The sequence below is a fragment of the Pseudomonas sp. SWRI77 genome, from assembly GCF_014269105.1.
In the GTDB taxonomy this organism is placed as follows: domain Bacteria; phylum Pseudomonadota; class Gammaproteobacteria; order Pseudomonadales; family Pseudomonadaceae; genus Aquipseudomonas; species Aquipseudomonas capeferrum.
Genome location: NZ_JABWRV010000002.1, coordinates 115211 through 170382, shown reverse-complemented (window position 1 = coordinate 170382; position 55172 = coordinate 115211). Strand labels below are relative to the sequence as shown.

Sequence of the window (55172 nt, the reverse complement as noted above, 5' to 3'; positions counted from 1 at the left end):
CGGGCACAATCAACTGCGCGTCTTCCACCTGGCCGCCCTGGCTCCAACGCACGATGCGTTGCTTCCAGCGGCGCAAGGCGTGCGCGGTGTAGCCGCTGCTGTACAGTTCCACGTCGCCGTGCAGGCGCATGTAGACAAAGTCGGCGGTGATATCTTCGACATATGGCCATTTGCCTGCGCTGTCGGCCACTACCAGCGCAATACGGTGTTTGCGCAGCAGCTTGACGAAGGCTTCACATAGAAAGCTCTCGTTGCGGATTTCCACGGCGTGGCGCAGCCGTGCGTTGCCATCGATGTCGGTACTGCCATTGCCCTTGAGGCGCTCGGCACACCCTTTGGCACATTCGCGCGCGGCGTCCCGGTTGCGCGGGAGCAGTTGGAAAAACCGGGCGAAGCGTGCTTCGTCGAACGTCATGTTGGGCGGAAACTGCCACAGGATGGGGCCCAGTTTGTCACCCAGCAACAACGGCCCGGAGGCAAAGAAATTGGCCACCGGCTCTTCGATATCCTTGAGCCTGCGTACATGGGTGATATAGCGCGGCCCCTTGACCGAGAACACGAAACCGTCTGGCGTCTCCTCACGCCAGCCCAGATACCGTTCGGGAGTTTGCAGGCTGTAGAACGAGCCATTGATCTCGATGCTGTTGACTGCCCGCGAGGCGAACGCCAGTTCGCTGTCCTGGCGCAGCCCCTTGGGGTAGAAATCCCTGCGCCAAGGGCCGTAGCGCCACCCTGATATTCCGATGCGGATCTCGCTCACGCTGCCTTCCTCATTGCCAGCTCTTTGAGAGGTCACTCTGAAATTGCGACTGGCACGGGCCTGTGAGGTTCAGCACGGTTGACCAACGGGAGCGCGAGCAGAGTTGAACTTTGCCGCCGATGGCGTCTCCACCGCATACCAATGAGGGCCTGCCCATTCAATGGATGACCCGCCACCCTGGAGGCAAGCATGGCCAGACATATCATCCATTTCACCGGCCCGATCAACTCATCCACCTGCGGCAACCTGATCAGCACCTGCTCGCGGGCCATGCAACAAGGCGCCGAATTGCTGCAACTGAACATCGCCACCATGGGCGGTGAGTGCAGTTATGGGTTCACCTTGTACAACTTCCTGCGCGCGTTGCCGATTCCGCTGCACACCCACAACCTGGGCACGGTGGAGTCTATGGGCAATATCCTGTTTCTGGCAGGCGAGCACCGCACCGCCTGTGCGTTCAGCAAGTTCCTGTTTCACCCCTTTCACTGGACGCTGCATGGCTCGGTCGACCATGCCAGGATGGCTGAATACGCCATGAGCCTGGACTACGACCTGCGCCTTTACGCGCAGATCGTCGCCGAACGGACCGAGGGCAGTGCCGAAGTGCTGGATGTGCCCCGTTACCTGATGGCGTATCCGCGGATACTGGGGCCCGAGGAGGCGCTGGAGAACGGGCTGATCCACGCCATCGACGAGATGCCGATCGAATCGCAAAGTACCCAGTGGAGTGTGCATGCCTGAGGCTGCGGCGCAAACATTTGGCCTACGGCTGTTTCATGCCACCCGTCAGCCCTGTGCAAAACGATTGAGCATTGGCGCTGATCACTGGCTCGGAATTAAGGCATTGCGCAGACAACCCTTCCATCGCAAGGAGAAACGACATGGCGCTTGAACAAGGGCGGACCAGCCAGCGCGGCGGCACCAAGGAGAACAACCCGGGCAATTTCGCCAATGACCGGGAAAAGGCGTCCCGCGCGGGGCATAAGGGCGGGAAAGTGTCCGGCGGCAACTTCGCCAACGACCGTGAACGGGCGTCGCAAGCCGGACGCAAGGGTGGGCAGAACAGCCATGGTGGCGGGCGACACTCGTGACCCAGGGCCTAGCCGATTGAATGCGTTGGGAGCGGGTTCGGCGCCGCGTTGAACCCGCTTCAACGCCATTCGAGGCCACTGGTACCGAAGGTCGGCAAAAATTTTGAATTTTCTCACACTGCCCCGATCAATCAGTGAGTCATCCATGGAGAAGAGGAGGCCCCTGCGATGCCTGGTCCACAGCTTTACATCATCGATTATCAACTGCATGGTCAGCCGCGCAGTTTCATCATTCGTCTTGAACGGTTGGACAACGCCGAAGCCTGGCATTGGGCAAGTTGTGATGCGGGCATCGGCATCATTCCCAAGTTCGGGCGGGAGAAAATCAAGAAAGTGAGCAGGCCAATGGCAGAACGCTACGGGATTACGGCGGTGAGCTGGCGTATTTCCGGGAGTAAACCCAATCAGCCAGTGGGTGACCCTGCAGTAGTGGGCTGATCGGTGGTGCGGCGATGGGCTGCACTGCAGCCCATCGATTCGGCAATCAGGCGCCCGATTCAGGGTCGCTGGCAGGCACCCCGGGGCGGTTTTCGTCATCATCGGTCAGGTTCGGATCGGCATCCGGGTCGTCCACCTGGTCCTGGCGCCTGTCAGGTTCCAGCTCTGGCCAGTCATCCTCGACGCTGCCACCCCCCATCTGCAGTCTGTCTTTCATCTCGCAACCCTCCGCTTGGATCGAGTCCACTTCGATAAAAAAGGGCCCGCGATCAGGCGGGCCCAATACAGGAGTGAGAGGCGAAGCCATTGACCACCCCTCATGAACTCAGAGCAACCAGCGCCGGGGGAGGTCAGTCCGATAGCCGCACGCCCTGACCAACGGTAAAGCGCGGCTACCCTTGGCCCGCGCTCAATCAGGCTTCTTCAGCACCAAGGTGAGAATGTCGTAACTCGCCACCAGCTCGCCCAACTGGTTGGTCACCTCGACGTCCCACGCCACCACACCTTGCGGCTGCCCCAGCGGGCTGGTCTTGCCTTGGTCGATCTTGCGCTTGCAGGTCAGGCGCGCCTGAATCGTGTCGCCGATACCCACTGGGTTGATGAAACGCAAGGTGTCCAGACCATAGTTGGCCAGCACCGGCCCAGCGCCGGGGGAGACGAACAGGCCCGCCGCCGCCGACAGCACGAAGTAACCATGGGCGATACGCTTGCCAAACTGCGACTCCTTGGCGGCGATCTCATCGAAGTGCATGTAGAAGTGGTCACCCGACAAGCAGCCGAAGTTGACCAGGTCCGCTTCGGTCACGGTACGCCGGTGGGTGAGCAGCGACTCACCGATACGCAGGTCCTGGAAGTAGCGGCGGAACGGATGCACTTCGCTTTCGATTACCTCGGCACCGCGTACATACTCGCCCGTCACGGCGCTGAGCATGCTCGGCGAGCCTTGCACTGCGGCGCGCTGCAGGTAGTGCTTGACCGCACGCAGGCCACCGAGCTCTTCGCCACCACCGGCACGCCCAGGGCCGCCGTGCTTGAGCTGGGGCAGCGGCGAGCCATGGCCGGTGGACTCCAGCGCGGCTTCGCGGTCCAGCACCAGCAGGCGACCATGCCAGGCGGCGGCGATTGGGATGGCCTTGGCGGCAACGGCTCGGTCGGCGGTGACCAGGGTCGCCACCAGGCTGCCCTTGCCGCGGGCAGCCAAGGCCAAGGCTTCGTCAAGGTCGTCGTAGGCCATCAGCGTGCTGACCGGGCCGAACGCTTCGATATCGTGGGCACCGCCTTCGGCATGCGGGTCGCGCGCCTGAAGCAGGGTCGGCGCAAAGAACGCCCCTTCGGCAACGCCCTCGCCACGCGGCGCAAACCCGTCACTGGCGCCGAACAACTGGTCGCAGCTCTGCAGCAGGCTGCGGACCCTCTCACCAACGTCACGTTGCTGATCATGGGAAGCCAAGGCACCCATGCGCACGCCCTCCAGCGAAGGGTCGCCGACCACCACCTTGCTCAAGCGCTCGCGCAGGCGGGTGGCGACGGCGTCGATGTGCTTGGCCGGTACGATGGCGCGGCGGATGGCGGTGCATTTCTGCCCGGCCTTGGTGGTCATTTCACGCACCACCTCCTTGATGTACAGGTCGAACTCTTCGCTGTCCGGGGTTACGTCCGGGCCGAGGATCGCGCAGTTCAGCGAGTCCGCCTCGGCGGTGAAGGGCACCGAGTTGCGGATCAGGTTCGGCGTGACACGTAATTTGGCTGCGGTATCGGCGGAACCGGTGAAGGTCACCACGTCCTGGCCCTGCAGGCGGTCGAGCAGGTCGCCGGTGCTGCCGATCACCAGTTGCAGGCTGGCGGCCGGCAGCAGGCCCGACGCGTGCATCAGGCGCACCACGGCTTCGGTCAGGTAACTGGTGGATGTGGCGGGTTTGACAATGCACGGCATGCCGGCCAGGAAGGTGGGCGCGAACTTCTCCAGCATGCCCCAGATGGGGAAGTTGAACGCATTGATATGCACGGCGACGCCAGCACGCGGCACCAGGATATGGCTGCCGGCGAAATGGCCTTGCTTGCCCAATGGTATCGCCGGGCCTTCGTGCACCAGGTTGCCCGAGGGCAGTTCGCGGCTGCCGATGCCGGCGTAGGCGAACAGCGTGGCATTACCGCCTTCGATGTCGATCCAGCTGTCGGCGCGGGTGGCGCCACTGTGGTGTGACAGGGCATAGAGCTGCTCTTTGTGCTCGGCCAGGTACAGCGCCAGGGCCTTGAGGCGGGCTGCGCGCTGCTGGAAGTCCATGGCCATCAGTTCGGCCAGGCCACGGGCGCGGGCAAAGTCCACGGCTTCGGCGAAGTCTGGGCGTTCTTCATGGTTGTAGGCCAGGACATGGCCGTTCAAGGCACTGCGCAGGGCCTGGGCGCCGTGCTGTCCGATCCAGCGGCCAGCGATGAAGCTCTGCAGGGTTGGGGCGTCAGACATGCTGTTCTCCTCTTGAGGGCGCTGTTACCACAGCGCCAGGGTGTAGCCGATGATCAGGCGGTTCTCGTCCACGGCATTGGTCAGGCCATTGCCGGAGCGGAAGGTGACGTTGCGCCAGCGCAGGCTGACGTCCTTGAACGGGCCGCTCTGGATGACGTAGGTGAGGTCGGTGTCGCGCTCGCGCTCACGGCCGTTGCTGACGGTTGCGGTCTCGGCGTGGCGGCCGTCGGTGTAGCGGGTCATGAAACTCAGGCCAGGGATGCCCATGGCGACGAAATCGTAGTCATAGCGCACCTGCCACGAATCGAGCCCGGCGCGGGTGAAGGTGTTGTAGGTCACCAGGTTGACGGTGAACGGGTCGCCGCCGTTGACGAAGGGGAAGGCGCTGTCGCCGGACATCTGCTGCCAGGTGGCAGTGAACTTGTGCGCCCTGACGCCGAGGGTGAACATGGCGTTGAAGTTGCGGTTGTCGATGTTGCCGGCGCGTTCGGCGCCATCATTGCGGCTGTCGAAGTACCGCAGGTCGCTGCGCAGGCTCAGGCCTTCGCCCAGCGGGCGGGTGTCGACCAGGCCGACGAACTGCTGGCGGTAGATGTCTTCGAGCTTGGCGTAGTAGTAGCTGACGCTGGTCTGCGGGGTAATGGCATAGCTGCCACCGCCGAAGTCCAGGTGGTCGCTGCTGGCGGCGCCGTAGCCGATGTCGTCGCGGCCGGACGAGTCGCGCAGGTTGGCCTTGGTCAGGCGCCCGGCGTTGACGGTCAGGCCGTCGAGTTCCTGGCTGGTCAGCAGGCCGCCCTGGAAGGTCGAGGCCAGCAGGCGTGTGTCGTTGTACACCACCACCGGTAGGATCGGCTGCAAGGTGCCCAGGCGCAGGGTGCTCTTGGACACGCGCACTTTACCGGTCAGGCCTAACTCACTGTAGTCATCGACAGGCTCGTGGCTGTTCGGGCCAAACGGCAGCAGGCCAGTGTTGCGGCGGTCACGGCTGCTGTCGAGCTTGACGCCCAACTGGCCCATGGCATCCACGCCGACGCCTACCGGGCCTTCGGTGAAGCCCGATTCCAGGCGGGCAGTAAAGCCTTGGCCCCATTCCTCGGCCTTGGCCTGCGGCGCATTGCTCTGGCGGAAGTCGCGGTTGATGTAGTGGTTGCGCAGTTCCAGGCGCGCATGGCTGTCGCCGACGAAGTCCGCCATGGCCGGCAAGGGCAGGGCGAGCGTGGCAAGCCAGGTGAGGCAAGAGAAGCGAGTGCGGTTCATTGTTGTTGTACCCGACATGGTTGTTCTCGAAATCAGTGCTTGCTGGCGCCGGCGGCGCCAATACCGGTCATGGAGCGAATGAACTGCGCCAGGTAGCGGCCACGTTCTTCGGTGGCCCGCGCCGAACTGTCGGTGACCGAGAACACCCAGGCGCCGAGGAACGCCAGGCTCATCGAGAACAGCGCCGGGTTGCTGTAGGGGAACAGTGCCTGTTCGTTGTGCAGCACGTTGACCCACACCGCCGGGCCCAGTACCACCAGCACGACGGCCGAGAACAGCCCGGCCATGCTGCCGCACACCGCGCCGCGGGTAGTCAGGCCCTTCCAGAACATCGAAAGCAGCAACACCGGGAAGTTGACCGACGCGGCCACGGCCAGCACCAGGCCGGAGAGGAAGGCGATGTTCTGCGACTCGAACACCAGCCCGAGCACCACGGCCAGCAGGCCGATCACCAGGGTGGCGATACGCGAAACCCGCATCTCTTGCTGCTCGGTGGCCTGGCCTTTGCGCATCACACAGGCATACAGGTCGTGGGACACCGCCGACGCACCGGATAGCGCCAGGCCAGCCACGACCGCCAGAATGGTGGCGAAGGCCACGGCAGAAATGAAACCGAGGAACAGGTTGCCACCCACCGCCTGGGCCAGGTGCACCGCGACCATGTTGCCGCCGCCGATGATCGCGCCCGCTGCATCGCGGTAAGACGGCTCGGTGCCGACCATGACGATGGCGCCGAAGCCGATGACGATCAGCAGCAGGTAGAAGTAGCCAATGAAACCGGTGGCGTAGAACACGCTCTTACGCGCTTCCTTGGCATCGCTGACGGTGAAGAACCGCATCAGGATATGAGGCAGGCCCGCCGTGCCGAACATCATGCCCAGGCCCAGCGAAATCGCGTCCACCGGGTTCGACAGCAAGCCGCCCGGCGCCATGATTGCCTGGCCCTTGGCGTGCACGGCAACGGCACTGGCAAACATCGCCTCGGTGCTGAAGCCAAAGTGCTTGAGCACCATGAAGGCCATGAACGTGGTACCGCTGAGCAACATCACCGCCTTGATGATCTGCACCCAGGTGGTGGCGAGCATGCCGCCGAAGGTCACGTAGGCGACCATCAGCACCCCGACCAGCATCACCGCATACAGGTAGCTGATACCGAACAGCAGCTCGATCAGCTTGCCGGCACCGACCATCTGCGCCACCAGGTACATCAGCGCCACGACCAGGGTGCCGAACGCCGACGTCAGGCGCACGGGGGTTTGAGCCAGGCGGTAGGACACCACATCGGCAAAGGTGTACTTGCCCAGGTTGCGCAAGCGCTCGGCAATCAGGAACAGGATGATCGGCCAACCCGCGAGCACGCCCAAGGCGTACAGCAAGCCGTCGTAGCCGTTCATGAACATCATTGCCGAAATGCCCAGGAACGACGCGGCGCTGATCATGTCGCCGGCGATCGCCAGGCCGTTCTGCATGCCGGTCAGGCCGCCGCCGGCGGTGTAGAAGTCACTGGCCGAACGGGTCCGCAATGCGGCCCAGCGGGTGACCAGCAAGGTGAAGCAGACGAACACCATGAACATCGAGATGGCGGTCCAGTTCATTGCGCGCACTCCTGCTTGACCTTGTCGTTGAGCGGGTCGAGCACGTTGTTGGCGCGGTGCACGTAAATGCCGGTGAGGGCGAACGACAACAGCACCATGAGCACGCCCACGAGCATGCCGACGGTGGTCACGCCACCGCTGAGCGACTGGCCGAGGGTGCTGGGCGAGAACGCCACCAGCAGGACGAAGCCGTAGTAGATCACCAGCATGGCCAGGGTCAGGCTGCCGTTGAGGCGGCGCTTGCGCCGGACCAGGTGCTGGAAGTCGGGGTGGTTGGCGATGCTTGCGATGCGTTCGGGGGTCATGGGTCAGCGATCTCTTGGTGTTGTAGTTGTTTTTTGTGAGGTCACACGGGTGTTGCATGCGGTGTTGTAAAGCGGCGCGGGTTTACAACTGGTCGAAGTCGAGCACCACCTTGTCGCTCACCGGGTAGGTCTGGCACGACAGCACATAGCCCGCCGCCACTTCGTAGTCTTCCAGCGCATGGTTGCTATCCATCTCTACCTCGCCCTCGATCACCCGGCACTTGCAGGTGGAGCACACGCCCGCCTTGCACGAGTAGGGCAGCTCGGCGCCAATGGCATTACCGGCGTCCAGCACGTTCTGGCTGTTGCGCGGCAGGTCGAACGACAGGGCGCGGCCATCGCTGATCACGGTGATATGGCTGAGCGCCGAATCCACCTGGCGCGCCGCTTCACGGGCCTCGCGGCGTGCTTCGCTGCCGGCGGCGGCAAACAGTTCGAAATGGATGCGCTCCTTGCCCATGCCGTTGGCCAGCAGGCTGTCACGCACGGTTTCGGTCATCGCCTGGGGGCCGCAGATGAACGCCGCGTCCAGCGTGGTGACGTCCAGCCAGCGGGCGAACAGTTGGCCGCACTTGTCGGCATCGATCCGGCCGTTGTACAGGTCGACATCCTGCTGTTCGCGGCTGAACACGAAAATCAGGTTCAGGCGGTCCAGGTAACGGTTTTTCAGGTCTTCGAGCTTGTCGCGGAACAACGCACCGGAGCTGGAGCGGTTGCCGTACAGCAGGGTGAAGCGGCTGTGCGGCTCACTGGCCAGGGTGGTGGCGATGATCGACAGGATCGGCGTGATGCCGCTGCCTGCGGCCACGCCCAGGTAGTGGCCATGACGGGCAGGGTCCAGCGGTACGTGGAAACTGCCGGACGGCGGCATCACTTCCAGTTGCTGGCCAGCCTTGAGCACGTCATTGGCAAAGGCGGAGAAACGCCCGCCCGGCACGCGCTTGACGGCTACCCGCAGCTCGCCATCCTGAACCGCGCTGCAGATGGAATACGAGCGGCGTACTTCCTCGTTGTCCAACTGGGTACGCATGACCAGGTACTGGCCCTGGGTAAAGCTGAATTGCGCCTGCAAGTGCTCAGGCACGTCGAAGGCGATGGATACCGCGTCGCGGGTCTCGTTACGCACTTGCTTGATGGTCAGGCTGTGAAACTGGCTCATGGTGTTCTCCACGGCTCAAATGCATTTGAAATAGTCGAACGGCTCCAGGCACTCGCGGCAGCGGTACAGCGCCTTGCAGGCCGTGGAGCCGAACTGGCTGAGTAGTTCGGTGTGGGGGCTGGCGCACTGCGGGCAGCACACCTGGGGCGCTTCACCGAGCAAACTGCGCTTGCTGGTGCTGCCCTCGGGCGGTGCGATGCCGTAGGCGCGCAAGCGTTGGCGGCCCAGCTCGCTGATCCAGTCGGTGCTCCAGGCCGGGGTCAGCCGCCGCTCCAGCGCAGGGGCAGCGAAACCGGCCTGTTGCAGCGCGTCACGGATGTCGGCCTCGATCACCTCGGTCGCCGGGCAACCGGAATAGGTCGGCGTGACTACCAGGTGCAGGTGGCCGGCGCGCCAGTCGAGGTCGCGGACGATGCCCAGGTCGACCACGCTGACTACCGGCACTTCCGGGTCCATGACCTGCTCCAGTACTTCCCAGGCCCGGGCCAGGTCATCGCCGCGGGCCGCACGGGCGCCGAGGTCGCTGGCAATCAGCTCACCAGGTTGCATCGGGGTAGGCCCGTGGCAGGAACTGCATTTCGGCCAGCAACAGCCCCAGGTGCTCGGTGTGCAGGCCTTTGCGGCTGTCCAGGTAGAAATGGCTGGCCGCCTTGGGCAGCGGCAGTTGCACCGAATCGAAAATCGCTGTCACCTGCTTGAGCCAGGCCGCACCGACGCTGCGCGGGTCGGCAGCAATGCCGGCCTCGGCCAGGCGCACTTCGTTTTCGCTGCCTGCCGTCAGTTCGACGGTGAAGCGCCACAGCGCGGGGATCGCATCGAGCATGCGCCGACGGCTTTCGTCAGTGCCGCCGCCCAGGCGCTGCACCCATTCGCCGGAGCGCCGCAGGTGGTAGGTGACCTCCTTGAGTGCCTTGGCGGCAATGCCGGCGATACGTTCGTCGCTGGACGCGGCCAGGCCCTGCAGCACCGCGTAATGCCAGGCGTCATAGAAGAACTGCTTGGTCATGGTCACGGCAAAGTCGCCATTGGGTTGCTCGACCAGCAGCAGGTTGCGGTAGGCGCGTTCGTCGCGACGCATGGCAAGGGCGTCGGCATCACGGCCGTCATCGAGCAGCTCGGCGGCGTACTCCAGCCAGTTACGGGCCTGGCCGACCAGGTCGAGGCCGACGTTCATCAAGGCCAGCTCTTCTTCGATGGCCGGCGCATGGCCGCACCATTCACAAAGGCGCTGGCCCTGCACCAGGGCGGTGTCGCCCAGTAGCAGCAAATACGGGATAAGCGTTTCTGTATGCATGGCCAACCTCACATGTGTCCGACTTCGTCGGGCAGTTCGTAAAAGCTGGCGTGGCGGTAGACCTTGTCGTCCGAAGGGGCGAACAACGGGTCTTTCTCGTCAGGCGAGGAGGCGGTGATCAGCGCCGAAGGCACCACCCACAGGCTCACGCCTTCGCTGCGGCGGGTGTACAGCTCACGGGCATTCTCGATTGCCATGGCGGCGTCGGCGGCATGCACGCTGCCGACATGCTTGTGGTTCAAGCCGTGCTTGCTGCGCACGAACACTTCGTAGAGGGTCCAGACAGACATTTTCGATCTCCGCATCAATCGCCGCTCAGGCGGCGTTCTTGTTCTGTTGCTTGCGCGCATAGGCCACGGCGGCCTCGCGCACCCAGGCACCGTCCTCGATGGCTTTGCGCCGGGTGGCGACACGCTCCAGGTTGCACGGGCCGTTACCCTTGATGACTTCGTAGAACTCGTCCCACTGGATTTCGCCGAAGTCGTAGTGGCCGCGGGCCTCGTTCCACTTCAGGTGCGGGTCGGGCGCGGTGCAGCCGAGCAGTTCGAGCTGTGGCACGGTCTGGTCGATAAAACGCTGGCGCAGTTCGTCGTTGGTCTGGCGCTTGATCTTCCAGGCCATCGACTGGGCGCTGTTGGGGGAGTGCTCGTCGCTTGGGCCGAACATCATCAGCGACGGCCACCACAGGCGGTTGATGGCGTCCTGGACCATGTCCTTCTGCGCCTGGGTGCCGTGGCGCATCATGGTCAGCAGCAGCTCGTAGCCCTGGCGCTGGTGGAAGCTCTCTTCCTTGCAGATACGGATCATGGCGCGGGAGTAGGGGCCGTAGGAGGTGCGCTGCAGCACCACCTGGTTGACGATCGCGGCGCCATCGACCAGCCAGCCTACCGCGCCCATGTCGGCCCAGCTCAGGGTCGGGTAGTTGAAGATGCTCGAGTACTTGGCCTTGCCGCTGTGCAGCTTGGCGATTTCTTCGTCGCGGTCGGCGCCGAGGGTTTCCATGGCGCTGTACAGGTACAGGCCGTGACCAGCTTCGTCCTGGATCTTGGCCATCAGTTGCAGCTTGCGCTTAAGGCTTGGGGCGCGGGTGACCCAGTTGCCTTCGGGCAACATGCCGACGATTTCCGAATGGGCGTGCTGGGAGATCTGCCGGATCAGGGTCTGACGATAGGCCTCGGGCATCCAGTTCTTGGCTTCGATCTTGATCTCGGCGTCGATCTTTTCCTGGAAGTTGCGCTCTTCAGGCGACATCTCGTCTAGCGACTTGACGCGTTTTACACCGGTTTCGACTAGCTGTGCGTACATGTTCTGACTCCTGCCTCAGGGCTGGGTGGGGCATGAGTCATTTATAAGCGATACAAAACACAACATCAAACAGATTATTGGGTATCGGATAATATTTTTGTATCGGATTGCCGCAAAGAAGTGCCCACAGCGGCTGCTATGTGCTTGTCGGGAGATAGGGTGATGGCGGCTAGGTGCCTGTCTTGGGTTTGGAGGTGGGGCGGAGATCGAGCGCCGCCCGCGCGGCGCTCGATCTGATGGGCGCTGAAAATGCCAAGCCAAGCACCTGGTGGCCCCGGGGAAAAAGGATTCAGCGCTGAACGATCAGCCAGCCAAACGCTTGTCGTAAACGTGGCATGCCTTGCCTTCGGAGCGCTTGAGCGTGCCGCAAGGCTGCAGCCGCACGTGGGTGCTGATGCCGATGTAGGTCTTGATTTGCCTGCTCAGCTCAGCCACCACCAGTTTGCGCTGCGCCTCGTCGAGTGCCTGGCACTCGCCACGCAACTCCACGTGCACCTCGACACTGTCCAGGTTGCCATTGCGATACAGGTGTATCTCATACAGCTCTGAAAGCTGTTTTATTTTAAGCACCTGCTCTTCGATCTGCGTGGGGAACACGTTGACCCCGCGGATGATCAGCATGTCGTCACTGCGCCCAGTGATCTTGCCGATCCGCCGCATCGGCCGCGCCGTACCCGGCAACAGGCGTGTCAGGTCGCGGGTGCGGTAGCGGATCATTGGCAGCGCTTCCTTGCTCAACGAGGTGAACACCAGTTCGCCCAGTTGCCCGTCCGGCAACACCTCACCGCTGACCGGGTCGATGATCTCGGGGTAGAAGTGGTCTTCCCAGATGGTCGGCCCGTCCTTTGTTTCCAGGCATTCCATGGCCACCCCTGGCCCCATGATCTCCGACAGGCCATAGATATCCAGGGCATTGATGCCCAGGCGCTGCTCGATCGAGCGGCGCAACTCGTCGGTCCACGGCTCGGCGCCGAAGATCCCCAGGCGCAGCTTGAGGTCGTGCGGGTCGATACCCTGGCGTTCGATCTCGTCAGCCAGGTTGAGCATGTACGAGGGCGTGACCATGATGATGTCAGGCTGGAAGTCACGGATCAGTTGCACCTGCTTCTCGGTCTGGCCGCCCGACATGGGGATCACCGTGCAACCGAGCCGTTCGGCACCGTAGTGCGCGCCCAGGCCGCCGGTGAACAGGCCATAGCCATAGGACACGTGCACCTTGTCCCCCTTGCGCCCGCCGGCCGCGCGGATCGAACGGGCGACCACGTTGGCCCAGGTATTGATGTCGTTCTGGGTATAACCGACCACGGTCGGCTTGCCCGTGGTGCCGCTGGAGGCGTGCAGGCGCACCACCTCTTCCTGGGGCACGGCGAACATGCCATAGGGGTAGTTGTCGCGCAGGTCGTTCTTGCCGGTAAAGGGGAACCTCGCGAGGTCTTCCAGCGCGGTAAGGTCGTCTGGGTGGGCGCCGCACTCGTCGAAACGCTGGCGGTACAGCGGTACATTGTCGTAGGCGTGCTTCAGGCTCCAGCGCAGGCGGTCCAGCTGGTGCTGGCGCAGCTCGTCGACACTGGCAGTCTCGATCGGGTCAAGCAGGGCGCGGTCGGCATCGTGGTACATGTTCATGGCTTCACTCGAATTGTTCTTGTACGTTGGCGCTAAGGCCTTGAGTGTCATGCGGGCAGCATACTGCCCGTGTCGTGTTCAGTCTCAGGCCATTGGTCTGATGTGCTCAGAGGCGCTCGATGACCAGGGCAATGCCTTGGCCAACGCCGATGCACATGGTGCACAAGGCGTAGCGGCCGCCGCGTTCTTCCAGCTCGTGCAGGGCGGTGGTCACCAGCCGTGCGCCGCTCATGCCCAGCGGATGCCCCAGGGCGATAGCGCCGCCATTGGGGTTGACGCGCTTGTCGTCGTCAGCCAGGCCCAGCTCGCGCAGCACTGCCAGGCCTTGGGCCGCAAATGCTTCGTTCAACTCGATGACGTCCATGTCGGCCAGGCTCAGGCCGGCCTGCGCGAGTACCTTGCGGGTCGCCGGGACCGGGCCGATGCCCATGATGCGCGGTTCGACCCCAGCGGCGGCCATGCCGAGGACCCGGCCGCGCGGCTTCAGGCCATGGCGGCGGGCCGCATCAGTGCTGGCCAGCAGCAGGGCGCAAGCGCCGTCGTTGACGCCTGAAGCGTTGCCTGCTGTCACGCTGCCGCCTTCACGGAACGGCGTGCCGAGCCTGGCCAACTGGTCCAGGGTGGAGTCGGCGCGCGGGTGCTCATCATGCTCGACACGCTTGGCCGGGCCTTTGCGCTGGGCGATCTCGACCGGCACGATCTCCCGTGCCAGCCGGCCCCGGGCCTGGGCGGCGGCCGCCTTGTGCTGGCTGCGCAAGGCGAAAGCGTCCTGGTCTTCGCGCGAAATACCGAACTGCGCGGCGACATTCTCGGCGGTCTCGGGCATCGAGTCGATGCCGTACTGCGCCTGCATCAGTTTATTGACGAAACGCCAGCCGATGGTGGTGTCGAACAGCTCGGCGCTGCGGCCGAAGGCTTGCTCTGACTTGCCCATGACGAAGGGTGCCCGCGACATCGACTCGACGCCACCGGCCAGCATCAGCCCGGCCTCGCCGCAGCGCAGGGCGCGGGCGGCGCTGCCGACGGCATCCAGCCCGGAACCGCACAGGCGATTGAGGGTGGTGCCCGGCACGGCATCGGGCAGGCCGGCGAGCAGGCTAGCCATGCGTGCCACGTTACGGTTGTCTTCGCCCGCCTGGTTGGCGCAGCCGAGGATCACGTCATCAATGGCGGCCCAGTCGAGTTCGGGGTGGCGGGCCATCAGCGCCCTGATCGGCACGGCCGCGAGGTCGTCGGCGCGCACGCTGCTCAGTGCGCCGCCGTAACGGCCGATTGGCGTGCGCACGGCGTCGATGATCAACGCCTGGTCGAAGGTCTGGTCAGTCATCCTGGGTCTCCTGCGGCAACACCGTGCCGCGCACTTTGTAGGATTTTCCGTGGAACAGGGCAATCAGTTCGCCACGCTGGTTTTCCAGGCGTACGTCATACAGGCCGGTGCGGCCCTTGCGGGTGATTTCGCTGGCGGTAGCGGTGAGCACGTCCTGCTCGAAAGCCGGTGCCACGTAGTCGATGCTGCAGTTCAAGGCCACGGTCGCTTCGTCGTAGCTGTTGCAGGCGAAGGCAAACGCCGAGTCCGCCAAGCTGAACAAGAAACCACCATGGCAGCTGCCGTGGCCCTGAATCATGTCGGCGCGCACCGGCATGCTCAGGCGGGCCTGGCCGGGGCCGACGTCGAGCAGCCGAGCGCCCAGGGCCTGGGTGGCGCGGTCGCGGGAAAACATTGCATCGGCGCAGGCGCGTGCCAGTTGCTCGGGGGTACGTTGGGCTTCAGTCATGCAGTCGGCCTCCTTGGGCATGCACGCGGCGCAGCAGCAGCGAAGGGCGGTAGCGGGTCTCGCCGTAGCAGCGCTGCAGGTTGTCCAGCACGCGCAGGGTGTAGCCGATGCCGATCTGCTCGGCCCAGGCCAACGGCCCGCGCGGGTAATTGACCCCGGCGCGCATGGCCAGGTCGATGTCGGCTGCCGAGCCTACGCCTTGCAGCACGGCATCGGCAGCTTCGTTGGCGAGCGTGGTGACGGTGCGCAACACCACCAGGGCCGGCAGATCGGCGACCAGGCAAACCTTCAGGCCCGCCTGGCGCAGTAACGCCACGGCCTGTTCGCGCGCCTCGCGGGTGGTGTCGGGGCAAGTGCTGATGGCAATCCGTTCGGCCTTGTTGTAGTCCAGCGCGAGGTCCACCAGCACCAGGTTTCGCAGCCCATCTTCACGCGCGCGTTGGCTGGCCAGGCGGCCGTCAGACAACGCCAGGGTGGCATCACCTACCCGCAGCAGGCCGCTGCCCGGGCGCTCGGTGACCTGGATGCCGCAGGCCTGGATGCGCTGCAGCAAGGGCTGCATCACGCCCAGGCTGCCTTCGACCACGCAGCACTCGACACGCGCCGCGCTTTGCACCTCGGCGGGCTGCGGCCGCAGCGCACCTTCGCTGTAATCGTAGAAACCCTGGCCGCTCTTGCGCCCAAGACGGCCGGCATCCACCAGCTCTTTCTGTACCAGCGAGGGCTGGAAGCGGAAGTCACCATAAAAGGCGTCGAACACCGAGCAGGTCACGGCGTAATTGACATCGTGGCCGATCAGGTCGGTCAGCTCGAAAGCGCCCATGCGGAAACCACCGGCGTCACGCATCAGCGCATCGAGGCTCGCGCAATCAGCGGCGCCTTCCTGGTACAGGCGCAGGCTCTCGGCGTAAAACGGCCGCGCCACCCGGTTGACAATGAAGCCCGGCGTCGAACGCGCATGCACCGGCTGCTTGCCCCAGGCCATGGCCGTGTCGTACAGCGTGGCGGCCAAGGCGGGGGCGGTGGCCAGGCCTGAAACAACCTCGACCAACGCCATCAACGGCGCAGGGTTGAAAAAGTGCATGCCGATCACCCGTTCGGGCCGCCGCAGGCCGGCGGCCAGGCTGGTGATCGACAGCGATGAGGTGTTGCTGGCCAATATGCAGCTGTCGCTGCACAGGGCTTCGAGCTGCTGCAAGAGTGCCTGTTTGACCTGCAGGTTTTCGACGATCGCTTCGATTACCAGTTGCGCATCGGCCAGTGCTTCGAGCGTTTCCACGGGCCGCAGGCGCGCGCTGATCGCCTGGCGTGCGGTAGCGTCGAGCTTGCCTTTTTCGACCAGGCGGCCGAGCTGGCGGTCGATGCCTTGCACGGCCAGGGCCGCAGCGCCTGGGCGATTGTCATACAGGCAAACCGGATGCCCCGCCTGGGCGGCCACCTGGGCGATGCCGGCCCCCATCGCACCGGCGCCGATCACCGCGACCTGGGCGTTACCGTTAAGTGCACTCATGTCAGCCCCCCTTGAAGGCCGGTCCGCGCTTGGCCATGAACGCCGCGACGCCTTCGCGGTAGTCCTCGCTGCGCCCGGCCAGGCGCTGCAGGTCACGCTCAAGTTCGAGCTGCTGGTCAAAGTGATTGTCGTAACTGGCGTTAAGCGCACGCTTGATCAGGGCCAGCCCGTAAGTCGGCTGGGTCGCCAGCTGGCGGGCGAGGGCCAGCGCCTCGTCACGCAGTGCGGCGTCGTCGACCACCCGGTGGATCAGGCCCCATTGCTCGGCTTTTTCCGCACTCAGGCGTTCACCGAGCATGGCTAGCGCCTTGGCCCGAGCCATGCCGACCAAGCGCGGCAGTTGCCAGGTACCACCCGAGTCCGGCACCAGGCCGATCTTGCAGAACGCCTGGATAAAGCTGGCCGAGCGGGCCGCAAGCACCAGGTCACAGGCCAGCGGAATGTTCGCGCCCGCACCGGCCGCCACGCCGTTGACCGCGCAGATGACCGGCATCGGCAGGTCGCGCAGGGCGCGCACCAGCGGGTTGTAGAACGCCTCGATGGACTCGCCCAGGTCGGGCACTTGCGCGCCAGGCGCGACGTTGCGGTCAGACAAGTCTTGCCCGGCGCAAAAGCCACGCCCTTCGCCAGTCAGCAGCAACACGCGTACCTGCGGGTCTTGGCGTACCTGCTTGAGCGCCTCGCGCACTTCCTTGTGCATCTGCGTGTTGAAGCTGTTCAGCTGGTCAGGCCGGTTCAGCGAGAGGAGGGCGACACCGTCCTCGATGGAAAACAGGATGTGCTCGAAAGCCATGACAGGCTCGCTCCGTCAGTCGGTAGGGAAGAGGGGGTTACTGGCCCAAGAAGTGCGCCGGGCGTTTTTCCTGGAAGGCGCGGATGCCTTCGTCGCGGTCGACGGTACCGGCCAGCAAGGTGAACGCGTGGCGTTCGAAGCGCAGGCCGGTGGCCAGGTCGGTGTCCCCGGCCTTGAGCAGGGCTTCTTTGGCCAGGCGCACGGCCAGCGGTGCCTTGCGGGCGATGCTGGCCGCCACTTGCAGGGCGCGCTCGACGGCAAGCTCGGGCTGCGTCAGCTCGCTGACCAGGCCGGCCTGCTGGGCCTGCCGGGCGGTGATCGGCTCGCCGGTTAGAACCATCTGCATGGCCAGCGGCTTGCCGACCGCGCGCAACAGGCGTTGAGTGCCGCCCGCACCGGGGATGATGCCGAGGTTGATTTCGGGCTGGCCGAAGCGTGCGTCTTCGCCGGCGATGACGATATCGGCGCACATCACCAGCTCGCAGCCACCGCCCAGGGCGAAGCCGTTGACCGCTGCAATCAGCGGTTTGGCAAAACTGGCGATGCGCTGCCAATGGGCGACACGCGGGTCATTGAGGATGCCGACCAGGTCGCGCTCGGCCATTTCACGGATGTCGGCGCCGGCAGCGAAGGCCTTGCGGCTGCCGGTGAGCACTACGGCGAGGGTTGCCGGGTCGCGCTCGGCACTTTCCAGCTCGGCCGCAAGCTCGGCGAGCAGTTCGGTACACAGCGCATTGAGGGCTTCGGGCCGCTGCAGGGTGATCAGGCGGACGCCGTCCTCAGGCGCCTGCACAACGAGATAGCGAGGCATGTCGGTTTCCTCAGGCTGCACGCACGGCACGTGGGCCGGCATTTATTGGAATTGTCTGCAGGGGCAGGGGAAAACGCTGAGGCCTGCCCGGGTGAGGTCCAGTATATGCCTTATCTGATACATAACGGCAATAGCAAAGATTGCATTACGTGTCCCTTAGTGCGAGAAATTCCTTCCAGTCAGGCCCGGATTAGGCTTTTAAAGCCCAGTAAATACAGCGTTAAAGTCAAATTTTATGGGCTGAGAGGTGCACCTCGAAAAGCGATACAAAGAATCAGCAATTGACGGTTACATTTATCGTGATACATGATCGCCTCACTAACTGAATCATTTTGAGAGGTGTGACATGCCTTGCTATCGGCTGGACGGCCTGACCCCCGTGATCCACCCAACGGCGTACGTACACCCGACGGCCGTGCTGATCGGCGATGTGATCATCGGCCCGCAGTGTTACGTCGGCCCCCTGGCGTCATTGCGCGGCGACTTTGGCCGCATCGTGCTGGAGGAGGGTGCCAACCTGCAGGACACCTGCGTGATGCACGGCTTCCCGGGCGGCGATACGGTGATAGAGCGCCATGGCCATGTGGGCCACGGCGCGGTTTTGCACGGCTGCCGGATAGGCGCCGATGCCTTGGTGGGCATGAATGCGGTGATCATGGACGGCGCACACATCGCGCCACGCTGCATCGTCGGCGCCACGGCCTTCGTCAAGGCTGGGTTCGAATGCCCCGAGCAGAGCCTGGTAATGGGCGCGCCGGCACAGGCCAAGCGTACCCTCAGCGATCAAGAGGTCGCCTGGAAGCAACGCGGCACAGCCGAATACCAGCGCCTGGCCCAGCGCTGCAGTGCCGCCCTGGTCGAATGCCCGCCCCTGAGCGAAGTCGAGGCGCAGCGCCCACGCATGGGTGATTGCGGCTTTCGCCCCAAAGGCGAGGCGCAGGCATGAGCCTGGTGGTGACTGGCAATGGCCAGGCGGCACGGCGGGCAGGTATAGTCGGGGCTCCATCGGCTTACAGTTCCCTCATGAGCAGCCTTGCCCCCCTCAATACTTTGATCACCCGCTTCCAGGAGCAGACGCCGATCCGCGCGAGCTCGCTGATCATCACCCTGTATGGCGACGCCATCGAGCCGCATGGTGGCACGGTCTGGCTGGGCAGCCTGATCAACCTGCTGGAGCCGATCGGCATCAACGAACGGCTGATCCGCACCTCGATCTTCCGCCTGACCAAGGAAGGCTGGCTGACCGCCGAAAAAGTCGGCCGGCGCAGCTATTACAGCCTCACCGGCACGGGCCGGCGCCGTTTCGAAAAAGCCTTCAAGCGTGTGTACAGCGCGAGCCTGCCAGCCTGGGACGGCGCCTGGACGCTGGTGTTGCTGTCGCAGCTGGAGGCCAGCAAGCGCAAGGCCGTGCGCGAGGAACTGGAGTGGCAGGGCTACGGCGCCATCGCCCCGAACGTACTGGGCTGCCCGCGCGCTGATCGTGCCGACCTGGCGACCACCTTGCGCGAGCTGGACGCCACTGACGACAGCATCGTCTTCGAAACCCACACCCAGGAAGTACTAGCCTCCAAGGCCATGCGCGCCCAGGTGCGGGAAAGCTGGCGGATCGAGGAACTGGGTGAGCACTACAGCGAGTTCATCCGCTTGTTCCGACCGCTGTGGCAGGCGCTCAAGGAGCAGAAGGAACTCGATGCCCAGGACTGCTTCCTGGCGCGCACCTTGTTGATTCATGAGTACCGCCGGCTGCTGCTGCGTGACCCGCAGTTGCCGGATGAGCTGCTGCCTGGGGATTGGGAAGGCAGGGCTGCTCGCCAGTTGTGCCGTAACCTCTATCGGCTGGTGTGGGGCAAGGCGGAAGCGTGGCTGGGGACCGCACTGGAGACGGCAGATGGGCCGTTGCCGGATGTTAACGAGAGCTTCTACAAGCGGTTTGGTGGGCTGGGCTGAGTCAGGGCAACGCATAAACCTTGAACAACCGCCTGGCCGTGTCGCTCACACCGTCGAGGTATTTGACGTAGGCCTGCTCGATTTCGCCCGACCGGTACATCTCGCTCAGCACCGTATCGACCAGCAACCGGAAGTCATCATCGCCGCGCGCGATCATCAGCGAAACCGGCGCATATTCGTAGATTCGGTCGAGCAGCAATAGGCTGCCGTCCGGATAGCCCGACGCGATGTGGGTCTTGAGCAGGATACGGTCGGCAAAGAACGCATCGGCACCGCCCTCGGCCACGCGCCGTACGCCTTCCTCATTGCTCTTGACGCTAACCAAGGTCGCGATCACCCCAAGCAGCCGCATCTGCTCGCCAACCCACTGCTGCGTGGCACTACCCGCCAATACGGCATAGGTCTGCTTGGCCAGGCCCCGATTGACCGTGGCGCGCCAGGTCGGCCCGTCATGCGCCACCTCACCGTTGAGCGCCTTGAGTAACGGCTCAGGTGACTGCTTACGGACCACGGCCGAGAGCCCCGCGGTATACACCGGCAGCGAAAAGCTCACTGCTTTGCGCCGCTCCAGCGTCTGCGGTGTCGGCGTGCAGAGGATATCGACTTTGCCCGAGCTGACCGCAGCAACCGCTTGGGTAATTTCCACGGGCTGAAACCGCACCTGCAACGCGGGTTGCTGCAGTTCGGATTTCACCCGTTCACTGATCTTCAGACAAAGATCAATGGCGTAACCCTCGACGGTGTCGCCGTTCAGGGCACTGAACGGTGCTGACCCAGGCAGGTAGCCCAGCGTCAGGGTATGACTGCTGCGCACCCGCTCCAGGGTATCGGCCCAGGAAACAACCGAAACACCAGAGAGCGCACCCGCCAGCAGCAGACGCAAAAGCTTCGCTGATAACGACTTCATTGCTCGCGCCCTCCGCTCAGGCCGTCAGTTGGCGAGTAGACAAACCGCTTGGCGAGAAACCCGTACAGCAGGTAGCCAAAGGCAAGCACCAGCAACCCGCCAAACAAGGCCTCCATGCCGCAGGCATATAGCGCATAAAGCGAGTAGGACACGGCAATCAGCAGCACAACCAGGTTGCGCGAGTACACCGTTGGCGAGACGTTGGCCTTGTACATGATTACCAGTAGCCCGGTCAGCGCTGTCACGTAGGGGATCAGGTTGGTCACCGCAGCAAGGTTCACCAGCTTGCTGAACTGCGCACTGGCATTGGGTGAAATGGTCGAAACGGCCATTGCAGTCTGCAACAGGCCACAGACGATCATGCCAATAACCGGCGCCCCAAACCTGTTGAGCTTGCTAAACAGCTTGAGAAAGAGGTTCTGGTCGGCGGTCATCTTGGCGGTCTGGGCCAGGGTGAACTGCCAGCCCAGCAGTGAGCCGACACAGGCCATGACCGCCAAGGCCATGACAATATTGCCCACCAGCGGGCTGAACATCTTCGCGTAGACCAGCGCGAAAGGCGCTGACGCGTTGGCCAGCTCAGCGTTGGGGATGATGCCCTGGATGACCGTGGTCGAAAGCACATAGACCACCGCCGCCCCCAGGGTGCCGAAGAGGCACGCCAGCGGCACGTCGCGCTTCGGGTTCTCGACCGCATCAGACGCCTGGGCTGCCGACTCCATGCCGAGAAAGGCCCACAGGGTCAGCGGTATGGCCTTGCCGATGGCCTCGGAAAGCGGCAACGCATTGGGGTTCCAGGCGGCCTGGAGCAGGTCGGGCTTGAACCAGAACCAGCCGATGATACTCAGCCCGGCAACGGGGATGATGACACCCCATACCGTGATCGCACCGATCTTGCCGGTGATGTTCGGGCCGCCAAAGTTGGCGACGATGGTTAGCCAGATCAGCCCCACGGTGCCGATGAACAGCGGCACGGCACCGGTACCCAACCAAGGCACGAACGCGGTCATGTAGCCCACCGCAGAAATTGCCACCGCCACGTTGGCGATCGCCAGCGACAGAAAGTACAGGTAGGAGCAGAGAAAGAAGCCTGATTTTGCGTGGGCTTCTTCGGTGTAGGCCGACAAGCCGCCAGAGCGCGGGCAGAAGATCCCGCATTGAGCAAAACAGTAGGCAATGGCCATCGAACCAATCGCGGTGAAGGCCCATGACAACAGCGACACTGCGCCCAGTTGCGCCATGTTGGTCGGCAGCATGATGATGCCCGACCCCATCATGTTGACCGTCACCAGCGTAGTAAGGCCCATCAGGCTCATCTTCTTGCGTGGGTCCGTCATCGCAAACTCCCTTTCAAGGCTTGCTGGCTGGCTGCGGATGTTCTGGCTTGGCAGGGTCGGCGTACCACTGCTCCCTTGGCACCCACTTGGCCTGCAATGGGTCGCCGAGGTAGTGGGGCGACATGATCTGCACGCCGTACTCGTTGAAAACGTCCTGGATATTGGCGTGCAGCAGGCTGAGGAGGAGGGCGCGTGGCCTGGGCTGCGACGGAACGGCCTGGGCCACTAGGCGGTACTCCGGATAAAAATCCGACAGCGCCGTCTGGAACACCTGGGGTTCGGGCTTTGCCAGTACGCCATCGGTACGCCTGGCCGCCTCCAGCAACATCGCTTCGACCTGCCGCCACGGCGTGTCGTAGCCGATGGTCACCACCGTATCGACCACATAGCCTGGCCCCTCGACGATGCGTGAGTAGTTTTTCGTCACGGTGCCCGTGATCATCGAATTGGGCAGCGTCAACACCTCGCCAAGGCCGGTGCGGATGGTGGTGGTGAACATACCCACCTCGGTCACCGTGCCCTCATAGTCGCCCATGCGCACGAACTCACCGGCGCGCAGCGTCCTTGTATAGGTGAGAATCAGCCCGGCCGCCGCCTGGCCGACGACACTGGTGGCACCGAGCGAAATCATCAGCCCGAGCAGTACCGACAGGCCCTTGAAGGCATCGGTGCCAGAGCCAGGTAGGTACGGGTAGGCCATCACCAGCGCAAACAGCCAGATCGCCAATGATGTCAGGCGCATGGTGGGCTGCAGGGTTTCTTCGTTGAGCCACTTCAACGTGCCCGGCCGTGCCATGCGCCGCAGCACCCGCTTGGAAAACGCGCTGATACCGCGGGCAATGAAGAAAATCGACAGGGCAACGGTAAGCCCGGGGATGGCGTGAAGGATGCCGCTGACCAGATAGCTGACCAGCTCCATCAGGTAGACATTCAGGCTTTCGCCCCACGCCCGGGTGTAAGGGAACTGCGACAGCACGAAGCCCAGCCACTGGTAGCAGAGCAACAGCAACACCAGCCAGTACACCAACCACAGCGAACGATCGGCCAGATAGTAAAGGTTCTGCAGGTCGAACAGGGGTGTTTGACCCACCCTGAAACGCTCGGAATGCTTGCCCATCAGCCTGGGCAGCAGCCCCAAAAGCTTTCGCCGCACACCTCGCGCGCCCTTGACCAGAAGCATGAACACCAAGGTGGCCGCAGCCGAATAGCCGACGGCATTAAGGAGAAAACGCACGCTGCGCGCCTGGCGTGTTTCCTCGACTACCAGGCGCAGGTTCTCTGCGGCCAGCTCGGCGGCTTCGCGCGCGGTGATATCGTTGGCGGCGGCGTCCTGCGGCGTGACAATGAACGCGCGCCGATCGCCCAGCAGTACCAGGTAACTGTTCAGGATAGCGTCGATTCTGATGCCTTGGTCATCTTCATCCTGCAACGCTTCTTCAATGGCCGACTTGGCCCGCAGTGCTCGAACCTGTGGTGTTTCACCCAGCAGGGTGGCACGAAAGACAAATACCGTGCGGTTGATGATCTGCAGTGCTGCAGGCTCAGGGGTGGCAGCATCGGCTGCCGTCGCCGAAGGCTCCAGGCCCTCTGCATGGAGGAGGGTTGAGCACAGCATCTGCACCGCCAGAGCCAGCCAACACACTTGCCTGAATCCACGCATGATCCTCATGCTTCGCTCCCCTGCGACCCGACGTTGGGCTGCTTCCAGCATAGTCGGGTTTCTGGCCTGCCCGGTATCACCGACAGGTGACCATCAGCAATCTATAACGTTAATCATGGTGCCCCTTATTAGAGTTAAAGCTTACGATTTCGAGCTTTATGTTCATCGTAACAAGCCGTAATGCGTGCTATGGTTTGCCTTATGAGACTTAATGTTAGTACTGGTAGACTTTATGGATGACTTTTTCCCCGTCGCCTGCGTCGATACTCTCAATAAAATAGGGCTTCTGGTGAAGGCAAGGCGCCTGTCGCTCGGTTTGCGTCAAACAGACCTCACGGCAGCAATCGGCGTCTCCGCGCATACCCTTCGCAAGATCGAAGGCGGCTCCGCACGCGTGGACCTGCGTTCTTTCATGCTGGTGTTATGGCGCCTGGGCATCAGCGACACGGTCTTCGCCTCGCTGGAGGGCATTGAAAAAACCTCCCAGATCACCCGCTTCAGTGATGACGACGATGCCCACCAGCGCCTCGCATCCCGCCGCGTGCGGCTGGCAAAACCCAAGCCCGAGGAATTCTGATGTCCCGTGCCTACATCTATATGGAGCACCCCGAGACGGGTGAGGTCATCACCCTTGGCCGGCTGACCCTCAAAGGCAAGCTCGGTGAGTTCCTCTATGCGCCTGACCATGTGGCGCAGGGCGGCTGGGTACCCGACCCCATCAATTACCCCCTGCGTGCCGAGCCCTACACGGGGATCGCCAAGAACCGCGGCATACCCGGCTTCATCAATGACGCCATGCCTGATGGCTGGGGCGAGCGGCTGCTGCATAGGGCGTACGGCCAGGAACTGGGCACCCTCGATTTCTTGCTCAAGTCACCGAACAACGACCGCGTCGGCAACCTGATGGCCGGCGGCGCAACCACGCCCGCACCTGGCCTGGGCGACGGCGCGGTACCCACCTTGAAAGGCCTGGCGAAATTCGTCGCCGCGTGCGAGGCGGTGTACGACGGCCAGCTCGACGCCGAGTCGGTAGCAACCCTCAACGTCCGCCAACAGCGTTCCGCCCTGGGCGGCGCGCGCCCCAAACGCACGCTGCAGGACAACGGCATGCTGATCCTGGCCAAGCCCCGTGATCGCTACGACCACTACGACCTGCCCTCCATCGAATATGCCTGCATGACCTTTGCAGCAGGGCAGGGTTTGAACGTGGCAAAAACCGCGCTGCATGCCGAAAACCCTTCAACCTTGCTGATCGAACGCTTCGACCGCACGCCAATTGCACAGGGCGCCCGGCGCATTCCCATGCTCAGCGCATTGACCCTGCTGGATTCAGAATGGAACGGCGCACACCATCGGGATTGGCGCTACGCCGCCGTAGCCGATGAAATGCGTCGGCGGGGCGTGCCCGATGCTGATCTGCAGGAGCTGTTCAAACGCATGTGCTACAACGCTCTGGTGGGGAACTCTGACGACCATCCACGCAACCATGCAGTGATCTGGGTGGCAGGCGGGTGGCGTCTGTCGCCGATGTACGACGTACTGCCCATGCTCGAAGAAGGGCCGGCACAAACCTTGGCCATGGCTGTTGGCCGTGAGGGCAGCCAGATCAGTCGCGCAAACCTGCTCAGCCACCACGCTCACTTTGCCCTGACGCGGGAGCAGGCCGAGCAAGTACTGGAAGAAGTGGCGGGCTGGGAGCCGGCATTGAAGGCGCATTACCAGCATTTGCTTGCGGGGGAAGACCTGAGGATGGCGTGTGAGGCGGCGAGTTCGGTGCGGATGCTCAGCTGAGCGAGTACGGACTGTTTAATCATTAAAAAACCCAGCAGCAGGTACCTGGCTTAGCATTTTCGGCGCGCGCCAAACGGTAGCTGTTCGGACTGATGTATCAGATCAACAACGCAAGCCATAGCGTGCCAAGAATGACGAGCTGAGCCGGAATGAGGTGGCGAGCGAACGAAGATCCGCCGCCGCTCCATGCCAGTACGCATTTGGTCACGGTATTCCCTGTGAGCGCCATCATTGCCGGTAACATCAGGTCGGCACTTTTCAGCTGGCCTGCAGCAACGAGCGAAGCGACCGAAGCAGTTGCGGCATGCGCATCGCCCAAGCCACTGATAAAGGCAGCAATGCTGACCCCCTTGTGACCAAGGTGCTCGAGCAGAAACGCCGAAAACAATGCAATGCAGGTAATCGCTAGCGTGATGAGCAGTGCTGTGAACAGGCTGAAAGCACCGCTGCCAGGCTTGGTCGTGGGGCCGGCTGGCACAGGGCGCCAAGGCGCCAGCAACAGCACGCCGTAAATGAGCGTGACCAGTATACCGAGACCTATAGATGGCCAGAAAGGGCGCAGCAAGCGCACGTCGACAACGCCAAGCACCAAACCAAACTGGACAAGGGTGGCGAGGTTGGACAGCACCGCCGCAGCGGCGAACGCGCGCATGAACGTGTCCTGCTTTCGTGCTTGATGGCCAAGCACGGCAATGGTCGCCGAGCCAGAGGCAAACCCGGATGCGATCGCACTCAGGGCCAAGCCATAGCGTGGCCCCAGCAGGCGCATGGCGATATGCCCTAGCGCACCGACTGCCATCAGTAACACGACCAGCGTGCAGATCACCCGCGGGTTCAGTACCCCGTAGGGGCCAATGAACCGGTCCGGCGTCAACGGCAGCACAACCAGCGCTACTGTGAGGAGCAACAAGCCATCGCGCAGTTCGGCCTCGCTTAGTTGCTGCAGCACGAAACGGTGAAGCTCACGCCTGAGGGCCAGCAGTATGGTGAGTACGATACCGATGGCGGTTGCCAGCTCGGGGTGTTCGACTGTCAGGCCTCCCAACACCAACACCAGCAGCAAGGCGATTGCGCTGGTAATGTCCGAATCTTCGTCGGGTTTTGTGCGGTGGTAAATGGCCAACAGCAGCGCTATGCCCACCAATGCAACGCCGACCAGAACCGGGCCAGCCATTACATGGCAGACATAGCCCATCAGGGCGGTGATTGCGAAGGTTCTCAAACCCGCTGCGGCGGGAGCCTCACTGTTGACCTTCTTGCGCTCCCGCTCAAGGCCAACCAGCATGCCGATGCCCAATGCCACGGCCCCGTGAGCCAAGTTCACCAGGTCGAGCATCAGGTCTGCACCGGGGCGATGGCAAAGCTGCCTTGGGAACCCAGTTCGAGCGCGATCAGCGCTGGCATGTCGAGGATCTCCACCCGCCGGCCGTGCAGTTTGACGATACCCAAACTGCGTAAGTGAGCGACCGAGCGGCATATGGTTTCCAGGCGCAGCCCGAGGTAGGAGGCGATGTCTTCGCGAGACATGCGCAACACGAAACCTTGGGATGAATAGCCGCGGCTGACGAAGCGGCGGGAAAGGCTTAGCAGGAAACTGGCAAGCCGCTGCTCGGCAGAGAGGTTGCAGAGCATCAGCACGCGCTCATGCTCGCGGATAATCTCCCGGCTCATTAGGCGGTTCAAGCTCTGTTGCAGCGCGGGGAAATCACGCGCCAGGGCTTGCAGGCGATGATAGGGCACCGGGCACACTTCGCTGTCTTCCAGGGCGATGGCATCACAGACATGAAGCTCGGTGGCTATGGCATCTAGCCCCATTACGTCCCCTGGCATCCAGAAGTTGATGATCACACCCTGACCTTCGGCGTTGTTCAGGTTCGTTTTGAAGCTGCCTGAGTGCACTGCATACAGGCTACTCAAGGGCACATTTGCGTTGAACAGCGCAGCCCCCTTCCTGACCCGGATACGAGGGCCGATCAGTGTGCCGAAATAACTGTTGCATTGCATGGGCAAACCCGTGGGCAAACACAAGCCGCTGACCCGGCACTCACTGCACGAGCATGTCAGTGGTTTGAAATGGACGGGCCGTGGTTTGCACGTTGGCGCAGGCTGCCCGAGCAGCTGAAAGTCGGTCAGGCCCGACATTTCATGCCTCCTTCGCAGGTCTGAAAGCGACGGTGGTGATCTTGTACAGTGAATGAGGCGCGTTGAGGCGGGCGGTCAGCACGCCCACGAACCGTTCGGCTTCAATGGGTGTTCTGAAACTCACCCGCCACTCGTCCATGTGTACCCACCAGCGATTGTCGTTGGCGCTTTTCTCGACGTAGACGTTCATCGGAACCTCCAGTGCATGCATGAGCAAGGGACTGCCTATCGATAGGGGGCAATGGCGTCCTTGCCGACGGCGTGGCGAGGTTCAGGGCGTGATCGCCACCTTCATCACGCCGTCGCGCTGGTTGGCGAACAATTCGTAGGCAGCTTCGATATCATCGAGCCGGAAACGGTGGGTGACCAAGGGGGAAACGTCGACGCGGCCACTGGCAACCACCGCCATCAACCGGCGCATCCGCTCTTTGCCGCCGGGGCACAGTGTGCTCACGATGCGGTAATCGCCAAGGCCGGCAGCGTATGCATCCACGGGGATGCGCAGGTCGGCGTTGTACACGCCCAGGCTGGACAACGTGCCGCCGGGGCGCAGCACCCGCAGTGCCCATTCGAAGGTGGCCTGGGTGCCCAGCGCTTCGATCGCTACATCTACGCCACGGCCATCGGTCAGCGCCATGATCTGCGCCACCACGTTGCCTTGCTTGAAGTCGACCACGTGTGAAGCCCCCATTTCGCGTGCCACGCTGATGCGCGCCGCCACGGTGTCCACGCCGATGATGGTGGTGGCACCCAGCATTTTGGCGCCGGCGACCGCGCACAGGCCGATCGGGCCCAAGGCGAACACGGCGACGGTATCGCCGATTGTCACGCCCCCGCGTTCTGCACCGGAAAAGCCAGTGGACATGATATCGGGGCACATCAGCACGTGTTCATCGTTGAGGCTGTCAGGAATGGGGGAGAGGTTGGCCATCGCGTCCGGCACCCGCACGTATTCAGCTTGGCAACCGTCAATGACATTGCCGAACTTCCAGCCACCGATGGCCTTGAAACCATGCGCCGTTCCGGCGCCGTCCTGGGCGCCACAGCCACACAGGCAGGCATTGCTGTAGCCGCTTGGGGTGATGGCGCCAGCGATGACGCGTTGCCCTTCGTGGAATCCGCGAACCTCTGAGCCCAGTTTTTCGATGACACCCACTGGCTCGTGGCCGACGGTCAGCCCTTTGGCCACTGGATACTCGCCACGCAGGATATGCACATCGGTGCCACAGATCGTCGTGGTGCTGATGCGCATCAGCGCATCTAGCGGGCCGATCTCAGGGATGGGCTTGTCTTCCAGCACGATGCGGTTCTTTTCGACATAAATGGCCGCTTTCATGAGTGCCATGGCATGCCTCCGGGGCATCGCTGATTGTTAGCAGCGTGCGCCTAAAAAGCGTGTAAGTCTTGATCCGTGTCAATTTTGCGTCAAACGGCGGCAGCCGTTGATCAGTGCCCTCTGACTTTTGATAAACATCAAACCGCACAGGCGCCGCTGTCAGATCATCAAGGTACTCATCGAGCCCGCAGAGGTGTGCCATGACCAACCCGCAACGACTTCTTCTGATCGCATCGCCCTTGATGCGCCGCACGCCGGTTTATGACCGTGCGGCGGCCCTGGCCAAAGCCAAGGGCATGCCATTGCACATCGTCGCCTTTGACTACCTTGAGGGCCTGGCCACTGCCGGCCTGGTCAACGACCAGGCGTTGGCGGTCATGCGTGAGGGCTATGTTCAGCAACACCGTGCCTGGCTGGAAACCCAGGCACTGTCGATGCGCCGCAACGGCGTGACAGTAACCACGGAGGTTTTGTGGGTGCAAAATCCGCTGGACGAGATCCAGGTGCATCTGCGTGAGCAGCCGTTCGCCCTGCTGATCAAGGGGCTGGAGCATGAGCCGTGGTGGATGCGAGCCATGTTCACCTCGCTCGACGTGCAGTTGCTGCGCGACACCCGAATTCCCCTACACCTTGTACACAACGCCAGCAATGCCCTGCCGCGGCGGATACTTGCAGCGGTTGACCTTTCTCGCCCGGAGGATCAGTTCGAAGGCTTCAACGACCATATCATCAGCGAAGCTCTCAAGATGGCCTTGCAATGCAACGCCCAGATCGAACTGCTGTATGCCTACGATATGAGTTCCATGTACCTGGACACCGAAGGCAGTCGGGAACATTCATTCCTGTTCGATTCGAACCTGTCACGGACACTTCACGAGGCTCAGGCCGATGCCTTCCAGGCATTGGCCGAACGCAACGGGATCCCCGCCGAGCACCGCCACATGCGGGTGGGGGACCCGACCAAGGTGCTGGCGCTGTTCATGGACAACAACGATATCGATGTGCTGGTGATGGGGAGCTACCACCATCATGGTATCGGCTGGTTTATCGGCAGTACGGCCGAGCGCATCCTGCATCGGCTCCGCAGCAGTGTTCTGGTGATCTCGCCCGAGCATTCGCAAGGTTGAAGTGCAAGGCCCGCAAGGGCCTTGTTTCAGGCGCGCAGGTCAAGCTCATGGAGGATTTCGCTGACATCGCCGCCCAGGTAGCGCGAACTGAAGCCCAGCGCCTTGGTCAGCCGGTGCATGGCGTAGTTGCTCGACAGGTCCCTGGACACCATGCACTGGTAGCCATTGCGCCGAGCTGCTTCGATCAGGTGCTGCAGCAACAGCTTGCCCAGCCCTTTGCGTTGCCATTGTTCACTGACAGCGACGGCACATTCGCAATTGTGGCTACCCGGGGTCGCGGCATAGCGGCTTACGCCAAGCTGATGCAGCTGGCCATTCGCATGGGCCAGCGTTACGTAGGCCATGCGCTGGTGACCGTCAACCGGCATCAACTGCGCGTCAAGGCCGGGCAAGCCACCGCTGAGTCCGGCGAGAAAACGAAAACGCCGGGCCTCATGGCTGATCGTGCTCACAAAGCGTCTGTCCCGTTCGTGATCATCATCGCGCAGCGGGCGAATCAGCACGGCTGTGCCGTCAGCAAGGGTGTCTACCCAGTGTTCGCTTGTGTCTTCGGTTTCCAGCAACTGATTGTTCATAGGGCCTCCAGAGGGCCTGATCAACGTGGGCTGTACTGGTTGTACCGTGAGGCGTCGGTACGGTTCTGACATTGATCAAGTTGGTGCGCGGGTGATGACTTTCTGATCTGCATCAAGCGCTGAAGGGTAGGGCGCTCGAAGATTGATGCTACTTGCCATCGCCGCGTGCGGCCGGAGGTTTCCCATGGGTCAGTATCGACAACTGCTGGTGCTGCTTACAGACATAGACCCGCACTCGGCGGCTCTGCGCCGGGCACTTGCCCTGGCGCAGGTCAGCGGCGCAGCGGTGCATATCGTTGGGCTGTTCGAGCCGTACGAGGCGCATTCTTTACACCAGGAGCGGCTGAACGAAGCCGAGCTGCAGCGCCAATACGGGCTCTATCGCAAGCAGCTTGTGGAACTGGTCGAACATCACCGGTCCAGTAATACCTATCTGACGGTGGATATCGTCAAGGCAGAAGACCTGCGCGACCAGGCAGCCGACTACATCCGCGAGCTCAAGCCCGATATGGTCATCAAGGACACCGAAACAACACCGGCACTGGCCCGGTTTTTCGGCACGCCGCTGGACTGCGCGCTGATGCGATCGTACCAAGGCTTGATGCATTTCGTGCCCCGGGCAGCCGCGTCCTTGCCCAAACGCATACTGATAGCCGTGGACACCGCCTTGCACGATGAACCCGATGCCCAGATGCTATTCAACCGCGCCCTCATCCGGGCCGCCGATGCGCTGGCGCTGCAATGCGATGCGCAGTTGCACCTGCTCTCGGCATATGACCTGGTTGGTGTGTTTGCCCCGGACATGCTGGTTGCGCAGACCTGGGTCGAGGAGATGCGTGATGCCTTGCAGGTGTCCTTCGATGAATTGGCCGATGCCGAAGGTGTGCCCCTCGATTGCCGGCATTTCAAGGAAGGCGGGGCAGTGCACGTGATCCGGGAGCAGGTAGCGGCCCTAGATATCGACGTACTGGTCCTGGGGGTAGTGCAGCCCAAGGGTTTGAGCAAGCTGCTGGGCGACACCACCGAACGTATGGTGAGCGATCCACCGTGCAGCGTGCTGACCGTTCATGCCTGCGTGATCGACACCTGGGAGCCACCGCCATGCAACTGACCTTTTTCGGCGGTACGGGCACGGTGACGGGCAGCAAGTTCCTGCTGACGCGTGATTCGACACGGGTGCTGATCGACTGCGGGCTTTTCCAGGGCTACAAGCAACTGCGCTTGCGCAACTGGGAGCCACTTCCAGCGGCACTGCGTGCGGTCGATGCGGTGGTACTCACCCATGCCCACTTGGACCACAGCGGATACCTGCCGGTGTTGGCGCGCGAAGGCTTCAGCGGGCCTGTATATGCCACCCCTGCGACCTGTGCCCTGGCTGAAATCCTGTTGCTCGACAGCGCCCGGCTGCAGGAGGAGCAGGCCGAACATGCCAATCGTCATGGTTATTCCAAGCATTCGCCGGCTCGCCCCTTGTACACCGAGCAGGATGCCAAGCGCGCACTGCAGCTGTTCAGGCCCGTCGCGTTGCACCATCGCACCCAGATCGCGCCCGGTATCGAACTGTTGCTGCGCACGGCCGGGCACATTCTGGGCGCGGCGACCGTGCAACTGACGGTAGATGGCCAGACGCTGGTGTCATCAGGCGATCTGGGGCGGCCCCACGACCCCGTGATGCGTGCGCCCGAGCTGATCGGTGCGGCCGATGCGCTGCTGGTGGAATCGACCTATGGTGACCGTTCGCACCCTGCTCAGGCTCCGGAGCGTTACCTGGCCGATGTGATCAACCAGACCCTGCTGCGCCATGGCATCACGCTGGTACCGTCATTTGCCATTGGCCGTGCGCAACTGTTGATGTACTACCTGTACACGCTCAAGCGCGACGGGCTGATACCCGACATACCCGTGTATCTCAACAGCCCGATGGCGATGGATGCCACGGCCCTGTACCAACAGTTCAGGCGTGAGCACCGCCTGACGGCGCTGGAGTGCGCGCAGATGTGCAAAGGCACACAGATCATCCGTACGGTCGATGAATCCAGGCACCTGGATCAGCTGCGCGAACCTGCGGTGATCATTGCCGCAAGCGGCATGGCCACGGGGGGGCGGGTGTTGCACCACCTCAAGGCGCTGGCGCCCAATCCTCATAACAGCATCCTGTTCTCCGGCTTTCAGGCAGGCGGTACTCGGGGTGCCGATATTGTTGCCGGAGCGCGCAGCGTGCGCCTGCATGGCGAAGATGTGCCGATCCGGGCGCAGGTCTTTGCCATGGACAACCTGTCGGCGCATGCCGATGCGGACGAAATCATGGAGTGGTTACGCGGGTTCACCCGGCCACCGCGGCAAACCTACGTCATTCATGGCGAACCGCATGCTGCGGACACCTTGCGTCGACGGATAAGCCTCGAGCTCGGCTGGCAGGTGTGCGTGCCCGAGCACCTGGAAACGGTTGCCATAGACCCTGTGCGCTAGCACGGTGCTGGAGGTTCTCATGAATATGCAAGCAAGGGCAAAGCTCAGGGCCTGGGTAACACGTCCCAGGGGCAGCCTTGGATGGATCGCGGCAATTGCCACGCTGGTGGTTGCCGCCTCGGTGTATCAGGTGCTGGGCCCGGCCTGGCGGCTGCCCATGCGTGCCCCGGTCATTGTGCTGGCAGTGCTGGCGCTGAGCGCGGCGGTCGGGTTGGCCGTGCAGCGCTGTTTCAAGGGCGCTGTGGGCGAGACCATTTTTTCCGAGCAGGGCACAGGTTGGCAAGCGAGGCTTGCCTTGATCCGGGGTGTGGCCAGAGAGTCGAACATTATGCTGGGCATGCTGCTACTGTTCGCCGTGCTGGGCATAAGCACACTCGTGCTCGCCAGCCGTTCCGTACAAGGCATTGTGAGCGGGTGCGAGACCCACTTGCAGGCACAGATTGATCTGCCAGAGGATCGAGCGTTCGCCGCACTGGTGGCCAAATCGGTCTGCCAGTGCCTGGCGCAAACGTTTCTGGATCGCAACGGCGTCATCCGGCTGGCCCTGTTCAATACGCCGTTGCTTGAAGTCAGGGCGTTCGAGGGGGTGACCGCGGCCGATGAGCGGCAGTGTCTGGAGCAACTGGACCTGCTGCCGGAGGCCACCGCTGCGGCATCGCCTCAGGCCAGCGAAAGCCGGTGAATCAACTGGCTTGGGTCATCCGGGTCTCTGACGCTGGTAAACCCTGCTGCCTGAGCCAGGTCGCGCATCGCCACATTGGCCGCAGCGTCCATGGAATACATGTGCCGCAGGCCCTGGGCGCGTGCGTGGTCGATCAGGTGCTGGAGCAGCAATGTACCCAAACCGTGACGCTGCCAGCTATCGAGGACGGTGACGGCGCACTCGCATTCTTCACTACCCGATCGGGTCGCGTAACGGGAAATACCAACCTCCTGCAGTTCACCGTCGACATGGGCGAGGGCCACATAGGCCATATGCTGGTCGTGGTCGACGACCATCAGTTGATCCAGCATGGCTTCGCCAGGCTCCGTGAGTTGGCACAGGAAGCGGAAGTGGCGCGACTGTGGCGACAGGCGTTCGATAAAGTTCTTCTCGCGCTGGCGGTCTTTGGGCTGCAAAGGCCTGATCAGCACATGGGTGCCGTTGTCGAGCGCTTCGATCCAGTGTTCGCCGGTGGTGGCAGGAAATGACGCTGCGGCGTGGGGGCGGGGTGTTTCGGCGGATGCCATGGCAAGCCTCCTTATATTTGGGGGTGTACAAAGGAGGTACAGTTTCAACGCGGCGCCTTTTGCGTACTTGATAGTTGTCAATTGCCGCGCTGATTTCCCCACGCCTCGCTACTTGGTCTTCCAGTACTTCTGCATTTCCAGAAACAGAAAGGAGGCCGTCCAGGTGATCATCACCAGGCCCGTCAGCGCCTGCAGGCCTGTAAGGTATTTGAGGTCGCCACTTGGCGCGATATCGCCAAAGCCGATGGTGGTGTAGGTGGTGAATGAGAAGTACACGCAGTCCATGAATGTGCCATCGAAGTTGCCGCTCAGCGTACCCCAGCCTTTGGCATTAGCCATCAGGTAATAGGCCAGGGCAAAGCACCAGACTTCCAGTGCGTGGGCCGCCAACGCGCCGAACACCCCGATGACGATGCGAAACCGGCTCCAGAGCTTGAGCCGCGGTAGCCAGTCGTTCAGGCGTAGCAGGCATTCGTAATGAATCACCACCACCAGCATCACGACCAGCGCGTTGATCAGTGTGACGGTTAACATTGGTGGCTCCCCTGTGGCCCTGACAGAAGTTTGGCCGATAAAGGCCATCGTGTCGGTTCTACGCTTGAACATCACGGGGTGATTGATAAAGGTCAGTCAGTGGCCGCTCTTATCGCGCTGGCTTCTGTCTCCAACGATCAGCACGCGCCCTGCGACCAAGGTCGAATCCTTGACTTCAGATTCCCTTCAGATTGACCACTGATACTCACCCCATCAAGCCCAAACGGGGGGAGTTTCATGACCCAGTCTCAGTGGAGCAGCCTGCTCCCATTGCCTATCGGCAGCCACGTCGACAATCACGCCCACTTGTCGCTTCATCTGCACAAGGACCCTGGCCGCGATGAGCTGGAGCACTTCATTCATCAGTGTTTTGCCAGCGTGCACCACGCTGATGTGCACCATTACCTCCCAGAACTGCTGGCGCTGCATGACAGCCATGGTCGGCTGGTTGCTGCCGCAGGCTTGCGCCCGGCCAGCAGCGGGCCGCTGTTTCTCGAGCACTACCTGGATGAGCCGCTGGAAGCTGCAGTTTCACGCGTAGCAGGCTGCCCCCTTGAGCGTGAGTGCATGGTCGAAGTCGGCAACCTGGCCTCGCTCAGTGCCGGTAGCGCGCGAATCATGATCATAGCGGTGACTTGGTTGCTGGCCACACGGGGCCTGAAGTGGGTGGCGTTCACCGGCGCGACGACGCTGATCAACAGTTTCCGGCGCCTGGGATTGGTGCCATCGGTACTGGCGTCGGCCGACCCGGCTCGGCTGAATGGGCAGGTGGACCAATGGGGTAACTACTACGCTCAGCATCCGCAAGTCTTTGCCGGCAGCATCGGTCATGGCTTCGATGCCTTGAGCAAGGCTGGAGTGTTCCAGCGCCTGGGATTACCTACGGCCTTTCAGGAGGCTGGCCATGCCGCATGAACTGGAGCGCTTTCATCAACTGCTGGTCACGTTTGCCCGCGATCACGCTGACGCCATTGCCGTGCAAGGGGCGACCGAGCGCTTCACCTACAGGCAGTTGCTGGCAGAGGTGGGGTTACGCACCCACAGCTTGCGTACGTGTTCGCCAGGCCCTCTGGTACTGGCGCTGGATAACAGCCCGCAGTTGCTGTTCTGGGATTTGGCGGCGCTGTTTGCCGAGCGTCCCTGTGTAATCGTCCCGTCGTTCTTCAGTGTTGCCCAGTTCAGCCATTGCATTGAGCAGAGTGGTGCCAGCCATGTGCTGTGCGACCCGCAATGGCACGGTACGCTCGCCGAGCTGGGGTTCGCTCAGCAGGACGTGTTCTGGGTTCGCGAGGCAGAGCCCGCTGCAGCGCTGCCTGCCGGCACCGCCAAGATCACCTACACCTCCGGCAGTACGGGCAAGCCCAAAGGCGTGTGCCTGTCTGTCGAAGCCCTGTTGCGTGTCGCCCGGGAACTGGAGGTGGCCAGCCGGCCCTGTGAACCTCAGCGTTACCTGGCGGTGCTGCCGCTTGGTGTGCTGCTGGAAAACCTTGGGGTCTACGCCGCATTGATGGCCGGGGCGAGTCTGCTGCTGTACCCCCAGGCGCAACTGGGCATGGGCGGTGCAAGCCAGGTCGATTTCAAGCGCTTGCTGGGGGCTATCGCCCTGAGCGGCGCGCAGAGCCTGATTGTGGTGCCACAGCTGTTGATGGGGCTGATCACTGCCATCGAGCGCGGGCTGATGCAGGTGGGGGCGCTACGGTTCGTTGCGGTCGGCGGTGCCCGGGTGGCGCCCAGCTTGCTGGCCCGCGCCGAAGCGATCGGCCTGCCAGTGTTCGAGGGCTATGGCCTGTCCGAGTGCGCTTCGGTGGTGGCCTTGAACCAGCCGGGCGCAGCCCGCCGAGGCAGTGTCGGCAAACCGCTGCCCCATGTGCAGGTGCGTATCGCCGAGGACGGGGAGGTGCTGGTGGCGGGCTCGGTGTTGCTCGGCTATCTGGCGGAACCACCTGTTTGCGATAGCTGGTGGGCCACCGGCGACCTCGGCCATTTCGACGAGGAGGGCTACCTGTACCTCGATGGCCGCAAGAAACACCAGTTCATCACCAGCTTCGGGCGCAACGTCAACCCGGAGTGGGTGGAGGCCGAACTGACCCAGAGCGGCGTGATCGCCCAGGCGTTCGTGCATGGCGAGGCCCTGCCAAAGAACCTCGCATTGCTCTGGCCGCTGGACCCCGCTACCCCCGACACCCTCATCGACCAGGCTGTGCAGCATTGCAATGCCGTGCTGCCGGACTACGCCAGGGTCCATGCCTGGCGTCGCCTGCCGTGCCCCTTGTCCAGTACCGAAGACACCCTGACCGCCAATGGCCGCCCGCGCCGCGAGGCCATCCTGCGGCGTTACCACTCCCTGTTATCCGATATCCCGTTGTGAGGTCTGCCATGTCCTTTTTCGATACCCTGCAAATGCAAACCAGCCAGGAGCGTCAGGCCCTGTTCGCCGTGCCGGTCATACGCGATGCGTTGGCGGGGCACGTCAGCCTCGACAGCTATGTGGCCTTCCTGACCCAGGCATACCACCATGTACGCCATACCGTGCCGCTGATGATGGCGTGCGGGGCGCGCCTGCCTTCGCGCCTGGAATGGCTGCGCGGCGCCGTCTGCGAATACATCGAGGAAGAGTACGGCCACGAGCAGTGGATCCTCAATGACATCAATGCCTGCGGTGGCGACTGGGAAGCGGTACGTGACGGTCGCCCGGCACTGCCGATCGAGCTGATGGTCGCCTACCTTTACGACATCATCGCCCGCGGCAACCCGGTCGGGCTGTTTGGCATGGTAAATGTGCTCGAAGGCACCAGCATTGCCCTGGCCACCCAGGCCGCCGGCACGATCCAGAGCACGCTGGCGTTGCCCGACAGGGCCTTCAGCTACCTCAGCTCCCATGGCGCGCTGGACCAGGATCACATGGTCACCTACCGGCAGTTAATGGACCGCCTTGATGATGCTGACGACCAGCGGGCTGTGATCCAAGCGGCCAAAGTGGTTTACCGGCTGTATACCGATATGTTCCAGGGGCTGCCGCGTGCGGGCCTGCAAGAGGTGCGTCATGCGCTTGCCTGAGTGTGTAGTGATACTCACCGGCGCCAGCGGAGGCATCGGCCTGGAACTGGCCGAGCAGTTGTGCGCAGCCGGTGCCCGGGTACTGGCGGTGAGCCGGCAGATGGGCAAACTCGCCGGGTTGATGAACCGTTATCACGACAGGCTGCTCTGGCAGTCGGCCGATCTGCGCAGCCATGAGGGGCGCGAGCAGGTGCTTGCCCGTGCCCAGGAGATGGGCGGGGTCAACGTCCTGATCAATGCCGCGGGCGTGAACCGTTTTGCCCTGTTCGATCAGATCGACGAGCAGGCGCTGGACGAGTTGCTGGACATCAACCTCAAAGCCGCCCTGCAACTGACGCGTGTGTGCCTGCCGCTGCTGCGCGCACAACCCAGGGCACTGGTGGTCAACGTCGGTTCCACCTACGGCTCGATCGGCTACCCCGGCTATGCCACCTACTGCGCCAGCAAGTTTGCCCTGCGCGGCTTCTCGGAGGCGCTGCGCCGCGAGCTGGCCGATACCTCGGTGAATGTCATGTACGCCGCCCCCCGGGCAACACGCACCGCGATGAACAGCACCGCTGCCACGGCGCTCAACAAGGCCCTGAAAGTCGGCATGGACGACCCGGCAGATGTGGCCCGCGCTGTGCTCAAGGCCGTGCAGTCAGAGCGCAGGGAGCTTTACCTGGGCTGGCCGGAAAAGCTCTTCGTACGCATCAACGGCATGTTGCCCGGCGTGGTCGACCGTGCATTGCGCAAGCAACTGCCGGTGATCCGTCGTTACCTCGCTAGCCATTCCAAGGAGTCGATCAAATGAAACGTCTGTTCATCGCTGGCTTGCTGGCATTCGCACCGCTCACCTGGGCGCTGGACCAGGCCGGCAGCCAACAATTGGCTAACTTGCAGCAGCGCTGGGCGCAGATCCAGTACCAAACGCCCAAAGACAAACGCGCCGATGCGTTCGAGAAACTCGCAGCCGACGCTTCTACGCTGGTCCATCAGCATCCGGGCTCGGCCGAACCCTTGATCTGGGAGGGCATCATCAACAGCAGTTGGGCGGGTGCCATCGGCGGCCTGGGGGCGCTGGGCAAGGTCAAGTCGGCCAAGGCCAGCCTCGAAGAGGCGATGAAACTCGACCCTAATGCCCTGCAGGGCTCGGCTTATACCAGCCTGGGCACTTTGTACGACCAGGTGCCGGGCTGGCCCATCGGGTTCGGTGACAGCGACAAGGCAGACACTTTATTGCGCAAGGCGCTGCAAGTGAACCCCAACGGTATCGACAGCAATTACTTCTGGGCCGATCATCTGTTCCGGCAAAAACGCTACGCTGAAGCCACCGCCGCCCTGGAAAAAGCACGCCAGGCGCCGCCACGGCCAGGCCGCGAGCTGGCCGACCAGGGCCGGCGTGGCGATATCGATGCTTTACTCAAGGCCATCAAGGACAAACAGGACTGAACATGCGGCTGCTGCTGGTTGAGGATGATACCGCCCTGGGCGAGGGGATCTGCGACGGGTTGCGCCAGGAGGGCTACACCCTCGACTGGTTGCGCGATGGCCTGAGCGGGCTGCATGCCCTGCAACACGAAGTGTTCGACCTGGTGATCCTCGACCTCGGGCTGCCGCGGTTGGGCGGTATCGATCTGCTGCGACGGGTGAGGGCAGGGGGCAACAGCCTGCCGGTGCTGATCCTCACTGCCCGCGATGCGACCGAGGACCGTATCTCTGGCCTGGATGCCGGTGCCGACGACTACCTGGTCAAGCCTTTCGACCTCAACGAGCTCAAGGCTCGCCTGCGCGCCTTGCTCAGGCGCAGCGCCGGCCGGGCCAAGGTGCTCATCGAGCACGCAGGCGTAAGCCTGGACCCTGCCACTCAGCAGGTGCACTACAACGGTGTGCCCGTGATACTGACGCCCAAGGAGTATCGCCTGCTGCACGAGTTGCTGGCGCAACCGGGCAAGGTGTTCACGCGTGAGCGGCTGACCCAGCTGCTGTATGGCTGGGACGAGGAGCCTGAGAGCAACACGCTGGAAGTGAACATCTATCACCTGCGCAAGAAACTGTTCAACGGCCTGATCCGCACGGTGCGCGGTATCGGTTATCTGGTCGAGGGCAAGGTATGAGCTCGCTGCGCCAGCGCACGCTGTGGCGGGTGATGGTGCTGATGCTGCTCGGCACCGGCTTGTTGGCGTTGTACAACTATCACGACAGCCGACGCGAGATCAACGAAGTCTACGATGCTCACATGGCTCAGAATGCCCGGCTGTTGCAGGGAGTGATGAGCCTGCCGGTGCAGGATGGCAACCGCGAAAAGCTGTATCAGGCATTCGACGAGGCGCTGGGCAAGGCCGGGCGCCACCGTGTGGGCCACCCCTATGAGAGCAAGCTGGCGTTCCAGGTGTGGGGGGAGGGAGCACGGTTGCTGGTGCACACCCCCAGTGCACCGACCCTCGACGCACCGCCTACGGCGGCGGGCTTCTACGATTTTGCCAGCGGTGGCGAACAATGGCGCGGCTTTGTATTACCGGTACCCGAAAAACAGTGGGTGATCTGGGTGGGTGAGCGCGACGACGTGCGTTACGACCTGATCGACCGCATCGTACGCCATACCCTGTTCCCGTTCCTGCTCGGCAGCCTGGGCTTGGCGCTGTTGGTCTGGGCGGCCATCGGCTGGGGGTTGCGCCCGTTGCAGAACATGGCCGATGTGATTCGTGCGCGCCATGCCGACTCCCTCGAACCCCTGCAACTGGTGCCGTTGCCGACCGAGCTTGAGCCCATGCAGGCGGCTATCAATCGCCTGCTTGCGCAGATCGATGACCTGCTGCGGCGCGAGCATCGGTTCATTGCCGACGCCGCCCATGAGATGCGCACGCCCCTGGCGATCCTGCGCCTGCATGCGCAAAACGCACAGGCCGCCAGTACCGATGCCGAGCGGCAGAAAGCCCTGGGCTTTTTAATTGGCGGTGTCGACCGGCTGACCCGGGTGGTCAACCAGTTGCTGACCCTTGCCCGCGTCGAGCCGCGCCTCGGTCAGCGCGCCACCCGTGTCGACTTGGGCGAAGTGGTCACCGATGTGCTGGCGGATCTCACACCCTGGATACTGGATCGCGGCCTGGAGCCCTCGCTGGATCTCAGCGAAGGTGACCATGCCCTGATGATCGACTCCGGAGCGCTGGGCATCGCCTTGCAGAACCTGGTTTCCAATGCGGTAGAGCATTCACCGCCTGGCGGGCGTATCACGGTATCACTCAGGCGCCTGGCCAATCGCTTCGAACTGGTTGTCGAAGATGAAGGGCCAGGTCTAGACGAGGCGAATCTTGTGCGGGTATTCGAGCGCTTCTATAGCCGCAATAGCCCCAATGGCGCAGGGCTGGGGTTATCCATCGTGGCCACTATCGTCGAGCGGCTGGGGGGGCAGGTGCGCCTGGAAAACAGGGCCATTGGTGGGCTGGCTGCCATCGTGTCGCTTCCCTTGCAGTGAGCTGCCCGATACTGTCTCTAAGGCCCTTAGGTTCTGTACGAAAAGTAGGGTCATTCATCGTTGTGGGAGCGGCGGTGCGGCGATCCGACTTGCCCCGCGATCTGCCGCAACGCGGCAGCAAAGCCTGAGTTCGCGGCTTCTTTGACACCATTTGATGTCGGGTACAGGAGCGCTTCGCACTCCATCGCGGGACAAGTCGGATCGCCGCACCGCCGCTCCCACAAAACTTTTCGTACAGAGCCTAAAAGGTGCTGCTCAGCAGCCAACCGAATACGCCGCAGCCCAGGACAACCAACCACGCAGGCCACTTCCAGAACATCAGGGCCATCAAGGCGATCAGCGCCCATGCCAAGTCTGCTGGCTTGGCTATGGCGCTCGTCCACACCGGTTGGTACAAGGCTGCCAGCAGAAGCCCGACCACGCCGGCGTTTACACCGGCAAGCGCTGACTGGCTGCGGGCGCTGCGCCGCAGTGTTTCCCAGAAGGGAACTACACCGACCACCAATAGGAAGGAGGGGGTAAAAATGGCGAGAATGCCAACCGTCGCGCCCACCCAGCCGGACGGCTGCACGCTCATGGATGCACCCAGGAAGGCTGCAAACGTGAACAGTGGGCCCGGTATGGCCTGCGTCAGGCCATACCCTGCGAGAAAGGTGTCATTCGCGACCCAGCCATTGGCCACTGTGGCCGACTCCAGCAACGGTAGAACGACATGCCCACCGCCGAATACCAGCGAGCCGGCGCTATAAAAGGCGTTGATCATTGCCAGTGCTTGCGAGGGCCAGATGCGGGTCAATAGCGGCAAGCCCACCAACAAGGCAAAGAACATTACCAGCGCAGCCAGCCCGGCCTTTCGGCTGAGTGAAAACGGCAGCTCTTCCCCTGCCGGGGAGCCCGGAGGCTTGAGCAGGATCAAGCCTGTGATGGCCGAGCCTGTGATCACGGCTATCTGCCCGACTGCGTTGGGCCACAGCAGCGCGGTACAGGCAGCGAACAGGGCGATGGCTACCCGCGCGAAATCGGTGCAGAGGCTACGTGCCATGCCCCATACGGCCTGGGCCACCACGGCGACTGCGACGATTTTCAGGCCGTGCAACAGGCCACTTGGGGCGCCACCTCCCCATGCCCCCAGGCCCTGAGCACACAGCGTCAGCAGGAGGGCCGATGGCAATGTGAACCCAGCCCACGCAGCGACAGCGCCCGGGTACCCCGCCCGTGAAAGGCCCAGCGCGATGCCCACCTGGCTGCTGGCGGGGCCGGGAAGCAGTTGGCACAGGGCGACCAGCTCGGCATAACTGCGTTCACTGAGCCATTGGCGGCGCGCTACAAATGCTTCACGAAAGTAACCCAGGTGCGCAATGGGGCCACCGAAAGACGTCAGCCCCAGGCGCAAGAACACCAGAAACACCGACCAGGCAGAGTCGCTGGGCTTCACGCCGCAGTGAGTGCGTTCTGACAAGACAGGCTCCTTGGGTAAGTGACGCTGCTGTTTTTGGTGGGGAACAGCCAGCCTTGAAGGTTGCTTTGGCGCGTAGCCCCGCGGCGCTCGGTTTCACCGGCACTAAAATCCTGCGACAAGCCCCATAATCCGTACTCATTTGTGCAAAGTTTGCTGTTCGCCGCCTACGCTGTCCAGAGTCTTGGTCAGCAGGAGGCACCATGAGCAATTTCCCTATCGTTGCTACCGTCCTGTCTATGGTCTTGGGCCTTTCTGTCACGCGCCTGCTTCTGGGGGCGCTGACCGTCTTCCGTATCCGTCGCACCGCTGCTCCAGACTGGGTGGCTCTGGTCTGGGCGGTCATGCTCTTCACCACCCAGATGGATTTCTGGTGGGCAGTCAATTCGCTGCCGCAAGTCAGGGCGACCTTCTCGTTCCAGGAGTTCTTGCTGTTGGTGCTGCTGGCTCTTGCGCTGTTCGTTTCCTCGGCGCTGATGTTGCCTAGCCGCAGTGAGGACGAGCGCGAAGGGCTTCGTGTGTACTTCGAGCAGGATGGCCGCTACGCGCTGCTGTTCCTGTCGGGCTATTACCTGCTTGGGTTCATCGTCAACATTCTGTTGTTCGGCGTTTCGCCCATGGCGCTTTGGGGCGCCTTTGACGTGGTCATGATCATGATCCCGCTGTGTGTGTTTGCAGCCAGCTCGCGCAAGGCCTATACGCTGCTGACCGTGGCATTCGTACCTCTTAATATTGCGGACCTGATCATATCGCTAGTGGCGTGACCGAGGTCTTGCGCTGTGCATTAAAATCTATGCATTGTGAGCACAATATCTGTACAAGATGCTATTGTTGTACAGTATTTACGCGTGCTTGAGGTCAGTATGGCGCACCGTGCTCGTTGGACTTGCCTTTGTCTGCTACTGGCGGCCTTTTCGGCGGTGGCGGGCTGGCGAGCGGAGCTGCCTGGGGCGCAACGGCTGGGGAGTGGTGAGTTCACCTGGTTTGGACTGCGTCTTTACACAGCACAATTATGGACAGCAGGGCCAGTTCATGACTGGAGCCAGCCTTTCGCCCTTGAGCTCCTCTACCACCGTTCGTTGTCCAGGGACACCTTGGTACAGGCCAGCCTTGAGGAAATGCGCCGCCTCAACGGTGGCAGCATAACGCCGCAACAACGCACGGCGTGGACCCATGGGATTGAAGAGGCATTCGTGGATGTGCGCCCCGGCATGCGCATTACTGGCTTGTACCTGCCGGGGCAGGGCTGCCGCTTTTACGTCGACGGTAAATTCAGCCGCGATATCGCCGACCCGGTCTTTGCCAGGGCGTTCTTTGCCATCTGGCTCGACCCCGGAGCCCGGGATACACAACTGCGCCAGCGCCTGCTTGGGCTGGCTGGCAACGACTGAGGAACATGTACAAAGTGCTGTTGCTGGTTTCCTAGGCGTTACCAGCTGGACCTGCCAGTTGACGGGCGGCACTGGCAGGTAGACCTGGACGACTGGATGTACCTCATGGATGACGACACCCTGATCAACCGTTCAAGCATGAGCAAGCTGGGCGTTGAGATCGCCCAGATCACCCTGTTCTTCCGCCGCCTGCCAGAGGGCACACCATGAACCTGATCGCGCTTACCCAGCTGGTCTCGACCGGCGAAGCAAAGGAACTTGAACTGCTGTCGCTGGAGGGTGGTTTCTACCTCCTGCGCGCCTTGACCGACGCCGGCCCCGTGACATTGAGCGATGCCCATGGGCAGCCCGTTCGCGTGCGCTCCACTACCGAGCTGCGGCAGCTGTTGGCCGACCTGCCACCCGTGCCCTGCATGCTGGTACAGCAGGTGGTGCATGATGAGATGTGCGGGCAACGTGACGGCCCCATTGCGCCGCTGCGCGTACCGGTAACGCTCACCAGCCAGTGGTAGCCTGAACGATGCGCCTGGGCCCGCCCGCGATGTTGTTCTGATGGCGGAAGTGGAGGGTAAGGCCCGCTAGGTGCCGCCTTTGCGTGATTTGCTCTCGGAGAGTGAAGGGGTGGCTATAGCTGTGTTTGAGGGGCAGCGTCTGGATCATTTGCCGCAGCCATATATAACTAAACTAAATGGATATTTAGTGTAGTTAACATTAAGACTTACCAGAATGCAAGTTGGCGAAGGGTAGCAGATGACCAACTCAATGCAAGCCTCTACTGCTGAACGGCCAGCGCACTATTTAATATCGCCAAAAAATAAAAGCTGTCACAGCAAAATAAAACACTACTCCTTACAGTCGCAAAGCCATGCGTGCAGAGGAGCAGAGCAGTTCAAGCATCTCACGGGATCACTGCACAAGGCCGTCTGACGGGTAACAACGGCTCTGTATCGGTTAAAAGTCGCTGTTCGCTGGGTCCACTGGGTAATGGTCGCGGACCGCATCGGATTTGACATTTTCGGAACTGGTCGAGTGCCAAGGTTAATAATTTTTCTAACGTTGCCCCATGTTTTCGCGCGTTACCCAGAATACTGACTTAGACGCCTTACTGACGATTGCAGCCAGATATTAGAGGCCACTATTTCCGACAACTCCCTCTGTTTTTAAGCGTTGCGCCGCGTTTTAGGACGAGAAAATCATCTGTTTAATAACGTCAGCACCAGCTTTTCCCCTGACGCGCCAGTTACATTCACGCCTGGCTAACAAATTTCGATGAGCGACTGAGTGATCCTGAGGTTCTTTTCGACTTTCCAGAACGCGAGCGTACCAATTGGACGACGCGAAATTTTCTGGAGGTTGACCCAGATTCCCAGGTTTACAGCTTTTTTCGAAGCTATGGGACACGAGTACTGTAAACCCAGAGAACCATTTCTTTCCGTAACCCATTGAATCTTCGCGTATTCCTAGGGATTCCCAGGTTTCAAAATTTCTAGTGCCGCAGTTTCGCAATCGTCACAGGTACAAGGCCCCGTGAGAAATATCCAAGGGTGCGCATAATTCATATTATGTTAAATGGTGTGTCTGGAGGTGCGCTTTACAGGTGTCACCAGCGTCGGTAATTGTGACCGTCACTTAATGAATGGAATGGCGCCCACTCAGGCAACCCGCTGACTTCAATGATCTTTTTGAATGCGCTCAGAGCATGTGACCGGCCCAGATCCCTTGTTCCACCAATTCCGACGCCAATGCTACGAACGTCTCGCCGACGTAGCGAGTCGCTGGGCTTACTCGCCTGTCGGCAGGTGACACTATGACCAGTTTGCGCATCGGCGTCGGCTCTACCAGTGGCGCTGCGCAAAGCGTGCCGTTTTGCAGATGCACATAGATTGACGCCAGTGGCAAAGCGGTCAGACCGAAACCATTGCGGACCAGATCGATCATGGCGCCAAATGAATCCGCCTCGACACTGGCTACGATCTTGAAACCGACATCTGCAGCGCAACGGTCCATGATCTTGCGCAGGCCATGTCGCGGGCTGGGCAGGACCAACTGTTCGTGGGCCAGGCTTGCAAAGTTGACGGCCCGATCCAATGTCAGGCCGGCACTGGGTGGTCCTACCAGAACCAGATTCTCCATCATCACCGGTACGATGCGCAGCGTGTGCAAAGGCTCCAGGTCATAGGAGATTGCCAGTTCCAATTCGCCGCGTTGGATCCAGTCCAGCAAATAACCGCTGAAGGCGGAGGAGAAACGGATCGATAAATCCGGGTTTTCTTCACGAATGCGCTTAACCAGACGCACCGTCATGATTTCAGCGATGGTCGGTGTGGTGCCTATTGCCACGGCGCCACGGAAGGCCCCCTGCCCCCCCGCGACCGAACTGCGAATTGCCTCGAGTTCATCCATGATGCGCGTGGCATGCTGCAGCACCTCACTACCGGCCTCGGTGATGATCATGCCGCGACCGTGGCGCTCAAAAAGATAGACCCCCAGTTCTTTTTCCAGCTGTCGTATTTGCCGACTCAGCGCCGGTTGAGCGATATGCAGTCGATCAGAAGCCTTGCTGAGACTGCCTAGCTCGGCGACATGAATAAGTGTTTTGAGCTGAACGACGTCCATGGGCTGACCAACGCGGGAAAATGGGGTGGGGTCGCAGTCTAAACAGCCCGACTGCTACCAGCTATAGAATTTCAGCATATCAGATAGTCACCTGGTCCCCTTATTCAGCTGAGCGCTGTGGAGTAGCTTGCAAGCAAGTCGCGCCTCGATACGCGATGCCTCACAAGAATAAGACTAGAGGACTTGATCATGCTTTTCATCACCTCCCCTCCTCTGGCAGAACCGCGTGCACTGCAGCCGTTCTGTTTGCGAACGCACCGCCCGCACTGACCCGCAGAAATGCCCCCAAGCCATGCATGAAGCGCTTGCTGTCGCTTTGTGATGTCTCGTGCTTTGCCAGAGGTTCCCTACCATGTCCATTCCCCTGCCCATCAATAACGATCTCGATGATGCGCCCGCCCGCCAACCCAATCGTGTTCGCGCGATCATGGGTGCCTGCTCGGGCAATCTGGTCGAGTGGTATGATTTTTTCATCTACGCCTATACCGCTATGTATTTTGCGGCGTCGTTCTTCCCCAAAGGAGATACCACCACCCAGCTGCTGGCCACTGCTGGCGTGTTTGCCGTCGGTTTCTTCATGCGTCCACTGGGCGGGTGGATCTTCGGCTGGATCGCTGATACACGAGGTCGCAAGGTCTCGATGATCATCTCGGTGTTCATGATGTGCGGCGGCTCACTGCTGATCGCGGTGATGCCGACCTATGAAACGGTGGGCATCGCGGCACCGATCATGCTGGTGGTCGCACGGCTGATCCAGGGCCTATCGGTAGGCGCCGAATATGGTACCGGCGCCACTTACATCAGTGAGATTGCCACACCGGGGCGCCGCTGCTTCTACGGCTCGTTCCAGTATTTCACGATCATCGCCGGGCAACTGCTGGCGCTGTTCACCGTTGTGATCCTGCAGCAGACCCTGACGGACGAACAGCTGCGCGAATGGGGCTGGCGGATCCCGTTCTTCATCGGTGCCGTCAGCGCCGTAGTGGTGGTCTACCTGCGTCGTTCGATGCACGAAACCGCGTCGAGAAAAGACATGAACCGTGAGGGTGCCGGCTCGTTGCGCGGCATGTTCAAACACAAACGCGCCGTGGCATTGGTGTTTGCCTTCACCATTGGCGGCTCGCTGTACTTCTACACCTTCACCACTTACATGCAGAAGTTCCTGGTGATCTCAGCCGGCTTCGACGCAGAAACTGTGAGTTTCATCATGACCTCGGCACTGATCGGCTTCATGTTGTGCCAGCCACTGTTCGGGCTGATGGCTGACCGCCTCGGGATCAAGATTCACATGCTCATGTTTTCGGGGCTGGGGGTGCTGCTGGTGATCCCGGTGCTGTTGGCGATCAAGGGCACGCAAAGTCCTTTCGTGGCGTTTGCGCTGGTGTTTGGCGGGTTGGTTATCGCCTCGCTGTACACGCCAATCGCGGGCATCGTCAAAGCCGAGTTGTTCCCACCGGCGGTGAGGGCCTTGGGCGTAGGCTTTCCGTACGCCGTCGGCAATGCGGCGTTTGGCGGCACGGCAGAGTATGTGGCGCTGTCATTCCGGGCAGAAGGCGCCGAGGACTATTTCTTCTTCTACGTCGCCGCGGTGCTCTGTGTGACCCTCATTGCCTCGATGCTGATGCCTAACCTGACCCGTCATGGCTACATCAGTGGGGATGGCAAGGTGGAGGAGAATACCGGCATGCCAGTGAGTCGGATGGAAACGGCGCAGCCTTGAGCGCCTGCCCTCGCACTAGACTGGTCTGTAGCGTCTCAAAGGCTCAGGTTCGCGCCAAACACGGGTGCGAGCCTGAGCCCTTTTCAGCCCCCGCTTTTTATCAGAAGTGCCTGACCACACTTTCATCGAGCGCTGCTCTGCCTACCTCGACGAAGTTGGCCGGTGACTGCGGATCGGCGTAACCGAAGGATATGCCGAACATCAGTTGCAAGCCTGCTTCCACGCCCATCGCGTCGCGTACCGTTTTCGGAGATCGATGCTAGCCTATTCGTTCACTTAATAGGGACAAACGCATTTGTGGTTGTCAGATTGACTACTGCAGATTGTTTATCAGGCGCACTGCAGAACCATGCGTGTCTGGGCTATGGTTTCTGGGACGGGAGATGAGTAAGCAGTGGAGCTTCACACGCGACGGTGTGGTCTATCCGGTACACGTCGGCAGCCGGCTGCGTGTGAACGACGCGTCAAGGCAGCTCAGCGCCGCCTTGTGCGGGTTTGGCTAATGTTGGCCGCAGAAGGACTGGTGCAACCCGCGCTGTCGTGTGGAGCGCTGGGCCCCCGTCCTGAAGGATTTCGTAGCCCCCAAGCCATTGAGCCTGCTCTAACCCGCGATCGGCTACGCACTGCAAAAGTGCGCAGCTTCATCGTAGCGGGCGTACTCAGGTTTGGCTGAGTTCAGCTCCCCGCGCAGCACACTCCCTATCAGCCAGCCACGGAGTTATCGGCCTGGCGAGCTTGCGCCACTACCTCAGCCTCAGGCTCGTCCAGCAACTCCCCTTCCCACTTCGCCACCACCGCCGTGGCGATCGAATTGCCGACCGCGTTGGTCGCCGAGCGGCCCATGTCGAGGAAGGTGTCGATACCCAGTATCAGCAGCAGCCCCGCTTCTGGAATGTCGAACTGCACAAGGGTCGCCGCAATCACCACCAAGGAGGCGCGCGGCACACCGGCTAACCCCTTGGACGTCAACATCAAGGTCAGCAGCATGAGAATCTGCGTGCCCAGCGTCATCTCGATGCCGTAAGCCTGGGCGATGAACAACACGGCGAAGGTGCAGTACATCATCGAGCCGTCGAGGTTGAACGAGTATCCCATGGGCATCACGAAGCTGGAAATCTTGCGCGAAACGCCGAAACGGTCGAGCGCGGCCAACAGCTTCGGATACGCCGACTCGGAACTCGCTGTCGCGAACGCCAGCAGGAACGCCTCCTTGATCAGCCGCAGCAGGCTGAACACCCTCCGCCCAAGGAACATCGCCCCCGCCAGGATCAACAAGCCCCATAGCAGCGATAAGCCAATGTAGAAGTCACGCATGAACACCGCAAAGGTTGCGAGAATCGACAACCCGTTGATTGCTACGGTGGACGCCATCGCCGCCATGACCGCCAAGGGTGCAAGCTTCATCACATAACCGGTAATTGTCAGCATGGCCTGCGCGAGTTCGTCGGTGAGGCGAACCAGCCCCTTGGCCTTCTCGCCCAGCGCGGCCAGCGCCACGCCGAAGAACAACGAAAATACCACGATCTGCAGGATTTCGTTGGTGGCCAGCGCTTCCGCGAACGACCTAGGCACCAGATGAGTCACGAAGCCTTTCAGCGTGAACGCCGAAGTCTGCAATGACGTCGTTGCATTGACATCAGGCAGCGGCAACGCCAGGTGCTGACCCGGCTGGAGGATGTTGGCCATCATCAAGCCCACTGCCAGCGACAGCAGCGAAGCCGTCAGGAACCACAGCATGGCCTTGCTGAACACACGGCCAACAGCACCTGCATCGCCCATGTGAGCGATGCCGACCACAAGCGTAGAGAACACCAGCGGCCCAATCAGCATCTTGATCAGGCGCAAGAACACATCCGAGATAATCGAGATGTACCCGGCAATCTCGGTTGCGCTGGCTTTATCAGGGGCATTAAGGAAGATGGTGTAGCCGATCAGCACACCGGTGAGCATGGCCAGCAGGATCCAGCCTGCGAGCGGGAGACGGTATTTCATGGACCACCTGTTATCAAGTAATGAACGTTTCACCGCAGGTGCGGTGCATTACGGAATGAGGTAGGCAGTAGCAAGATGCCTCGTAGGACATGCCGAGGAAGACTGCGATATCGCGGACAGTTGTGCAGGGGTGAGCCAGCGCAGGAAGCGTTCGAACATGGAAGTACCCTCGGATTTTATTTTTGTGGGTCAAGCACGGCGCCCGTAGGGACGCCGACCTCAAACCGTAACCAAATCCACGGCGTTGGATAAGGTCAGTTTCGGCCTATCAGCTATGCCTTCGTGCGATAACAAGGTGCCGCTTCCGGGGTGAGAAAGGTATGCCGAACGGGCATATCTCAAAGAGAAAAATGGTAGTCGTCGGTGGCTTGCTTTCACTTCATGATGAGGCAAAACAAGAGCAGCACTGGAGACAACCATGTCATCGCAAGAAGCTGAACAAAGCTGGCAAGAAGACGTTTTCCGCGTCCTCAAGGCTCACGACGTCAAGCATGTCGTCTTCGTCCCGGACGCCGGCCACTCGGCCGCCATCCGCATGTCCTATCAGGATCCTGATATCAAGGCAGTCGTCCTCACCACCGAAGAAGAAGGCATTGGCTACCTGGCCGGCGCCTGGCTCGGCGGCGAGCGTGGTGCGCTATTGATGCAGTCGAGTGGTGTGGGTAACTGCATCAACACCCTGGCCCTGCAGAACTGCGCCGGCTTCCCACTGCTGATGGTGGTCACCATGCGCGGCGACTGGGCCGAGTTCAACGCCTGGCAGAACCCGATGGGGCAAGCCACCGAGGCCTCTCTGCAGCTGATGAAGGTGATGACCTGGCGCGCCGATGTGCCCGAGGACGTCGCGCCGCTGCTGCATGGCGCCGCTACCATGGCCTTCAACGGTGATTCTGCCACCGCCCTGCTGCTCGGTCAGCGCCTGATCGGAGAAAAGAAATGGGTCAAGTAAGCGCTAACCACACCCTGTGCCGCCGTGAAGTGGTACGCACCCTGCTCGCCGATCGCAAGGACGTGCTGGTCGTTACCGGCCTGGGCTCTGCGTCCTACGATGTGATGGCTGCAGGTGACCACGACGGCAACTACTACCTCTGGGCCGCGATGGGCAGCGCCATCACCGTTGGCCTTGGCCTGGCCAATGCCCAACCGGACAAATCGGTCGTGGTCATTACCGGCGACGGCGAGCTGCTGATGGGCTTCGGCGCACTGGCTACGGTGTCTCTGCAAAAACCGGCCAACCTGACCATCGTCGTGCTGGACAACGGCCACTTCGGAGAGACGGGGATGCAGGTCAGCCATGCCGGTTTCGGCATCAAGCTCGATCAGGTCGCGCAGACTTGCGGCTTTAGTTGGACCCGCGAAATTCGCGAAATGGAGGGCGTGCATGACCTGCGCGAACGCTTTGCCAGCCGTGAAGGCGTGAAGCTCGCCACCGTCAAGATCAAGGCTGAGAACCCGCCGCGGGTCTTGCCGCCGCGTGACGGTCACTACATCAAGAACCGTTTCCGCGCTGCCCTCGGCTTCCAGCCTCTCTGACCGCGTTAGAGGCAGGTTTGCAGCCGAACCACGACGACGCTGCAAGCCTGCCTCGCCTGGAGAACAATAATGAGCGACTACGACAACGAAGAACTCAATGCCATCCGTGAGGGCGTACGCGCCCTGTGTGGTGACTTCCCTGCCGAGTACTGGCGCAAGCTCGATGAAGAAAAGGGCTTCCCGGAGGCCTTCGTCAAAGCCATGACCGAAGCCGGCTGGCTTTCAGCGATGATCCCCGAAGAATACGGCGGATCAGGTCTGGGCCTGGCCGAAGCGTCGGTGATCCTTGAAGAGGTCAACCGTTGCGGCGGTAACTCCGGGACCATTCATGGCCAGATGTACAACATGTTCACCCTGCTGCGTAATGGCAGCGACGAACAGAAAAGCTACTACCTGCCCAAACTCGCCAGTGGCGAACTGCGCTTGCAGTCGATGGGGGTGACCGAGCCTACCACCGGCACCGACACCACCAAAATCAAGACCACCGCCGTGCGCAAGGGCGATAAGTACGTGATCAACGGGCAGAAGGTGTGGATCTCGCGGATCCAGCACTCCGACCTGATGATCCTCCTGGCGCGCACCACCCCGCTGGCCGAGGTGAAGAAAAAATCCGAAGGCATGTCGATTTTCCTGGTCGACCTGCGCGAAGCCATCGGCAATGGCCTGACCGTGCAGCCGATCGCCAACATGGTCAATCATGAGACCAATGAACTGTTCTTCGACAATCTGGAGATCCCCGCCAGCAGCCTGATTGGTGAGGAAGGCAAAGGTTTCCGCTATATCCTCGACGGCCTCAATGCCGAACGTACCCTGATCGCCGCCGAGTGCATCGGCGATGGCCGCTGGTTCATCGAGAAGTCCAGCCAATATGCGCGTGACCGCGTGGTATTTGGCCGCCCGATCGGGCAGAACCAGGGGGTGCAGTTCCCGATTGCCGAGGCGCATATCGAAATCGAAGCCGCCGACCTGATGCGCTGGCGCGCCTGTGAAGAGTATGACAGCGGCAAGAATGCCGGTGCCGCCGCCAACATGGCCAAGTACCTGGCAGCCAAGGCCAGTTGGGAAGCCGCCAACGCCTGCCTGCAGACTCACGGTGGCTTTGGCTTTGCCAACGAATACGACGTCGAGCGCAAGTTCCGCGAGACCCGTCTATACCAGGTGGCCCCCATCTCGACCAACCTGATCCTGTCGTATGTCGCCGAGCACCTGCTGGAGTTGCCCCGCTCGTTCTGACCGAAGTCGCCCCCTGGCCGCCAAGGCGGCGGGGGCCTGCCATGACAAGAGAGATAACAATCATGAGCCAGCCTACAGGTATTCGCCCACTCGACGGGATCACCGTCATCAGCCTCGAACACGCCATTGCCGCGCCCTTCTGTACCCGTCAACTGGCCGATCTTGGCGCCCGGGTAATCAAGGTCGAGCGACCGGGCGTGGGCGATTTCGCGCGCGGTTACGATCAGCGGGTTAATGGCCTGGCTTCGCACTTCGTCTGGACCAACCGCTCCAAAGAAAGCCTGGCGCTGGACCTCAAGCAGGATATCGCCGGCGACATCCTCGATCAGCTCCTGGAACAGGCTGACGTGCTGGTGCAGAACCTGGCGCCAGGCGCGGCAGCGCGGCTCGGCCTGTCCTTTGAAGCCCTGCATGCACGCTTTCCGAAACTGGTCGTCTGCGATATCTCCGGGTACGGCGCAGGTGGTCCCTACGAGCAAAAGAAAGCGTATGACCTGCTGATACAGAGCGAAGGCGGGTTTCTCTCGGTGACCGGCGGCCCTGGTGACGATCAGATGGCCAAAGCGGGCAATTCAATTGCCGACATCGCCGCCGGCATGTACGCCTACACCGGTGTGCTATCGGCTCTGCTCTTGCGTGACAAGACTGGCGAAGGCAGCCATGTCGACGTCTCGATGCTCGAGAGCCTGGTGGAATGGATGAACTACCCGCTGTACTACGCCTACCAGGGTGCGACCCCGCCACCGCGTGCCGGCGCTGCACATGCCACCATCTATCCGTATGGGCCGTTCCCTACCGGAGATGGCAATACCATCATGCTCGGGCTACAGAACGAGCGTGAATGGCGGCTGTTCTGCGAGCAGGTCCTGCTGCAGCCTGCGCTTGCCGACGATGAGCGGTTTTCGGCCAATTTCAAGCGCGTGGAAAACCGCGACGCTTTGCGCGAACTGATTATTCAGGCCTTCGCCGCGCTCGACTTCAACACCGTCATCAACCGCCTGGACGCCGCCAGCATCGCCAATGCCCGTGTCAACGACATGCAGGGGGTCTGGCAGCATCCACAACTTCAGGCACGCGAGCGCTGGCGACAAGTAGCGACGCCTAATGGCAGCATTCCAAGCCTGCTCCCCCCCGCCAGCAGCAACGCCTTCAGCCCGCGCATGGATGCGGTGCCTGGCCTGGGCGAGCACAGCGCGAGCATTCTCGCCCAGCTCGGCCTGTCTGCTGAACGTATTGAGGAACTGCGCACTTGTGGGGTCATCTGACCCCTCTTTTTTTGCAGTCTTAGAACAATAATCAGAGAGTCATACTGCCCATGAAAGTGCTCGTCGCAATCAAGCGTGTGGTCGACTACAACGTCAAGGTTCGCGTCAAGGCGGACAACTCCGGCGTCGACCTTGCAAACGTCAAGATGTCCATGAACCCCTTCTGCGAAATCGCCGTGGAAGAAGCCGTACGCCTGAAGGAAAAAGGTGTTGCGACCGA

Annotated in this window: 58 protein-coding genes and 1 pseudogene (2 of these 59 running past the window's edge); 28 read left to right on the top strand and 31 right to left on the bottom strand. The window is 61.9% G+C overall.

Annotated features, from left to right (window positions below):
* Positions 1-760: the 5' portion of a DUF72 domain-containing protein gene (locus HU766_RS03210; RefSeq protein ID WP_186653327.1), read on the bottom strand. It extends 158 nt beyond the left edge of the window; the window shows 760 of its 918 coding nt (coding positions 1-760); the start codon lies at positions 758-760; the stop codon falls past the left edge of the window.
* A gap of 189 nt (positions 761-949) precedes the next feature.
* On the opposite strand from HU766_RS03210, the gene HU766_RS03205 reads away from it, so the two are divergent.
* The 3 genes from HU766_RS03205 to HU766_RS03195 all read left to right on the top strand — a co-directional run bounded on the left by HU766_RS03205 (position 950) and on the right by HU766_RS03195 (position 2289).
* Positions 950-1501, top strand: coding sequence for an ATP-dependent Clp protease proteolytic subunit (locus tag HU766_RS03205; protein ID WP_186653324.1), 552 nt, complete (start codon positions 950-952; stop codon positions 1499-1501).
* A gap of 140 nt (positions 1502-1641) precedes the next feature.
* The gene (locus HU766_RS03200) at positions 1642-1851 is read left to right on the top strand and encodes a general stress protein (RefSeq protein ID WP_186653322.1); all 210 of its coding nucleotides are present in this window, start codon (positions 1642-1644) and stop codon (positions 1849-1851) included.
* 168 nt (positions 1852-2019) lie between these two features.
* Entirely contained in the window at positions 2020-2289 is a 270-nt protein-coding gene (locus HU766_RS03195; protein ID WP_077068408.1) for a DUF6555 family protein, read from the top strand.
* A 46-nt stretch (positions 2290-2335) separates the two neighbouring features.
* Here HU766_RS03195 and HU766_RS03190 read toward each other — a convergent pair whose 3' ends face one another.
* The 16 genes from HU766_RS03190 to paaF all read right to left on the bottom strand — a co-directional run bounded on the left by HU766_RS03190 (position 2336) and on the right by paaF (position 18180).
* Positions 2336-2506, bottom strand: coding sequence for a hypothetical protein (locus tag HU766_RS03190; RefSeq protein WP_186653691.1), 171 nt, complete (start codon positions 2504-2506; stop codon positions 2336-2338).
* 192 nt (positions 2507-2698) lie between these two features.
* Positions 2699-4753 carry a phenylacetic acid degradation bifunctional protein PaaZ gene (paaZ, locus tag HU766_RS03185; protein WP_186653319.1) on the bottom strand — a complete coding sequence of 685 codons (2055 nt, stop codon included), beginning with the start codon at positions 4751-4753 and terminating at the stop codon, positions 2699-2701.
* 24 nt (positions 4754-4777) lie between these two features.
* Positions 4778-6010, bottom strand: coding sequence for an OprD family porin (locus tag HU766_RS03180; protein WP_186653316.1), 1233 nt, complete (start codon positions 6008-6010; stop codon positions 4778-4780).
* 32 nt (positions 6011-6042) lie between these two features.
* Positions 6043-7605 (bottom strand): cation acetate symporter, encoded by a 1563-nt coding sequence (locus HU766_RS03175; protein ID WP_033697909.1) that lies wholly within the window; start codon positions 7603-7605, stop codon positions 6043-6045.
* Entirely contained in the window at positions 7602-7910 is a 309-nt protein-coding gene (locus tag HU766_RS03170) for a DUF485 domain-containing protein (protein WP_012314487.1), read from the bottom strand. Before HU766_RS03170 ends, HU766_RS03175 begins: the two co-directional genes overlap by 4 nt.
* A gap of 82 nt (positions 7911-7992) precedes the next feature.
* Positions 7993-9069 (bottom strand): 1,2-phenylacetyl-CoA epoxidase subunit PaaE, encoded by a 1077-nt coding sequence (gene paaE / locus HU766_RS03165; protein WP_033697908.1) that lies wholly within the window; start codon positions 9067-9069, stop codon positions 7993-7995.
* A gap of 15 nt (positions 9070-9084) precedes the next feature.
* Entirely contained in the window at positions 9085-9618 is a 534-nt protein-coding gene (gene paaD / locus HU766_RS03160) for a 1,2-phenylacetyl-CoA epoxidase subunit PaaD (protein WP_033697907.1), read from the bottom strand.
* Positions 9605-10363: a 1,2-phenylacetyl-CoA epoxidase subunit PaaC gene (gene paaC, locus HU766_RS03155; RefSeq protein ID WP_033697906.1), complete on the bottom strand. Its 759-nt coding sequence runs from the start codon at positions 10361-10363 to the stop codon at positions 9605-9607. The genes paaD and paaC overlap by 14 nt, the downstream gene beginning before the upstream one ends.
* 8 nt (positions 10364-10371) lie before the next feature.
* Entirely contained in the window at positions 10372-10653 is a 282-nt protein-coding gene (paaB, locus tag HU766_RS03150) for a 1,2-phenylacetyl-CoA epoxidase subunit PaaB (RefSeq protein ID WP_004374528.1), read from the bottom strand.
* Positions 10654-10678: 25 nt separating this feature from the next.
* Complete coding sequence (gene paaA, locus HU766_RS03145; RefSeq protein WP_033697905.1) at positions 10679-11668, bottom strand: 1,2-phenylacetyl-CoA epoxidase subunit PaaA; 990 nt, start codon at positions 11666-11668, stop codon at positions 10679-10681.
* A 303-nt stretch (positions 11669-11971) separates the two neighbouring features.
* Positions 11972-13291, bottom strand: a complete 1320-nt coding sequence (gene paaK, locus HU766_RS03140) for a phenylacetate--CoA ligase PaaK (protein ID WP_039603753.1) — start codon at positions 13289-13291, stop codon at positions 11972-11974.
* Positions 13292-13397: 106 nt separating this feature from the next.
* Entirely contained in the window at positions 13398-14618 is a 1221-nt protein-coding gene (pcaF, locus tag HU766_RS03135; protein ID WP_186653313.1) for a 3-oxoadipyl-CoA thiolase, read from the bottom strand.
* A complete protein-coding gene (paaI, locus tag HU766_RS03130; protein ID WP_012314480.1) occupies positions 14611-15066 on the bottom strand; it encodes a hydroxyphenylacetyl-CoA thioesterase PaaI in 456 nt (151 codons plus the stop codon). The genes pcaF and paaI overlap by 8 nt, the downstream gene beginning before the upstream one ends.
* Entirely contained in the window at positions 15059-16576 is a 1518-nt protein-coding gene (paaH, locus tag HU766_RS03125) for a 3-hydroxyacyl-CoA dehydrogenase PaaH (protein ID WP_186653302.1), read from the bottom strand. Before paaH ends, paaI begins: the two co-directional genes overlap by 8 nt.
* 1 nt (position 16577) lies before the next feature.
* Positions 16578-17369, bottom strand: a complete 792-nt coding sequence (gene paaG, locus HU766_RS03120) for a 2-(1,2-epoxy-1,2-dihydrophenyl)acetyl-CoA isomerase PaaG (protein WP_186653292.1) — start codon at positions 17367-17369, stop codon at positions 16578-16580.
* Between the two features lie 37 nt (positions 17370-17406).
* A complete protein-coding gene (paaF, locus tag HU766_RS03115) occupies positions 17407-18180 on the bottom strand; it encodes a 2,3-dehydroadipyl-CoA hydratase PaaF (RefSeq protein ID WP_095064476.1) in 774 nt (257 codons plus the stop codon).
* A 346-nt stretch (positions 18181-18526) separates the two neighbouring features.
* Between paaF and paaY the strand changes: the two genes are divergently transcribed.
* Both paaY and paaX read left to right on the top strand, forming a co-directional pair.
* Positions 18527-19126, top strand: a complete 600-nt coding sequence (paaY, locus tag HU766_RS03110) for a phenylacetic acid degradation protein PaaY (RefSeq protein WP_047583185.1) — start codon at positions 18527-18529, stop codon at positions 19124-19126.
* Between the two features lie 77 nt (positions 19127-19203).
* Positions 19204-20127: a phenylacetic acid degradation operon negative regulatory protein PaaX gene (paaX, locus tag HU766_RS03105; protein WP_186653285.1), complete on the top strand. Its 924-nt coding sequence runs from the start codon at positions 19204-19206 to the stop codon at positions 20125-20127.
* Position 20128: 1 nt separating this feature from the next.
* Here the strand turns inward: paaX and HU766_RS03100 are convergent, their stop codons facing one another.
* The 3 genes from HU766_RS03100 to HU766_RS03090 are packed head-to-tail and all read right to left on the bottom strand — an operon-like array spanning position 20129 to position 24031.
* Positions 20129-21034 (bottom strand): amino acid ABC transporter substrate-binding protein, encoded by a 906-nt coding sequence (locus HU766_RS03100; protein WP_186653281.1) that lies wholly within the window; start codon positions 21032-21034, stop codon positions 20129-20131.
* Positions 21031-22371, bottom strand: a complete 1341-nt coding sequence (gene potE / locus HU766_RS03095) for a putrescine-ornithine antiporter (RefSeq protein ID WP_186653278.1) — start codon at positions 22369-22371, stop codon at positions 21031-21033. The genes HU766_RS03100 and potE overlap by 4 nt, the downstream gene beginning before the upstream one ends.
* 13 nt (positions 22372-22384) lie before the next feature.
* Complete coding sequence (locus HU766_RS03090; protein WP_238338550.1) at positions 22385-24031, bottom strand: mechanosensitive ion channel family protein; 1647 nt, start codon at positions 24029-24031, stop codon at positions 22385-22387.
* A 232-nt stretch (positions 24032-24263) separates the two neighbouring features.
* On the opposite strand from HU766_RS03090, the gene HU766_RS03085 reads away from it, so the two are divergent.
* Positions 24264-24608 (top strand): helix-turn-helix domain-containing protein, encoded by a 345-nt coding sequence (locus tag HU766_RS03085; protein WP_186653273.1) that lies wholly within the window; start codon positions 24264-24266, stop codon positions 24606-24608.
* The gene (locus HU766_RS03080; RefSeq protein ID WP_033697892.1) at positions 24608-25822 is read left to right on the top strand and encodes a type II toxin-antitoxin system HipA family toxin; all 1215 of its coding nucleotides are present in this window, start codon (positions 24608-24610) and stop codon (positions 25820-25822) included. Before HU766_RS03085 ends, HU766_RS03080 begins: the two co-directional genes overlap by 1 nt.
* A 97-nt stretch (positions 25823-25919) precedes the next feature.
* Here the strand turns inward: HU766_RS03080 and HU766_RS03075 are convergent, their stop codons facing one another.
* The 4 genes from HU766_RS03075 to HU766_RS03060 form a co-directional block, all read right to left on the bottom strand.
* Complete coding sequence (locus HU766_RS03075; RefSeq protein ID WP_186653272.1) at positions 25920-27158, bottom strand: MgtC/SapB family protein; 1239 nt, start codon at positions 27156-27158, stop codon at positions 25920-25922.
* On the bottom strand, positions 27158-27964 hold the full coding sequence (locus tag HU766_RS03070) for a helix-turn-helix domain-containing protein (RefSeq protein ID WP_186653271.1): 807 nt from the start codon (positions 27962-27964) through the stop codon (positions 27158-27160). Before HU766_RS03070 ends, HU766_RS03075 begins: the two co-directional genes overlap by 1 nt.
* 1 nt (position 27965) lies before the next feature.
* Positions 27966-28154: a hypothetical protein gene (locus HU766_RS03065; protein WP_186653269.1), complete on the bottom strand. Its 189-nt coding sequence runs from the start codon at positions 28152-28154 to the stop codon at positions 27966-27968.
* Positions 28155-28235: 81 nt separating this feature from the next.
* Positions 28236-29309: an NAD(P)-dependent alcohol dehydrogenase gene (locus HU766_RS03060; protein ID WP_186653267.1), complete on the bottom strand. Its 1074-nt coding sequence runs from the start codon at positions 29307-29309 to the stop codon at positions 28236-28238.
* 191 nt (positions 29310-29500) lie between these two features.
* Between HU766_RS03060 and HU766_RS03055 the strand changes: the two genes are divergently transcribed.
* Entirely contained in the window at positions 29501-30427 is a 927-nt protein-coding gene (locus tag HU766_RS03055; protein WP_186653265.1) for a universal stress protein, read from the top strand.
* 26 nt (positions 30428-30453) lie between these two features.
* Here HU766_RS03055 and HU766_RS03050 read toward each other — a convergent pair whose 3' ends face one another.
* Positions 30454-31002, bottom strand: a complete 549-nt coding sequence (locus HU766_RS03050; protein WP_186653262.1) for a GNAT family N-acetyltransferase — start codon at positions 31000-31002, stop codon at positions 30454-30456.
* Positions 31003-31186: 184 nt separating this feature from the next.
* On the opposite strand from HU766_RS03050, the gene HU766_RS03045 reads away from it, so the two are divergent.
* The 3 genes from HU766_RS03045 to HU766_RS03035 are packed head-to-tail and all read left to right on the top strand — an operon-like array spanning position 31187 to position 34153.
* Entirely contained in the window at positions 31187-32113 is a 927-nt protein-coding gene (locus HU766_RS03045) for a universal stress protein (RefSeq protein ID WP_186653258.1), read from the top strand.
* The gene (locus tag HU766_RS03040; protein ID WP_186653255.1) at positions 32104-33471 is read left to right on the top strand and encodes an MBL fold metallo-hydrolase; all 1368 of its coding nucleotides are present in this window, start codon (positions 32104-32106) and stop codon (positions 33469-33471) included. The genes HU766_RS03045 and HU766_RS03040 overlap by 10 nt, the downstream gene beginning before the upstream one ends.
* Before the next feature lie 19 nt (positions 33472-33490).
* Complete coding sequence (locus HU766_RS03035; protein ID WP_186653667.1) at positions 33491-34153, top strand: hypothetical protein; 663 nt, start codon at positions 33491-33493, stop codon at positions 34151-34153.
* On the opposite strand, the gene HU766_RS03030 is transcribed toward HU766_RS03035, so the two are convergent.
* Positions 34132-34701 carry a GNAT family N-acetyltransferase gene (locus HU766_RS03030; RefSeq protein WP_186653252.1) on the bottom strand — a complete coding sequence of 190 codons (570 nt, stop codon included), beginning with the start codon at positions 34699-34701 and terminating at the stop codon, positions 34132-34134. The two genes, HU766_RS03035 and HU766_RS03030, sit on opposite strands and share 22 nt — an antisense overlap.
* Before the next feature lie 108 nt (positions 34702-34809).
* Positions 34810-35235: a potassium channel family protein gene (locus HU766_RS03025; RefSeq protein ID WP_033697881.1), complete on the bottom strand. Its 426-nt coding sequence runs from the start codon at positions 35233-35235 to the stop codon at positions 34810-34812.
* Between the two features lie 237 nt (positions 35236-35472).
* Here HU766_RS03025 and HU766_RS03020 point away from each other — a divergent pair, with 237 nt between their 5' ends.
* Genes HU766_RS03020 through HU766_RS02990 form a run of 7 tightly spaced genes read left to right on the top strand, consistent with a single transcriptional unit; the run spans position 35473 to position 41746 of the window.
* Complete coding sequence (locus tag HU766_RS03020; protein ID WP_186653247.1) at positions 35473-36150, top strand: thermostable hemolysin; 678 nt, start codon at positions 35473-35475, stop codon at positions 36148-36150.
* Positions 36140-37603: an AMP-binding protein gene (locus tag HU766_RS03015; RefSeq protein WP_186653244.1), complete on the top strand. Its 1464-nt coding sequence runs from the start codon at positions 36140-36142 to the stop codon at positions 37601-37603. The genes HU766_RS03020 and HU766_RS03015 overlap by 11 nt, the downstream gene beginning before the upstream one ends.
* 8 nt (positions 37604-37611) lie before the next feature.
* On the top strand, positions 37612-38292 hold the full coding sequence (locus HU766_RS03010; protein ID WP_186653239.1) for an iron-containing redox enzyme family protein: 681 nt from the start codon (positions 37612-37614) through the stop codon (positions 38290-38292).
* Entirely contained in the window at positions 38279-39085 is an 807-nt protein-coding gene (locus tag HU766_RS03005; RefSeq protein WP_186653236.1) for an SDR family oxidoreductase, read from the top strand. Before HU766_RS03010 ends, HU766_RS03005 begins: the two co-directional genes overlap by 14 nt.
* On the top strand, positions 39082-39723 hold the full coding sequence (locus tag HU766_RS03000) for a hypothetical protein (protein ID WP_186653233.1): 642 nt from the start codon (positions 39082-39084) through the stop codon (positions 39721-39723). The genes HU766_RS03005 and HU766_RS03000 overlap by 4 nt, the downstream gene beginning before the upstream one ends.
* 2 nt (positions 39724-39725) lie before the next feature.
* Positions 39726-40388, top strand: coding sequence for a response regulator (locus HU766_RS02995; protein ID WP_033697875.1), 663 nt, complete (start codon positions 39726-39728; stop codon positions 40386-40388).
* Entirely contained in the window at positions 40385-41746 is a 1362-nt protein-coding gene (locus HU766_RS02990; RefSeq protein ID WP_186653230.1) for an ATP-binding protein, read from the top strand. Before HU766_RS02995 ends, HU766_RS02990 begins: the two co-directional genes overlap by 4 nt.
* Positions 41747-41987: 241 nt before the next feature.
* Here the strand turns inward: HU766_RS02990 and chrA are convergent, their stop codons facing one another.
* Complete coding sequence (gene chrA / locus HU766_RS02985) at positions 41988-43205, bottom strand: chromate efflux transporter (RefSeq protein WP_186653227.1); 1218 nt, start codon at positions 43203-43205, stop codon at positions 41988-41990.
* 200 nt (positions 43206-43405) lie between these two features.
* Between chrA and HU766_RS02980 the strand changes: the two genes are divergently transcribed.
* The 4 genes and pseudogenes from HU766_RS02980 (at position 43406) to HU766_RS02965 (ending at position 45105) form a co-directional block, all read left to right on the top strand.
* Entirely contained in the window at positions 43406-43966 is a 561-nt protein-coding gene (locus HU766_RS02980) for a hypothetical protein (RefSeq protein WP_186653213.1), read from the top strand.
* A 99-nt stretch (positions 43967-44065) separates the two neighbouring features.
* Complete coding sequence (locus tag HU766_RS02975; RefSeq protein WP_186653209.1) at positions 44066-44593, top strand: chalcone isomerase family protein; 528 nt, start codon at positions 44066-44068, stop codon at positions 44591-44593.
* A gap of 36 nt (positions 44594-44629) precedes the next feature.
* Positions 44630-44803, top strand: a pseudogene (locus HU766_RS02970) (DUF3833 family protein); the annotation flags it as partial.
* On the top strand, positions 44800-45105 hold the full coding sequence (locus HU766_RS02965) for a DUF6482 family protein (protein ID WP_016486281.1): 306 nt from the start codon (positions 44800-44802) through the stop codon (positions 45103-45105). The pseudogene HU766_RS02970 and the gene HU766_RS02965, both read left to right, overlap by 4 nt.
* A 1180-nt stretch (positions 45106-46285) precedes the next feature.
* Here the strand turns inward: HU766_RS02965 and HU766_RS02960 are convergent.
* A complete protein-coding gene (locus HU766_RS02960; protein WP_186653206.1) occupies positions 46286-47209 on the bottom strand; it encodes a LysR family transcriptional regulator in 924 nt (307 codons plus the stop codon).
* Between the two features lie 352 nt (positions 47210-47561).
* Here HU766_RS02960 and HU766_RS02955 point away from each other — a divergent pair, with 352 nt between their 5' ends.
* Positions 47562-48929 carry an MFS family transporter gene (locus HU766_RS02955; protein ID WP_186653203.1) on the top strand — a complete coding sequence of 456 codons (1368 nt, stop codon included), beginning with the start codon at positions 47562-47564 and terminating at the stop codon, positions 48927-48929.
* 100 nt (positions 48930-49029) lie between these two features.
* Here the strand turns inward: HU766_RS02955 and HU766_RS26400 are convergent, their stop codons facing one another.
* Together HU766_RS26400 and HU766_RS02950 are read right to left on the bottom strand one after the other, a co-directional pair.
* Positions 49030-49158 (bottom strand): hypothetical protein, encoded by a 129-nt coding sequence (locus tag HU766_RS26400; protein WP_273027577.1) that lies wholly within the window; start codon positions 49156-49158, stop codon positions 49030-49032.
* Between the two features lie 473 nt (positions 49159-49631).
* Entirely contained in the window at positions 49632-50921 is a 1290-nt protein-coding gene (locus HU766_RS02950; RefSeq protein WP_186653200.1) for a dicarboxylate/amino acid:cation symporter, read from the bottom strand.
* A 418-nt stretch (positions 50922-51339) separates the two neighbouring features.
* Between HU766_RS02950 and HU766_RS02945 the strand changes: the two genes are divergently transcribed.
* The 5 genes from HU766_RS02945 to HU766_RS02925 form a co-directional block, all read left to right on the top strand.
* Positions 51340-51870 carry a thiamine pyrophosphate-binding protein gene (locus HU766_RS02945; protein WP_027593331.1) on the top strand — a complete coding sequence of 177 codons (531 nt, stop codon included), beginning with the start codon at positions 51340-51342 and terminating at the stop codon, positions 51868-51870.
* Complete coding sequence (locus HU766_RS02940; protein ID WP_186653197.1) at positions 51858-52454, top strand: thiamine pyrophosphate-dependent enzyme; 597 nt, start codon at positions 51858-51860, stop codon at positions 52452-52454. The genes HU766_RS02945 and HU766_RS02940 overlap by 13 nt, the downstream gene beginning before the upstream one ends.
* 69 nt (positions 52455-52523) lie before the next feature.
* Positions 52524-53687, top strand: coding sequence for an acyl-CoA dehydrogenase family protein (locus HU766_RS02935; protein WP_186653195.1), 1164 nt, complete (start codon positions 52524-52526; stop codon positions 53685-53687).
* 62 nt (positions 53688-53749) lie between these two features.
* On the top strand, positions 53750-54952 hold the full coding sequence (locus HU766_RS02930; RefSeq protein WP_186653192.1) for a CaiB/BaiF CoA-transferase family protein: 1203 nt from the start codon (positions 53750-53752) through the stop codon (positions 54950-54952).
* A 50-nt stretch (positions 54953-55002) separates the two neighbouring features.
* Positions 55003-55172, top strand: partial view of an electron transfer flavoprotein subunit beta/FixA family protein gene (locus HU766_RS02925; protein WP_186653189.1) — the 5' end (the start) only. The gene runs 580 nt beyond the window's last position; 170 of the gene's 750 nt are visible here — the first part of the coding sequence; its start codon is at positions 55003-55005; its stop codon lies off the right edge, out of view.

Bases quoted from the DNA above. Each gene is read 5' to 3' on its own strand.
- HU766_RS03205 (WP_186653324.1), top strand. From the start codon at position 950: ATGGCCAGACATATCATCCATTTCACCGGCCCGATCAACTCATCCACC.
- HU766_RS03200 (WP_186653322.1), top strand. From the start codon at position 1,642: ATGGCGCTTGAACAAGGGCGGACCAGCCAGCGCGGCGGCACCAAGGAG.
- HU766_RS03195 (WP_077068408.1), top strand. From the start codon at position 2,020: ATGCCTGGTCCACAGCTTTACATCATCGATTATCAACTGCATGGTCAG.
- HU766_RS03190 (WP_186653691.1), bottom strand. From the start codon at position 2,506: ATGAAAGACAGACTGCAGATGGGGGGTGGCAGCGTCGAGGATGACTGG.
- paaZ (WP_186653319.1), bottom strand. From the start codon at position 4,753: ATGTCTGACGCCCCAACCCTGCAGAGCTTCATCGCTGGCCGCTGGATC.
- HU766_RS03180 (WP_186653316.1), bottom strand. From the start codon at position 6,010: ATGAACCGCACTCGCTTCTCTTGCCTCACCTGGCTTGCCACGCTCGCC.
- HU766_RS03175 (WP_033697909.1), bottom strand. From the start codon at position 7,605: ATGAACTGGACCGCCATCTCGATGTTCATGGTGTTCGTCTGCTTCACC.
- HU766_RS03170 (WP_012314487.1), bottom strand. From the start codon at position 7,910: ATGACCCCCGAACGCATCGCAAGCATCGCCAACCACCCCGACTTCCAG.
- paaE (WP_033697908.1), bottom strand. From the start codon at position 9,069: ATGAGCCAGTTTCACAGCCTGACCATCAAGCAAGTGCGTAACGAGACC.
- paaD (WP_033697907.1), bottom strand. From the start codon at position 9,618: ATGCAACCTGGTGAGCTGATTGCCAGCGACCTCGGCGCCCGTGCGGCC.
- paaC (WP_033697906.1), bottom strand. From the start codon at position 10,363: ATGCATACAGAAACGCTTATCCCGTATTTGCTGCTACTGGGCGACACC.
- paaB (WP_004374528.1), bottom strand. From the start codon at position 10,653: ATGTCTGTCTGGACCCTCTACGAAGTGTTCGTGCGCAGCAAGCACGGC.
- paaA (WP_033697905.1), bottom strand. From the start codon at position 11,668: ATGTACGCACAGCTAGTCGAAACCGGTGTAAAACGCGTCAAGTCGCTA.
- paaK (WP_039603753.1), bottom strand. From the start codon at position 13,291: ATGAACATGTACCACGATGCCGACCGCGCCCTGCTTGACCCGATCGAG.
- pcaF (WP_186653313.1), bottom strand. From the start codon at position 14,618: ATGACTGACCAGACCTTCGACCAGGCGTTGATCATCGACGCCGTGCGC.
- paaI (WP_012314480.1), bottom strand. From the start codon at position 15,066: ATGACTGAAGCCCAACGTACCCCCGAGCAACTGGCACGCGCCTGCGCC.
- paaH (WP_186653302.1), bottom strand. From the start codon at position 16,576: ATGAGTGCACTTAACGGTAACGCCCAGGTCGCGGTGATCGGCGCCGGT.
- paaG (WP_186653292.1), bottom strand. From the start codon at position 17,369: ATGGCTTTCGAGCACATCCTGTTTTCCATCGAGGACGGTGTCGCCCTC.
- paaF (WP_095064476.1), bottom strand. From the start codon at position 18,180: ATGCCTCGCTATCTCGTTGTGCAGGCGCCTGAGGACGGCGTCCGCCTG.
- paaY (WP_047583185.1), top strand. From the start codon at position 18,527: ATGCCTTGCTATCGGCTGGACGGCCTGACCCCCGTGATCCACCCAACG.
- paaX (WP_186653285.1), top strand. From the start codon at position 19,204: ATGAGCAGCCTTGCCCCCCTCAATACTTTGATCACCCGCTTCCAGGAG.
- HU766_RS03100 (WP_186653281.1), bottom strand. From the start codon at position 21,034: ATGAAGTCGTTATCAGCGAAGCTTTTGCGTCTGCTGCTGGCGGGTGCG.
- potE (WP_186653278.1), bottom strand. From the start codon at position 22,371: ATGACGGACCCACGCAAGAAGATGAGCCTGATGGGCCTTACTACGCTG.
- HU766_RS03090 (WP_238338550.1), bottom strand. From the start codon at position 24,031: ATGCGTGGATTCAGGCAAGTGTGTTGGCTGGCTCTGGCGGTGCAGATG.
- HU766_RS03085 (WP_186653273.1), top strand. From the start codon at position 24,264: ATGGATGACTTTTTCCCCGTCGCCTGCGTCGATACTCTCAATAAAATA.
- HU766_RS03080 (WP_033697892.1), top strand. From the start codon at position 24,608: ATGTCCCGTGCCTACATCTATATGGAGCACCCCGAGACGGGTGAGGTC.
- HU766_RS03075 (WP_186653272.1), bottom strand. From the start codon at position 27,158: ATGCTCGACCTGGTGAACTTGGCTCACGGGGCCGTGGCATTGGGCATC.
- HU766_RS03070 (WP_186653271.1), bottom strand. From the start codon at position 27,964: ATGTCGGGCCTGACCGACTTTCAGCTGCTCGGGCAGCCTGCGCCAACG.
- HU766_RS03065 (WP_186653269.1), bottom strand. From the start codon at position 28,154: ATGAACGTCTACGTCGAGAAAAGCGCCAACGACAATCGCTGGTGGGTA.
- HU766_RS03060 (WP_186653267.1), bottom strand. From the start codon at position 29,309: ATGGCACTCATGAAAGCGGCCATTTATGTCGAAAAGAACCGCATCGTG.
- HU766_RS03055 (WP_186653265.1), top strand. From the start codon at position 29,501: ATGACCAACCCGCAACGACTTCTTCTGATCGCATCGCCCTTGATGCGC.
- HU766_RS03050 (WP_186653262.1), bottom strand. From the start codon at position 31,002: ATGAACAATCAGTTGCTGGAAACCGAAGACACAAGCGAACACTGGGTA.
- HU766_RS03045 (WP_186653258.1), top strand. From the start codon at position 31,187: ATGGGTCAGTATCGACAACTGCTGGTGCTGCTTACAGACATAGACCCG.
- HU766_RS03040 (WP_186653255.1), top strand. From the start codon at position 32,104: ATGCAACTGACCTTTTTCGGCGGTACGGGCACGGTGACGGGCAGCAAG.
- HU766_RS03035 (WP_186653667.1), top strand. From the start codon at position 33,491: ATGAATATGCAAGCAAGGGCAAAGCTCAGGGCCTGGGTAACACGTCCC.
- HU766_RS03030 (WP_186653252.1), bottom strand. From the start codon at position 34,701: ATGGCATCCGCCGAAACACCCCGCCCCCACGCCGCAGCGTCATTTCCT.
- HU766_RS03025 (WP_033697881.1), bottom strand. From the start codon at position 35,235: ATGTTAACCGTCACACTGATCAACGCGCTGGTCGTGATGCTGGTGGTG.
- HU766_RS03020 (WP_186653247.1), top strand. From the start codon at position 35,473: ATGACCCAGTCTCAGTGGAGCAGCCTGCTCCCATTGCCTATCGGCAGC.
- HU766_RS03015 (WP_186653244.1), top strand. From the start codon at position 36,140: ATGCCGCATGAACTGGAGCGCTTTCATCAACTGCTGGTCACGTTTGCC.
- HU766_RS03010 (WP_186653239.1), top strand. From the start codon at position 37,612: ATGTCCTTTTTCGATACCCTGCAAATGCAAACCAGCCAGGAGCGTCAG.
- HU766_RS03005 (WP_186653236.1), top strand. From the start codon at position 38,279: ATGCGCTTGCCTGAGTGTGTAGTGATACTCACCGGCGCCAGCGGAGGC.
- HU766_RS03000 (WP_186653233.1), top strand. From the start codon at position 39,082: ATGAAACGTCTGTTCATCGCTGGCTTGCTGGCATTCGCACCGCTCACC.
- HU766_RS02995 (WP_033697875.1), top strand. From the start codon at position 39,726: ATGCGGCTGCTGCTGGTTGAGGATGATACCGCCCTGGGCGAGGGGATC.
- HU766_RS02990 (WP_186653230.1), top strand. From the start codon at position 40,385: ATGAGCTCGCTGCGCCAGCGCACGCTGTGGCGGGTGATGGTGCTGATG.
- HU766_RS02980 (WP_186653213.1), top strand. From the start codon at position 43,406: ATGAGCAATTTCCCTATCGTTGCTACCGTCCTGTCTATGGTCTTGGGC.
- HU766_RS02975 (WP_186653209.1), top strand. From the start codon at position 44,066: ATGGCGCACCGTGCTCGTTGGACTTGCCTTTGTCTGCTACTGGCGGCC.
- HU766_RS02965 (WP_016486281.1), top strand. From the start codon at position 44,800: ATGAACCTGATCGCGCTTACCCAGCTGGTCTCGACCGGCGAAGCAAAG.
- HU766_RS02960 (WP_186653206.1), bottom strand. From the start codon at position 47,209: ATGGACGTCGTTCAGCTCAAAACACTTATTCATGTCGCCGAGCTAGGC.
- HU766_RS02955 (WP_186653203.1), top strand. From the start codon at position 47,562: ATGTCCATTCCCCTGCCCATCAATAACGATCTCGATGATGCGCCCGCC.
- HU766_RS26400 (WP_273027577.1), bottom strand. From the start codon at position 49,158: ATGGGCGTGGAAGCAGGCTTGCAACTGATGTTCGGCATATCCTTCGGT.
- HU766_RS02950 (WP_186653200.1), bottom strand. From the start codon at position 50,921: ATGAAATACCGTCTCCCGCTCGCAGGCTGGATCCTGCTGGCCATGCTC.
- HU766_RS02945 (WP_027593331.1), top strand. From the start codon at position 51,340: ATGTCATCGCAAGAAGCTGAACAAAGCTGGCAAGAAGACGTTTTCCGC.
- HU766_RS02940 (WP_186653197.1), top strand. From the start codon at position 51,858: ATGGGTCAAGTAAGCGCTAACCACACCCTGTGCCGCCGTGAAGTGGTA.
- HU766_RS02935 (WP_186653195.1), top strand. From the start codon at position 52,524: ATGAGCGACTACGACAACGAAGAACTCAATGCCATCCGTGAGGGCGTA.
- HU766_RS02930 (WP_186653192.1), top strand. From the start codon at position 53,750: ATGAGCCAGCCTACAGGTATTCGCCCACTCGACGGGATCACCGTCATC.